This is a genomic window from Pseudomonas sp. SMSB3 (assembly GCF_052041965.1).
GTDB lineage: Bacteria > Pseudomonadota > Gammaproteobacteria > Pseudomonadales > Pseudomonadaceae > Aquipseudomonas.
In genome coordinates, this window is sequence record NZ_JBKGGV010000002.1 from 227,946 (window position 1) to 283,617 (window position 55,672).

The 55,672-nt window shown below is 64.6% G+C and carries 52 protein-coding genes (2 of these 52 only partly in view); 28 read left to right on the plus strand and 24 right to left on the minus strand.

Annotated elements, in window-relative coordinates; translation table 11 throughout:
- Positions 1–66, plus strand: the end of a protein-coding gene (gene pncB / locus ACLEJW_RS04315) for a nicotinate phosphoribosyltransferase (RefSeq protein ID WP_145186922.1). 1,149 nt of this gene lie to the left of the window's left edge; only the last 66 of its 1,215 coding nucleotides appear in the window; the start codon falls outside the window, past its left edge; it ends in the stop codon at positions 64–66.
- Positions 67–80: 14 nt separating this feature from the next.
- Here the strand turns inward: pncB and ACLEJW_RS04320 are convergent, their stop codons facing one another.
- Positions 81–980 carry a LysR family transcriptional regulator gene (locus tag ACLEJW_RS04320; RefSeq protein WP_313455386.1) on the minus strand — a complete coding sequence of 300 codons (900 nt, stop codon included), beginning with the start codon at positions 978–980 and terminating at the stop codon, positions 81–83.
- 109 nt (positions 981–1,089) lie between these two features.
- On the opposite strand from ACLEJW_RS04320, the gene ACLEJW_RS04325 reads away from it, so the two are divergent.
- Both ACLEJW_RS04325 and ppnN read left to right on the plus strand, forming a co-directional pair.
- Positions 1,090–2,151: a YeiH family protein gene (locus ACLEJW_RS04325; protein WP_440777032.1), complete on the plus strand. Its 1,062-nt coding sequence runs from the start codon at positions 1,090–1,092 to the stop codon at positions 2,149–2,151.
- Positions 2,152–2,214: 63 nt separating this feature from the next.
- The gene (gene ppnN, locus ACLEJW_RS04330; protein WP_145186931.1) at positions 2,215–3,588 is read left to right on the plus strand and encodes a nucleotide 5'-monophosphate nucleosidase PpnN; all 1,374 of its coding nucleotides are present in this window, start codon (positions 2,215–2,217) and stop codon (positions 3,586–3,588) included.
- Between the two features lie 44 nt (positions 3,589–3,632).
- On the opposite strand, the gene ACLEJW_RS04335 is transcribed toward ppnN, so the two are convergent.
- The 4 genes from ACLEJW_RS04335 to katG form a co-directional block, all read right to left on the minus strand.
- Positions 3,633–4,763: a GGDEF domain-containing protein gene (locus ACLEJW_RS04335; protein WP_256675075.1), complete on the minus strand. Its 1,131-nt coding sequence runs from the start codon at positions 4,761–4,763 to the stop codon at positions 3,633–3,635.
- A gap of 129 nt (positions 4,764–4,892) precedes the next feature.
- On the minus strand, positions 4,893–7,439 hold the full coding sequence (locus tag ACLEJW_RS04340; RefSeq protein WP_440777033.1) for a bifunctional diguanylate cyclase/phosphodiesterase: 2,547 nt from the start codon (positions 7,437–7,439) through the stop codon (positions 4,893–4,895).
- 82 nt (positions 7,440–7,521) lie between these two features.
- A complete protein-coding gene (gene pssA, locus ACLEJW_RS04345) occupies positions 7,522–8,850 on the minus strand; it encodes a CDP-diacylglycerol--serine O-phosphatidyltransferase (RefSeq protein WP_440777034.1) in 1,329 nt (442 codons plus the stop codon).
- A 114-nt stretch (positions 8,851–8,964) separates the two neighbouring features.
- Positions 8,965–11,220, minus strand: a complete 2,256-nt coding sequence (gene katG / locus ACLEJW_RS04350) for a catalase/peroxidase HPI (RefSeq protein ID WP_440777035.1) — start codon at positions 11,218–11,220, stop codon at positions 8,965–8,967.
- A 216-nt stretch (positions 11,221–11,436) separates the two neighbouring features.
- Here katG and ACLEJW_RS04355 point away from each other — a divergent pair, with 216 nt between their 5' ends.
- The 8 genes from ACLEJW_RS04355 to pdxR all read left to right on the plus strand — a co-directional run bounded on the left by ACLEJW_RS04355 (position 11,437) and on the right by pdxR (position 19,927).
- Positions 11,437–12,345 carry a LysR family transcriptional regulator gene (locus ACLEJW_RS04355; protein ID WP_145186946.1) on the plus strand — a complete coding sequence of 303 codons (909 nt, stop codon included), beginning with the start codon at positions 11,437–11,439 and terminating at the stop codon, positions 12,343–12,345.
- Positions 12,346–12,455: 110 nt separating this feature from the next.
- Positions 12,456–12,773: a DUF2388 domain-containing protein gene (locus ACLEJW_RS04360; protein ID WP_145186950.1), complete on the plus strand. Its 318-nt coding sequence runs from the start codon at positions 12,456–12,458 to the stop codon at positions 12,771–12,773.
- A gap of 125 nt (positions 12,774–12,898) precedes the next feature.
- Positions 12,899–14,131 (plus strand): M20/M25/M40 family metallo-hydrolase, encoded by a 1,233-nt coding sequence (locus ACLEJW_RS04365; RefSeq protein WP_145186952.1) that lies wholly within the window; start codon positions 12,899–12,901, stop codon positions 14,129–14,131.
- A gap of 59 nt (positions 14,132–14,190) precedes the next feature.
- On the plus strand, positions 14,191–15,690 hold the full coding sequence (gene glcD, locus ACLEJW_RS04370) for a glycolate oxidase subunit GlcD (protein ID WP_313301786.1): 1,500 nt from the start codon (positions 14,191–14,193) through the stop codon (positions 15,688–15,690).
- Positions 15,690–16,742 carry a glycolate oxidase subunit GlcE gene (gene glcE, locus ACLEJW_RS04375; RefSeq protein WP_313301789.1) on the plus strand — a complete coding sequence of 351 codons (1,053 nt, stop codon included), beginning with the start codon at positions 15,690–15,692 and terminating at the stop codon, positions 16,740–16,742. Before glcD ends, glcE begins: the two co-directional genes overlap by 1 nt.
- Positions 16,743–16,752: 10 nt before the next feature.
- Positions 16,753–17,988: a glycolate oxidase subunit GlcF gene (glcF, locus tag ACLEJW_RS04380; RefSeq protein ID WP_440777036.1), complete on the plus strand. Its 1,236-nt coding sequence runs from the start codon at positions 16,753–16,755 to the stop codon at positions 17,986–17,988.
- A 127-nt stretch (positions 17,989–18,115) separates the two neighbouring features.
- Positions 18,116–18,454: a hypothetical protein gene (locus ACLEJW_RS04385; RefSeq protein ID WP_313301795.1), complete on the plus strand. Its 339-nt coding sequence runs from the start codon at positions 18,116–18,118 to the stop codon at positions 18,452–18,454.
- Positions 18,455–18,493: 39 nt separating this feature from the next.
- Complete coding sequence (gene pdxR, locus ACLEJW_RS04390; protein ID WP_440777037.1) at positions 18,494–19,927, plus strand: MocR-like pyridoxine biosynthesis transcription factor PdxR; 1,434 nt, start codon at positions 18,494–18,496, stop codon at positions 19,925–19,927.
- Here pdxR and ACLEJW_RS04395 read toward each other — a convergent pair.
- Positions 19,920–21,116: a CynX/NimT family MFS transporter gene (locus tag ACLEJW_RS04395; RefSeq protein WP_440777038.1), complete on the minus strand. Its 1,197-nt coding sequence runs from the start codon at positions 21,114–21,116 to the stop codon at positions 19,920–19,922. The genes pdxR and ACLEJW_RS04395 overlap by 8 nt on opposite strands.
- A gap of 197 nt (positions 21,117–21,313) precedes the next feature.
- Here ACLEJW_RS04395 and ACLEJW_RS04400 point away from each other — a divergent pair, with 197 nt between their 5' ends.
- Positions 21,314–21,751 (plus strand): carboxymuconolactone decarboxylase family protein, encoded by a 438-nt coding sequence (locus ACLEJW_RS04400; RefSeq protein ID WP_313301817.1) that lies wholly within the window; start codon positions 21,314–21,316, stop codon positions 21,749–21,751.
- A gap of 7 nt (positions 21,752–21,758) precedes the next feature.
- On the opposite strand, the gene ACLEJW_RS04405 is transcribed toward ACLEJW_RS04400, so the two are convergent.
- Positions 21,759–22,487 carry a hypothetical protein gene (locus ACLEJW_RS04405; protein WP_145186979.1) on the minus strand — a complete coding sequence of 243 codons (729 nt, stop codon included), beginning with the start codon at positions 22,485–22,487 and terminating at the stop codon, positions 21,759–21,761.
- A gap of 179 nt (positions 22,488–22,666) precedes the next feature.
- Here ACLEJW_RS04405 and ACLEJW_RS04410 point away from each other — a divergent pair, with 179 nt between their 5' ends.
- Positions 22,667–23,035 (plus strand): hypothetical protein, encoded by a 369-nt coding sequence (locus ACLEJW_RS04410; protein WP_440777039.1) that lies wholly within the window; start codon positions 22,667–22,669, stop codon positions 23,033–23,035.
- 45 nt (positions 23,036–23,080) lie between these two features.
- On the opposite strand, the gene ACLEJW_RS04415 is transcribed toward ACLEJW_RS04410, so the two are convergent.
- The 4 genes from ACLEJW_RS04415 to ACLEJW_RS04430 form a co-directional block, all read right to left on the minus strand.
- The gene (locus ACLEJW_RS04415; protein WP_440777040.1) at positions 23,081–25,483 is read right to left on the minus strand and encodes a TonB-dependent siderophore receptor; all 2,403 of its coding nucleotides are present in this window, start codon (positions 25,481–25,483) and stop codon (positions 23,081–23,083) included.
- A 64-nt stretch (positions 25,484–25,547) separates the two neighbouring features.
- Positions 25,548–26,492: a FecR domain-containing protein gene (locus ACLEJW_RS04420; protein ID WP_313645086.1), complete on the minus strand. Its 945-nt coding sequence runs from the start codon at positions 26,490–26,492 to the stop codon at positions 25,548–25,550.
- Entirely contained in the window at positions 26,489–27,001 is a 513-nt protein-coding gene (locus ACLEJW_RS04425) for a sigma-70 family RNA polymerase sigma factor (RefSeq protein ID WP_145186990.1), read from the minus strand. The genes ACLEJW_RS04420 and ACLEJW_RS04425 overlap by 4 nt, the downstream gene beginning before the upstream one ends.
- 92 nt (positions 27,002–27,093) lie before the next feature.
- Positions 27,094–28,263, minus strand: a complete 1,170-nt coding sequence (locus tag ACLEJW_RS04430) for an MFS transporter (RefSeq protein WP_313455416.1) — start codon at positions 28,261–28,263, stop codon at positions 27,094–27,096.
- Positions 28,264–28,357: 94 nt separating this feature from the next.
- Here ACLEJW_RS04430 and ACLEJW_RS04435 point away from each other — a divergent pair, with 94 nt between their 5' ends.
- Entirely contained in the window at positions 28,358–29,278 is a 921-nt protein-coding gene (locus tag ACLEJW_RS04435; RefSeq protein ID WP_440777041.1) for a LysR family transcriptional regulator, read from the plus strand.
- A gap of 90 nt (positions 29,279–29,368) precedes the next feature.
- On the opposite strand, the gene ACLEJW_RS04440 is transcribed toward ACLEJW_RS04435, so the two are convergent.
- Positions 29,369–30,715: an MFS transporter gene (locus ACLEJW_RS04440; RefSeq protein ID WP_145186998.1), complete on the minus strand. Its 1,347-nt coding sequence runs from the start codon at positions 30,713–30,715 to the stop codon at positions 29,369–29,371.
- 142 nt (positions 30,716–30,857) lie between these two features.
- Between ACLEJW_RS04440 and ACLEJW_RS04445 the strand changes: the two genes are divergently transcribed.
- Positions 30,858–31,835 carry a D-2-hydroxyacid dehydrogenase family protein gene (locus ACLEJW_RS04445; protein WP_313455422.1) on the plus strand — a complete coding sequence of 326 codons (978 nt, stop codon included), beginning with the start codon at positions 30,858–30,860 and terminating at the stop codon, positions 31,833–31,835.
- Between the two features lie 31 nt (positions 31,836–31,866).
- On the opposite strand, the gene ACLEJW_RS04450 is transcribed toward ACLEJW_RS04445, so the two are convergent.
- The 6 genes from ACLEJW_RS04450 to ACLEJW_RS04475 all read right to left on the minus strand — a co-directional run bounded on the left by ACLEJW_RS04450 (position 31,867) and on the right by ACLEJW_RS04475 (position 36,453).
- Positions 31,867–32,655, minus strand: a complete 789-nt coding sequence (locus tag ACLEJW_RS04450) for a formate/nitrite transporter family protein (protein ID WP_145187004.1) — start codon at positions 32,653–32,655, stop codon at positions 31,867–31,869.
- Between the two features lie 234 nt (positions 32,656–32,889).
- Positions 32,890–33,996 carry a DUF1615 domain-containing protein gene (locus tag ACLEJW_RS04455; protein WP_440777042.1) on the minus strand — a complete coding sequence of 369 codons (1,107 nt, stop codon included), beginning with the start codon at positions 33,994–33,996 and terminating at the stop codon, positions 32,890–32,892.
- Between the two features lie 84 nt (positions 33,997–34,080).
- Positions 34,081–34,818 (minus strand): thioesterase II family protein, encoded by a 738-nt coding sequence (locus ACLEJW_RS04460; RefSeq protein ID WP_440777043.1) that lies wholly within the window; start codon positions 34,816–34,818, stop codon positions 34,081–34,083.
- On the minus strand, positions 34,815–35,036 hold the full coding sequence (locus tag ACLEJW_RS04465; RefSeq protein WP_145187010.1) for an MbtH family protein: 222 nt from the start codon (positions 35,034–35,036) through the stop codon (positions 34,815–34,817). Before ACLEJW_RS04465 ends, ACLEJW_RS04460 begins: the two co-directional genes overlap by 4 nt.
- Before the next feature lie 83 nt (positions 35,037–35,119).
- Complete coding sequence (locus ACLEJW_RS04470) at positions 35,120–35,527, minus strand: hypothetical protein (RefSeq protein WP_145187013.1); 408 nt, start codon at positions 35,525–35,527, stop codon at positions 35,120–35,122.
- A gap of 41 nt (positions 35,528–35,568) precedes the next feature.
- Positions 35,569–36,453, minus strand: a complete 885-nt coding sequence (locus ACLEJW_RS04475; protein ID WP_440777044.1) for a LysR family transcriptional regulator — start codon at positions 36,451–36,453, stop codon at positions 35,569–35,571.
- A 145-nt stretch (positions 36,454–36,598) separates the two neighbouring features.
- Between ACLEJW_RS04475 and ACLEJW_RS04480 the strand changes: the two genes are divergently transcribed.
- On the plus strand, positions 36,599–37,618 hold the full coding sequence (locus tag ACLEJW_RS04480) for an alpha/beta hydrolase (RefSeq protein ID WP_440777045.1): 1,020 nt from the start codon (positions 36,599–36,601) through the stop codon (positions 37,616–37,618).
- A 57-nt stretch (positions 37,619–37,675) separates the two neighbouring features.
- Here ACLEJW_RS04480 and ACLEJW_RS04485 read toward each other — a convergent pair whose 3' ends face one another.
- On the minus strand, positions 37,676–37,969 hold the full coding sequence (locus ACLEJW_RS04485; RefSeq protein ID WP_145187021.1) for a DUF1330 domain-containing protein: 294 nt from the start codon (positions 37,967–37,969) through the stop codon (positions 37,676–37,678).
- 77 nt (positions 37,970–38,046) lie between these two features.
- Between ACLEJW_RS04485 and ribBA the strand changes: the two genes are divergently transcribed.
- The 7 genes from ribBA (at position 38,047) to ACLEJW_RS04520 (ending at position 45,915) form a co-directional block, all read left to right on the plus strand.
- The gene (gene ribBA / locus ACLEJW_RS04490) at positions 38,047–39,156 is read left to right on the plus strand and encodes a bifunctional 3,4-dihydroxy-2-butanone-4-phosphate synthase/GTP cyclohydrolase II (protein WP_440777046.1); all 1,110 of its coding nucleotides are present in this window, start codon (positions 38,047–38,049) and stop codon (positions 39,154–39,156) included.
- 205 nt (positions 39,157–39,361) lie between these two features.
- The gene (locus ACLEJW_RS04495; protein WP_313299582.1) at positions 39,362–40,387 is read left to right on the plus strand and encodes a polyamine ABC transporter substrate-binding protein; all 1,026 of its coding nucleotides are present in this window, start codon (positions 39,362–39,364) and stop codon (positions 40,385–40,387) included.
- Positions 40,384–41,301 (plus strand): ABC transporter permease, encoded by a 918-nt coding sequence (locus ACLEJW_RS04500; protein ID WP_145187030.1) that lies wholly within the window; start codon positions 40,384–40,386, stop codon positions 41,299–41,301. Before ACLEJW_RS04495 ends, ACLEJW_RS04500 begins: the two co-directional genes overlap by 4 nt.
- A gap of 6 nt (positions 41,302–41,307) precedes the next feature.
- Positions 41,308–42,117: an ABC transporter permease gene (locus ACLEJW_RS04505; RefSeq protein WP_145187033.1), complete on the plus strand. Its 810-nt coding sequence runs from the start codon at positions 41,308–41,310 to the stop codon at positions 42,115–42,117.
- A 19-nt stretch (positions 42,118–42,136) separates the two neighbouring features.
- A complete protein-coding gene (locus tag ACLEJW_RS04510; protein WP_440777047.1) occupies positions 42,137–43,285 on the plus strand; it encodes an ABC transporter ATP-binding protein in 1,149 nt (382 codons plus the stop codon).
- 107 nt (positions 43,286–43,392) lie between these two features.
- Positions 43,393–44,700 (plus strand): phosphate ABC transporter substrate-binding/OmpA family protein, encoded by a 1,308-nt coding sequence (locus ACLEJW_RS04515; RefSeq protein WP_313299573.1) that lies wholly within the window; start codon positions 43,393–43,395, stop codon positions 44,698–44,700.
- 150 nt (positions 44,701–44,850) lie between these two features.
- A complete protein-coding gene (locus tag ACLEJW_RS04520; RefSeq protein ID WP_145187042.1) occupies positions 44,851–45,915 on the plus strand; it encodes a TerC family protein in 1,065 nt (354 codons plus the stop codon).
- 9 nt (positions 45,916–45,924) lie between these two features.
- Here ACLEJW_RS04520 and ACLEJW_RS04525 read toward each other — a convergent pair whose 3' ends face one another.
- Together ACLEJW_RS04525 and ACLEJW_RS04530 are read right to left on the minus strand one after the other, a co-directional pair.
- The gene (locus ACLEJW_RS04525; protein ID WP_145187045.1) at positions 45,925–46,308 is read right to left on the minus strand and encodes a PAAR domain-containing protein; all 384 of its coding nucleotides are present in this window, start codon (positions 46,306–46,308) and stop codon (positions 45,925–45,927) included.
- 126 nt (positions 46,309–46,434) lie between these two features.
- On the minus strand, positions 46,435–47,667 hold the full coding sequence (locus tag ACLEJW_RS04530; RefSeq protein WP_440777048.1) for an acyl-CoA dehydrogenase: 1,233 nt from the start codon (positions 47,665–47,667) through the stop codon (positions 46,435–46,437).
- Between the two features lie 138 nt (positions 47,668–47,805).
- Here ACLEJW_RS04530 and ACLEJW_RS04535 point away from each other — a divergent pair, with 138 nt between their 5' ends.
- The gene (locus ACLEJW_RS04535; RefSeq protein WP_145187051.1) at positions 47,806–48,732 is read left to right on the plus strand and encodes a LysR family transcriptional regulator; all 927 of its coding nucleotides are present in this window, start codon (positions 47,806–47,808) and stop codon (positions 48,730–48,732) included.
- 183 nt (positions 48,733–48,915) lie between these two features.
- Entirely contained in the window at positions 48,916–50,070 is a 1,155-nt protein-coding gene (locus ACLEJW_RS04540; protein WP_145187054.1) for a cysteine desulfurase family protein, read from the plus strand.
- 43 nt (positions 50,071–50,113) lie between these two features.
- Here the strand turns inward: ACLEJW_RS04540 and nfsB are convergent, their stop codons facing one another.
- Positions 50,114–50,767: an oxygen-insensitive NAD(P)H nitroreductase gene (nfsB, locus tag ACLEJW_RS04545; protein WP_145187086.1), complete on the minus strand. Its 654-nt coding sequence runs from the start codon at positions 50,765–50,767 to the stop codon at positions 50,114–50,116.
- Between the two features lie 104 nt (positions 50,768–50,871).
- On the opposite strand from nfsB, the gene ACLEJW_RS04550 reads away from it, so the two are divergent.
- From ACLEJW_RS04550 to ACLEJW_RS04560, 3 genes are read left to right on the plus strand one after another with little or no spacing between them, the layout of a single operon-like run.
- Complete coding sequence (locus tag ACLEJW_RS04550) at positions 50,872–51,771, plus strand: LysR family transcriptional regulator (RefSeq protein WP_145187089.1); 900 nt, start codon at positions 50,872–50,874, stop codon at positions 51,769–51,771.
- Positions 51,772–51,829: 58 nt separating this feature from the next.
- Positions 51,830–52,660, plus strand: coding sequence for an AraC family transcriptional regulator (locus tag ACLEJW_RS04555; protein WP_313299562.1), 831 nt, complete (start codon positions 51,830–51,832; stop codon positions 52,658–52,660).
- A 50-nt stretch (positions 52,661–52,710) separates the two neighbouring features.
- A complete protein-coding gene (locus ACLEJW_RS04560) occupies positions 52,711–53,295 on the plus strand; it encodes a LysE family translocator (RefSeq protein ID WP_313299560.1) in 585 nt (194 codons plus the stop codon).
- Positions 53,296–53,321: 26 nt separating this feature from the next.
- On the opposite strand, the gene ACLEJW_RS04565 is transcribed toward ACLEJW_RS04560, so the two are convergent.
- Both ACLEJW_RS04565 and calA read right to left on the minus strand, forming a co-directional pair.
- The gene (locus ACLEJW_RS04565) at positions 53,322–54,521 is read right to left on the minus strand and encodes a sugar transporter (RefSeq protein WP_440777049.1); all 1,200 of its coding nucleotides are present in this window, start codon (positions 54,519–54,521) and stop codon (positions 53,322–53,324) included.
- Between the two features lie 175 nt (positions 54,522–54,696).
- Positions 54,697–55,672: the 3' portion of a vanillin reductase gene (gene calA, locus ACLEJW_RS04570; RefSeq protein WP_440777050.1), read on the minus strand. 77 nt of this gene lie beyond the right edge of the window; only the last 976 of its 1,053 coding nucleotides appear in the window; its start codon lies beyond the right edge, outside the window — the gene reads right to left on this strand; it ends in the stop codon at positions 54,697–54,699.

Sequence of the window (55,672 nt, forward strand, 5' to 3'; positions counted from 1 at the left end):
CGCGATGAAAACTTCGTCAGCTACTTGAAACACGTCTTCGCGTTGAATGGCAGCCCGCGCGCCTGAGCCTGCAGATTGCGCTAGTCGCGCTGCGGGTCGAGCCTCGACGACGCCATGCACAGCTGCAGGAAGCGCGCCGCCGCGCGCGAGGGCGCGGCAGCATGTGGCAGCACGATGGAAAAGCGCCTGACCAGCGGCTGCGGCGCCACACGCAGTTGCCGCAGCACGCCCGCTTCGTGGCGAATAGACATCGCCGAGACGAAACCGATGCCCATCCCGGCGCGTACCGCTTCCTTGACGCCCTCCACGCCGGCGATCTCCAGAGCCACGCGCATTGCCACCCCGTGCCGAGCAAAGGCGCGCTCGACGATCTGGCGCACGCCCGAGCCGTTTTCGCGCAGCACCAACGGGTAGCGCCCTAGCGCGGCCAAGGTCTGTTCAGGGGTGTCAGCCAAGGGATGGCCTTGGGGCACGATCGCGACGATTTCATCTTCGTGCCAGGGCGTAATTTCGCTGCCCAGGGGCAGTTCGTGCCCGGCAGGGCCTTCAATCAGTGCGATGTCGACGCTGGCCAGGTCTGCCAGGATCTCGGTGGTGTTGCCATGTGACGTGACTACCGTGACCTCAGGGTATTGGCCATGGAAATCAGCGATCAGGTACGGCAGCAGATAGCTCGCCGGCGTGGTGCTGGCGCCGATGCGCAGTGTGCCGCGCTCAAGACCGCGCATGGCCTCGCGCAGCGCCTGGGCCTGACGAAAGGTTTCTCGCAGCCGCTGGGCATGCGCCAGCAACTGCTCGCCAGCGGCCGTCAAGCGCACACCCCGGCCCGCGCGTTGGTACAGCGGCTCGCCGAAGTCGTCCTGCAGCAGCCTCAACTGCCCCGAGACCGCCGGCTGGGACAAATGCAGGGCCTGGGCGGCGTGGCTGATGTTGCCATGCTCAGCCACGGTGGCGAAAGTTATCAGCTGTTCTGGGGTCATGCTGCAAAAATATCAGCAATACGGATATTTTCCATTCCAAATTACGATTTTTTCTAAGCTTATAACCCGATTAACGTAAGCCATGTTGATGCACTTTTCGGAGAATCACATGGCCACGGCAACTTCCCAGCCCGCCCCTGCACCCACCCTGAGCACCCGAGGGCGGCTCAATGGCATCTTGTTCGTCGCGCTGTTCGCGCTCGCTGTTACGCAACTGGCGGCAATCTCGGCAATCGCCAACCTGGGCATCAGCCCATTGATCGTCGGCATCGTGGCGGGTGCTATCTACGGTAACGCGCTGCGCGAGGGCGTACCTGCCAGCTGGGCTGGCGGAATCAACTTCTCGGCCCGCGGCTTGTTGCGCATCGCCGTGGCGTTCTTCGGGTTGCGGATCAGCATGCAGGAGATCGCCGAAGTCGGTTGGGCAGGCCTTGGCGTGTCGCTGCTGGTGGTCGGCAGTACCCTGCTGATCGGTGTCTGGTGCGGCGTCAAGCTGCTCAAGCTCGACCGCGACACTGCCCTGCTCACCGCAGCGGGCAGCGCCATCTGTGGCGCGGCAGCGGTACTGGCGTTCGAATCGGCGCTGCGCAGCGCGCCGCACAAGAGCGCCATGGCGGTCGGCAGCGTGGTGCTGTTCGGCACCCTGTCGATGCTGCTCTACCCCGTGGCCATCAATGCTGGCTGGCTGCACCTCGATACCCTGGGCGCCGGGCTGTTCATGGGCGGCACCTTGCATGAAGTGGCCCAGGTCGTAGGCGCGGCCAGCAACGTCAGCCCTGAAGCTACGCACATCGCCACCATCGTCAAGATGACCCGAGTGATGCTGCTGGTGCCGGTGCTGTTGCTGGTTGGCCTGTGGATCAGTCGCTCGCCGCTGCCGGGCCAGGCTCAGGGCAAGGGGCGCATGGCAATGCCTTGGTTCGCCTTCGGCTTTCTGGCGCTGGTGGCGATCAATTCCCTGCACGTGCTGCCCGCTGGCCTGATCCACACGCTCAACGGTCTGGACACGTTTGCCTTGACCATGGCCATGACCGCACTGGGCATGGAGACGCGCTGGGCGCAAATCCGCCAGGCCGGCCCTCGGGCCCTGGCCACCGGGGCGATCCTCAACCTGTGGCTGGTCGGCGGCGGCTGGGCCATCACCGTGAGCGTGCAAAGTCTTTTAGGTTGACGCGCACTCATCCGTATGGTGTTGTCTTGCAAGGATGTTTTTACCTGCACAGGAACGACTTAGATGCCTCAACGCCATGTCATCAATGCATCCGTCAGCCCCAAAGGCAGCCTGGAGACGCTGTCGCAACGTGAAGTCCAGCAACTGAGTGAAGCCGGTAGCGGCACGCTGTACACCTTGTTCCGCCAGTGCGCCCTGGCCATTCTCAATACCGGCGCCCATGTCGACAACGCCAAGACCATTCTTGAGGCGTACAAAGATTTCGAAGTGCGCATCCACCAGCAAGACCGCGGGGTGCGCCTGGAACTGCTGAACGCACCCGCCGATGCCTTCGTCGATGGCGAAATGATCGCCAGCACCCGCGAGATGCTGTTCAGCGCCCTGCGCGATATCGTCTACACCGAAAGCGAACTGGCCAGCCAGCGCATCGACCTGGAAAGTTCCCAGGGCATCACCGATTACGTCTTTCACCTGCTGCGCAACGCCCGCACCCTGCGCCCCGGCGTTGAGCCGAAAATGGTGGTGTGCTGGGGCGGGCACTCGATCAGCAGCGAGGAGTACCAGTACACCAAGAAGGTCGGCCACGAACTGGGGCTGCGCAAGCTCGATATCTGCACCGGATGCGGCCCTGGGGTCATGAAGGGGCCAATGAAGGGTGCCACCATCGCCCATGCCAAGCAGCGCATGCATGGCAGTCGTTACCTGGGCTTGACCGAGCCAGGCATCATCGCTGCCGAGGCGCCTAACCCGATCGTCAACGAACTGGTGATCCTGCCCGACATCGAAAAACGCCTCGAGGCGTTCGTGCGGGTTGGCCACGGCATCATCATCTTCCCAGGCGGTGCCGGCACGGCCGAAGAGTTCCTTTACCTGCTGGGTATTCTCATGCACCCGGCCAACCAAGGCCTGCCGTTCCCCGTGGTGCTGACCGGGCCGCGCAGCGCCGAGCCGTTCCTGCAACAGTTGCACGCCTTCGTCGGTGCGACCCTGGGTGAAGCGGCGCAGCGTCATTACCAGATCATCATCGACGATCCGGCAGAAGTGGCCCGGCAGATGGTCGAGGGGCTCAAGCAGGTCAAGCAATTCCGCCGCGAGCGCAACGACGCCTTCCATTTCAACTGGCTGCTGAAGATCGACGAGGGCTTCCAGCACCCGTTCGACCCGACCCACGCCAACATGGCCGAACTGGACCTGCGCCGCGAACTGCCGCCGCACGAACTGGCGGCCAACCTGCGGCGGGCGTTTTCCGGGATCGTCGCTGGCAACGTCAAGGACAAGGGCATCCGCCTGATCGAAGAACACGGTCCGTACCAGATCCGCGGGGATGCGGCGGTGCTGGAGCCGTTGGGGCACTTGCTGCAGGCCTTCGTCGACCAGCATCGGATGAAGTTACCAGGGGGCGCGGCCTATGTGCCCTGCTACCAGGTAGTGACCTGAAAACCGCTGGGGCCGCGCTGCGGCCTCGGTCCTGAACGGCGCGCTTACACGGTCCGGTCCACCAGGCGAATACTGTCGCGCCCGCCGCGCTTGGATTGGTACAGCGCCACATCACCCTGCTCGATCAGCGCCGCCAGGCTTGCCGGCGGCTGATCGAACAGATTGGCGCCAATGCTCAAGGTCACCGCCTGCGGGGTCGGCATCGTCTCGCGCGCATAGGCCTGGAAATGCTCGCGCAATTGGCTGCCCAGGCTGACCACACGTTCGTGGCTGGCCTCACTGAGCAAGATCACGAACTCATCGCCGCCCAGGCGCGCCGCCAACGAGCGCTCCGGGAGGACGGTGCGGATCATTTCGCTCAAGGCAATCAGCAGACGATCCCCTGCTGCATGGCCGTGCAGGTCGTTGACCAGCTTGAAATTGTCGATGTCGATCAGCAGCAATGCGCCTGGACGCAGGGGGCATACGGCCTTGAGCAGGTGGGTAGCGCGCACCTCCAGGGCCCTGCGGTTGTACAGCGCGGTCAGTGGGTCACGCGCAGCCAGGCGGGCGATGCGCTCTTCCCGGCGGTAACGCACGGTGCCGGTCATCGACAGGGCAATCAGCATGATCGCCATCGCGCCCTCCACCAGGGAGATCTGGATGATCAGGCCACCGAAGCTGGCCAGGTCGATGAGCGTGCCAGGCGTCACCGCGACCAGCGCCTTGATCAGGTAGAAGCTGCCATGGACCAGCAGCACGTAACGCAACTGCACCGCGCCGACGCTCAGCGATTTGCCGTGCGGGCGTAGCAGAAAGCTGGCCTTTAGGGTCAGCAAGGCGACCAGCAACGAGTTGACCATCAGCATGACCTTCGACCACTGCGGACCGACCGGCAGCACCAGCAGGCCCAGCCACACCAGGATCATCAGTAACCACGCCCGCGACAGCCGCGCCTGGGTGAAGCGCAGCACGCCCATCAGGAAGAAGGCGTGCGCGACCACCAGCAGGCCATTGGCGAACCAGATGCCGATCAGCAACAGGCCGATACCGCGCAGCAACGCCAAGGTCGAGCCAATAGTGATGGTGGCGAAACCTGCGCTCCAGAACAGCAGGGACGGTTCGCGCACACTGCCCCACTCGATCGCCAGGTACAGCGCAGCGGCTGCCGCCAGGGCGATGGTGATCGTCAGCATCGTGGGTGGATCAAGCGCCATGGATGGATTGGCCTGTCTGGTTAACGTGGAAAAAGGCCGATTGTATTCGCTTGCCAGAACTTTTCAGAGGGGCGAACTGCCACGTGGCACGCAAATGAGTGTAACCATTCAAGGCAACGGATGAGCGGCCATGACACCGGCTTGCATAAGGCGCATCAGCGCCGCGTGCTCCACCGGCTCGCTGAGCAGAAAACCCTGCACTTCATGACACTGATCGTCACTGAGCAGGGCCAGTTGTTCGGCCGTCTCGACCCCCTCTGCAGTGACCGTCATGCCCATGGCATTGCCGAGGTTGATGATGGCCTGCACCACACTGCGATCGCTCTCGCTCTTGCCCAGCGACTGCACGAAGCGCTTGTCGATCTTGATGCTGTCGAAGGGATAGGTGCGCAGATAGCCAAGCGATGAATAGCCAGTGCCGAAGTCGTCCATGTTCAGCCGTATCCCCAGCTCTTTCAGGGCATTCATGGTATGCAGGGCGCCTTCGACATCGTTGAGCATGACGTTCTCGGTGATCTCCAGTTCCAGGCGGTGAGCCGGCAACCCGGTGCGCCTGAGGGCATCGGCAACATCGCGCACCACATCGCTGCGGCTGAACTGCGCCGGCGACATATTGACCGAGACCATGATTTGCAGCGGCCAGGCGCGGGCTCGGCTGCAGGCTTCCTCGAGCACCCAGTTACCCAGCTGCACGATAAGGTCCGACTCCTCGGCCAGGGTGATGAAGCTGTCCGGACGCAGCAGCCCCAAGCGAGGATGACGCCAGCGCACCAGCGCTTCGGCGCTGGCCACGGTGACCCCATCGACCTTGAAGCGTGGCTGGAAATGCAACAGCAACTCGCCGCGGGCGATGCCTTCGCGCAATTCCCCCTCCAAGGTGCGTTTTTCCAGCAAGGCTGCATTGAGTTGCGTCGAGAAATAGCGCCAGGTGTTCTTACCCGCCTGTTTGGCGCTGTACAGGGCGACGTCGGCGTAGCGAATCAGATCGCCTGGCGTACCTGGATATTCGGCGGACAATACCACGCCGATGCTGGCACCGACCTGCACGCTGTGACCGTCGAGCTTGATGGGCTGGCGCAGCGCTTCGATCAAGCGTGCGCAAAAACGGTCCATCTCTTCACGATGCCCGGGGCGGGCCAGTACCAGGATGAACTCATCGCCGCCCAGGCGCGCCACCAGGTCGCTTTCGCGGGTGACCTGACCCAGGCGCGTGGCCACCTCCATCAGCACGGTATCGCCGGCGGGATGGCCCATGCTGTCGTTGATGGGTTTGAAGTTGTCCAGGTCGAGCATGAGCAAGGCCAGCGGCATCGGCTCGTCGCGCTCGAGAAAGCGAAACAGCTTGTTGCGATTGGGCAGACCGGTCAGGGCATCGTGCAGCGAAAGGTGCTGAATCTGCGCATGGGCGGCCACCTCGTCGGTGATATCGCTGCAGGTGCCCCGAAAGCCCTTGCAGGTGCCCTGCTCGATGATCGCCCGCGCCGCGATTCGGCTTTCGCGCAGCTGCCCGAGGCGATCTCGGTACTGGCAGCGCAGGCTGCCGGTGGACTCGGTGCTCGCCAGCCCCTGTAACCAGTGCTCGATCTGGCAGGTGTCGCATGCCAGGAGTTGCTGCAGCGGCTGCTCGAGCCAATGCTCGACCGGGTGGCCGGTCAACTCGGCGAACCGCGCTGACAGGTAGGTCAGGTGCTGTTGCGCGTCGGTTTCCCATATCCAGTCAGAGGCAGCCTCGGCGACTGCCTTGAAGCGCGCTTCGCTGGTTTCCAGGGCGGTCTTGGAGGCCGCCAGCTGCCGGTGGCTGCGGTCAATGGCCGCGCTGGCGCGCATCGCCTGGCGCGCGACGGCAAGCATCAGCAAGGCGATCACCGCAAGCGCCAGCCCGGCAGGCAGCAACACTCGGCGTACCAGCTGCTGGCCCGGTTGCTCGACATGCCAGGTCAATCGTTGGTCGATACCGGCAAGTGGCAGTGACACGCCCTCACGCGGCACGTCGCCGGCCTTGGCCACAGCGAAGCCGGACAGGCCTACGGACTCGCCCAGGGCTTTCAGCATCGCCGGGTCAAGCACACGCACGAACACCAGCACTGCGCTGGGCGCTGGCAGGTGATGAGGCATGGTGGGCGGTCGAATCACTGCTGCGCTGAACACTGCAGGCTGGCCCCGGAACAGCAGGTAGCCCGACGCGGCCTGTTGCTGTTCGCCCGCCTGCCGAGCCTGCCGTAGCACGCTGGCAGCGCTCGGGGTCAGGCGTTCAAAGGCACGCTCGCTCAGCTGCCCTTCAAGCACCGCATAGTGGGTACCGTCGTCATCGATCACGAAAACGCCTTCGTAGCCGTCCTCGCTGTACAGCGTGGCGCCGACGTTGTCCTCGTCATAGGCCCAGTGACGGTCGACCGGGCCGGCCATGTGGTCGAAGGCGGCCTGCCAGAGCGCGTGGGTCAGCAGAAAACTGCGCTCATTTTTCTGCAACTGGGCCAACGCCGATTCGGCATGAAAGCGACTTTGTGCCCGCTCGCGTTCGTCCAATGACTGGGCGATGCGATACAGCGAAACCATAGCCAAAGCCAGCGCCAGCAGCAGCAACCCTGCAAAGGTCAGGGTGAGCTTGCGCACCACCCGGCTGCGCGGCGAGCCATTGCCAAAGGTTGCTTCCATTCGAGGCCAGCCTTCTGCCAGGGATTCATCTACGTTGACTGACCCTGGCCGGCAATGATCGGCCCACCTGACGACCGGGCGTCTACAGCACCCGCTTGATCAACGGCTCGAGCCGGCTGTAGCGCAGACGCCGCAGCAGCTTGGTGACCTGCTTGGGATGCTCGGCCTTTTCGCCAAGCTGCGCTGCCGAGGTGAGCAGCGGCGCGTGACGGCGCAAGCCGGCCAGCTCCTGCGCCCGTGGCGCTAGCCATTGCCCGTGCGGATCGTCGATCAGCAGGCCGTTTTCCAAGTCCAGGTTGAACCCCCGTGGATTGAGATTATTACCGGTCAGCAGCGAGTAGCGCAGATCGACCCACACGCCCTTGGCATGAAAGGTGTGGCCAGGATCGTTCCAGATGCGCACTTGCAACTGGCCGCTGGCGATCGCCGCCTGGCGTCGGCGAGCAAAGCCGCGCAGGTTGTCCTCGTACAAGTACGGCAACGCGCCGCTGGCACTGAACGGCTCGCCAGGGGCAATGTAGAAGTCATTGGCCGTGCGGTGGCCGACGATCAGCTCGACATTCACGCCACGGGCCAGGGCTTGGTCGATCTCGCGCATCACCAGACGCGGCGGATTGAAATATGGTGTGCTGATGATGACCTGGCTTTCGGCGGCTGCGAGCAAGGCGCACACGGTACGGTTTAGCGGGTTGCCACGGCCTACCCCGAGCAGCGGAATGACCCGCAGGCCCTGCCCTGGGGTGGCCGCCGGCGCGTCATAGAGCATGCGCCGCAAGCGGGCGCGCAAGCGCCGGATATCGCCACGCAGCCGCCGCGTGGGTGGTGCGTCGGGCAGGTCCAGGCGCGGTGTGGCGGTGTGATGCAACAAGCGCTGCACGACATCGACTATGGCATCGGCCAAGGCTGGACAATCGAACAGGTGGTAGCGGTCCAGACGGTAGCGCTCGAAGCGGTGCAGGTAGACGTTATTAAGGCTGGCCCCGGTATACAGCACGCAATCGTCGATCACGCTGCCCTTGAGGTGCAGGACGCCGAACAGTTCGCGGGTTTGCACCGGCACGCCGTGGATCACCACATCCAGGCCGTGCAGTTCGCGCTGGGCCTGGTACCACGCGGCATTACCCGGCTGACGCCCCGCCCCGAGCAGGCCACGGCGGGCGCGGAACCAGTCGACCACGACGGTGATCTCCAGGCTCGGCCGCCTTGCCTTGGCTTGGTAGAGCGCATCGAGCACTTCCTGGCCGGCCTCGTCCTGCTGCAGGTACAACGCGACAATGACGATGCGCCGGGTGGCGCTGGCGATACGCTCGAGCAGGCAGGTACGGTAGGCCGCAGCATCGGGCAGCACCTGAATGGCGTGTGGGGCGATGGCAAATCCGGGCAATGCCGCGAGCAGGGAGTGAGGATTCAAATAGATCACCTTCGGTCTGCAATCAGGTGGGCCGCGCCGGGCAGGCCACTATCAGGCACCTGCCCGGCGCTACGCACGAAGTGGGGCGCTATTGCCCCGCTGAGACTGCAGACGTTACACCAGATCGAAGCGATCGAGTTCCATGACTTTCACCCAGGCCGCCACGAAATCGTTGACGAACTTGTCGTTGCCGTCGTCGCTGCCGTACACCTCGCTCAAGGCGCGCAGCTGCGCATGGGAACCGAACACCAGGTCGACGCGGCTGGCCGTCCACTTCACCTGCCCGGTCTTGCGGTCGCGACCTTCGAAGCGGTAATCGTCGGCCGAGGTCGACTTCCATTCCACGCCCATGTCCAGCAGGTTGCGGAAGAAGTCGTTGCTGAGCCGCCCAGGCCGATCGGTGAACACCCCTTGCTGATTGCCGCCATGGTTGGCCCCGAGCACGCGCAGGCCGCCGATCAATACGGTCAGCTCGGGTGCGGTGAGGGTGAGCAACTGCGCCTTGTCGAGCAACAGCTTCTCGGCCTTGACGCTATAGCGCGCATTGCTGAAATTGCGAAAGCCATCGGCCAGCGGTTCGAGCACGGCGAACGACTCGACGTCGGTCTGCGCCTGCGAGGCATCGACACGACCTGGGCGGAAGCTCACCTCAATCTGTTGCCCAGCATCCTTGGCTGCTTGCTCGACGGCGGCGCACCCGCCGAGCACGATCAGATCGGCCAGCGATACCCACTTGCCGCCAGCGTTGAATTCGTCCTGGATGCGCTGCAATGCCGCCAGCACGTTGTCCGTGCCCTGATTGGCGACCCAGTCCTTCTGCGGCGCCAGGCGCAGGCGCGCGCCATTGGCACCGCCGCGCTTGTCCGAACCGCGGAACGTCGACGCGGCAGCCCAGGCGGTGGTGACCAGCTCGGCGACACTGACGCCGCTGGCCAGGATCTTGGCCTTCAGTGCGGCGATGTCCTGCTCCTCGATCAGCGGCTGTTCACGCTTGGGCAGCGGATCCTGCCAAAGCAGTTCTTCATCGGGCATTTCAGGGCCGAGGTAGCGCGCCAGGGGGCCCATGTCGCGGTGAATCAACTTGTACCAGGCACGGGCGAAGGCATCGGCCAGTTGCTCGGGATGCTCCTTGAAGCGCTGGGCGATGGGGCCATAGATCGGATCGAAGCGCAGCGCCAGGTCGGAGGTGAGCATGGACGGGGCATGGCGCTTGCTCGGGTCATGAGCGTCGGGCACGCTGCCCGCCCCCTTGCCGTCCTTGGGTCGCCATTGGTGAGCACCGGCCGGGCTCTTGGTCAATTCCCATTCAAAGTTGAACAGGTTTTCCAGGTATTCGTTGCTCCAGCGGGTCGGTGTCGATGTCCATGTCACCTCCAGGCCGCTGGTGATGGTGTCGCCACCTTTGCCGGTGCCGTATTTATTGGCCCAACCCAAGCCTTGCTGTTCAAGGCCGGCTGCTTCCGGTTCGGCACCGACGTTGTCGGCCGGCGCGGCGCCGTGGGTTTTGCCAAAGGCGTGACCGCCGGCAATCAAGGCCACGGTTTCCTCGTCATTCATGGCCATGCGGCCGAAGGTTTCGCGGATATCGCGGCCCGACGCCACGGGATCCGGGTTGCCCTCCGGGCCCTCGGGGTTGACGTAGATCAGGCCCATCTGCACGGCGGCCAACGGGTTTTCCAGGTTACGCTCGCCACTGAGGTCGCGGCTCTGCTCCTCGGGGTGTTTTTCAGGTTCTGCTACCAAATCGCCCTGGCCAGGCGGCTGCGCCTTGACCTGCTCCTTGCCGTAGCGCGTGTCGCCGCCAAGCCAGACCTTTTCCGAGCCCCAGTACACGTCTTCGTCCGGCTCCCAGACATCAGCCCGCCCACCTGAGTAGCCAAAGGTCTTGAAGCCCATGGACTCCAGTGCGACGTTGCCGGTCAGGACTATGAGGTCAGCCCAGGAAATCGTGTTTCCGTATTTTTGCTTGATCGGCCACAGCAGGCGCCGCGCCTTGTCCAGGCTGACGTTGTCCGGCCAGCTGTTGAGCGGCGCGAAGCGCTGCTGCCCGGAGCCTGCGCCGCCGCGCCCATCGCCGATGCGGTAGGTGCCGGCGCTGTGCCAGGCCATGCGCACGAACAGCGGCCCATAATGACCGAAGTCAGCTGGCCACCAGTCCTGAGAATCGGTCATCAGCGCGGTCAGGTCGGCTTTCAGGGCCTGAAAGTCGAGGCGCTTGAACGCCGCAGGATAATCGAAGGCCGGGTCCGGGCTGGACTTGGACGAATGCTGGTGGAGAATTCTGAGGTTGAGCTGGTCAGGCCACCAATCACGGTTGGTGGTTCCGCCACCTGCGGTTTGATGGAACGGGCATTTCGATTCGTTCGACATCTGCTGTTACCTTTGGGTCGATTATCCAGAGTTCCGGTCTGTGCCGGGTGTGCCTGGGAATGCGCATGGCCAGAGGAAAGACTAGCCGAGCTTGAGCGCAGGTCTAATAGACCGGCTCTTGCGACCTGATAGCGGTGGCACATTCATACAAGGCGCAGCCGTGGCCCGCGTGCTTCAATACAGCGCCAATCCCGCCACCGTGATGGACCATCGCCCATGAACCGCAACGACCTGCGCCGCGTCGACATGAACCTGCTGGTGCTCTTCGAAGCCCTGATGATCGAACGCAACCTGACCCGGGTCGGCGAAAAGCTGTTCATCACCCAATCAACCGTCAGCGCTGCCCTGGCCCGCCTGCGCGAACTGTTCGACGATCCGCTGCTGATCCGCAGTGGCCGGGCCATGGAACCGACCCCTCGGGCCATGCAGATCTTCGCCGAGCTGGGCCCGGCCATGGACGTGATCTCTTCGGCCATCAGCCGCGCGCGCGACTTCGATCCGGCCAGCAGTTGCAATCAGTTTCGCCTGGGGCTTTCCGACGACGCTGAGTTCGGCCTGTTCCCGGCCCTGCTGCAAGCGCTGCGCGAAGAAGCCCCTAGCATCAGCGTGGTGGTGCGTCGCGCCAATTTCCTGTTGATGCCCGGCTTGCTGGCCAGTGGCGAGATCTCGGTGGGCGTGAGCTACACCACCGACCTGCCGGCCACGGCCAAGCGCCGCAAGCTGCGCGACATCGGTGTGCGGGTGCTGCGCGCCGACGACCGGCCCGGCCCGCTGAGCCTCGACGAGTACTGCGCACGGCCGCATGTGATGGTGTCGTTCTCCGGTGACATGAGCGGCAACATCGACCTGGACCTGGCGCGCATCGGCCGCTGCCGCAAGGTGGTGCTGGCAGTGCCGCAGTTTGGCAGCCTGCGCGCCCTGCTGCGTAACTCCGAGCTGATCGCGACAGTGCCGGACTACGCTGCCTGCGCACTGGCCGACGACGGCTACCTGCGCGCCGACCCCGCGCCCTTCGCGATCACCGAAGCTGAACTGTCGATGGTATGGAGCGGCGCCCATGACAATGACCCCGCCGAGCGTTGGCTGCGCGAGCGCATTCTGGCATTCATGGGCCGCGCCAGCTGAGCGACGGGCCTGTACGTGCGTCGGCCCAGGGAACTACCGCCAGTAACTGCCCATCTGATGCGTTGAGTGGTTTCTTTTCCTTTGTGCTGCACGCTACTGGAGAAAACGACATGCGCCACCTATTCATCGCCCCCGCTCTGCTGCTTCTGCTCCCGGCCGGTGCGGCATTGGCCCGCGTCGATGCGGGCGACGTTGCCACCTCGGCAGGTGTTTCCGCCTCGCTGTATTCGACCTTCAAGGATGACAAACGAATTATCCCCGCCCAGGACGAGCTGTCTGCCTTCGTCGCCAGCGGCGGTGCCATTCGCGGTGCCTACGTAGAATCGGCGCTGCAACAGGCACGCCAGGACAATCCCGGCCTGCAGGCCAGCGACGAAGAACTGGCCCGGGCCATCCTGTCCCAGGACGACCCTGTCGCTCATCACTGAAGCTCGTTTTCCCCGCGCCACCGGCTTGCACAGCGGTGGCGCGGTCGCATCTGCTGCTTTAATCCGGGCAGGATTTCGCTCAGTGGCTAGTCTCAAAGGCTTGAGACAACAACAAGGAAGCCCTGATGCCATTGCCCCGCCCTCCCCACGCCATCGCTTTGGCGCTATTGCTCGCCTGCACCCAAGCCAGCGCCGCCGACGTCAGCGCCACGGACTTGCTCGGCCAAGCCAAGGCTGAGCAACCCGCGTACCTGAAAACCCTCGAAACGCTGGTATCGGTCGACACAGGCACCGGTACCGAACCCGGCCTCAAGCAAGTGAGCGCCGAGCTGGTGCAACGGCTCAAGGCCTTGGGCGCGCAGGTCCATACGCAACCGGCCACGCCTTCGGTGGGCGACAACATCATCGGTACCTTGAAGGGCACAGGCAGCAAGGATTTTCTGCTCATGGTGCATTACGACACGGTGTTCGTGCCGGGCACGGTCGCCAAACGGCCGTTTCGCGTGGACGGCGCGCGCGCCTATGGGCCGGGCGTGGCAGACGCCAAAGGCGGCGTGGCGATGATCCTGCATGCACTGAAGCTGCTCGACGCCCAGCAATTCAAGGGCTACCGCACCCTTACCGTGCTGTTCAACCCGGACGAGGAAATGGGCTCGGCGGGTTCCCGGCAGGTGATCGCGGACCTCGCCCGCAAACACGACTACGTGTTCTCCTACGAGCCGCCAGACAAAGACGCGGTAACGGTTGCCACCAACGGCATCAACCGCCTCAAGCTTGAGGTGAAAGGCCGCGCATCCCACGCAGGTTCCGCCCCCGATGAGGGCCGCAACGCCTTGACCGAACTGGCGCATCAGCTGTTGCAGCTCAAGGACCTGGGCGATGCCGGCAAGGGCACCACGGTGAACTGGACCTTGGCCAAGGCAGGCGAAAAAGCCAATATCATCCCGGCCCTGGCCACTGCCGAAGCGGACATGCGTTATTCGGACCTGAGCGAAACCGAGCGGGTACAAGCCGATGCCCAGCGTCTGGTGAAAAACCAGCTGGTCGCCGATACCCAGGCTTCGGTCGTGGTCGAAAAAGGTCGCCCGCCGCTGGCACGCAACCCCGCCTCGGCGAAACTGGCTGAAACCGCGCAGCAGCTGTATGGACAGATCGATCACAAGATCGAGCCGATCGCCATGCGTTTCGGCACAGACGCAGGCTATGCCTACGTGCCAGGCAGCGACAAACCCGCCGTCCTGGAAACCTTGGGCGTAGTTGGCGCCGGGCTGCACGGCGACGATGAATACATCGAGCTGAACAGCATCGCGCCGCGCTTGTACCTGACCGTCGCGATGATCCGCCATCTGGCCCAATGATGCACTGACGGTGCCGGCGCAAGGCGTCGGTGCCCTACCCATGCTGCTGAGTGAGCCCGATGAACATCCTTCATGACGAGCGTATCGACGGCGCCCTGCCTACCGTCGACCCTCCGGCATTACTGCAGGCGCTACAGGCGGCCATGCCGGACCTGACGATACTGCACCGCAGCGAGGACCTCGCGCCCTATGAGTGCGACGGCCTGTCGGCCTACCGTACCCAGCCGTTGCTGGCCGTGCTGCCCGAGCGCCTCGAACAGGTCCAGGGCGTGCTGAAGCTTTGCCATCAGTACGGAGTGCCCGTGGTCGCACGGGGCGCCGGCACCGGGCTGTCGGGCGGCGCGCTGCCGCTGGCCAAGGGCGTACTGCTGGTCCTGGCGCGCTTGAACCGGATCCTGGAGGTCAACGCGCAGGGGCGTTACGCCCGCGTTCAACCGGGTGTGCGCAACCTGGCGATTTCCCAGGCGGCGGCGCCTCACGGCCTGTATTACGCACCCGACCCCTCTTCGCAAATCGCTTGCTCGATCGGCGGCAATGTCGCCGAAAACGCCGGCGGCGTGCACTGCCTGAAATATGGCCTGACCGTGCACAACCTGCTGAAGGTGGAGGTTCTGACCATCGAAGGCGAACGCCTGACCCTGGGCAGCGATGCCTTGGACAGCCCCGGCTTCGACCTGCTGGCGCTGTTCACCGGCTCCGAAGGGCTGCTGGGCATCGTCACCGAGGTGACGGTGAAATTGCTGCCCAAGCCGCCCGTGGCGCGGGTATTGCTGGCCAGTTTCGCCTGCGTCGAAGACGCCGGGCGCGCGGTTGCCCAGATCATTGCCGCCGGCATCATTCCCGCGGGCCTGGAAATGATGGACAACCTGGCGATCCGCGCGGCCGAGGACTTCATCCATGCCGGCTACCCGCTGCAAGCGGCGGCGATCCTGCTGTGCGAGCTGGACGGCGTGGAAGCGGATGTGCAGGACGACTGTCAGCGGGTCGCCGCCGTGCTGCGTCAGGCCGGCGCCGTGGAAGTCCGCCAGGCCTGTGACGAAGCCGAGCGGGCGCGCTTCTGGGCCGGGCGCAAGAACGCCTTCCCGGCGGTCGGGCGCCTGGCCCCGGACTACTACTGCATGGACGGCACCATCCCGCGCCGGGCCCTGCCCCAGGTGCTCGAGGGCATCGGCGCACTGAGCGAGCAGTACGGCTTGCAGGTGGCCAACGTGTTCCATGCCGGTGACGGCAACATGCACCCGTTGATACTGTTCGACGCCAACGTACCGGGTGAACTCGAGCGTGCCGAGGCCATCGGTGGGCAAATTCTCGAATTGTGCGTGGCAGTGGGCGGCAGCATCACCGGGGAACATGGCGTAGGCCGCGAGAAGATCAATCAGATGTGCGCTCAGTTCAACGGTGATGAAATCACCTTGTTCCACGCCATCAAGGCGGCATTCGACCCGCAAGGCTTGCTCAACCCTGGCAAGCACATTCCGACCCTGCAACGCTGCGCGGAATACGGCGCGCTGCATGTGCACCGAGGGCAACTGCCGTTTCCTGAATTGGAGCGCTTCTGATGAGCCTCGATCGAGATGCCAGCCAGGCTTTACTCGAACAGGTCAACCAGGCCCTGCACAGCACGACACCACTGCGCATTCAGGGCAGTGGCAGCAAAGCCATGCTGGGCCGCACGGTGTCAGGCGAGGCGCTCGATACCCGTATCCATCGAGGGGTCGTCAGTTATGATCCGACCGAGCTGGTGATCACCGCTCGGGCCGGCACAGCGCTCGTGGAAGTCGAGGCCATATTGCATGAGGCCGGGCAGATGCTGGCGTGCGAGCCGCCGCACCTGGGCCTCGAAGCGACCGTCGGCGGCATGGTGGCGGCCGGGTTGTCCGGACCGAGGCGGCCCTGGGCTGGCGCGGTGCGCGACTATCTGCTGGGCATACGCATGATCACCGGGCAGGGCAAGCTGCTGCGCTTTGGCGGTGAGGTGATGAAGAATGTCGCCGGCTACGACGTTGCGCGCCTGATGGCCGGCAGCTTCGGTTGCCTGGGGGTGCTGACCGAGGTGTCGCTCAAGGTGCTGCCACGGCCGCGCGAATGCCTGAGCCTGCGCCTGCCGCTGGCGCGCGCCGAGGCGCTCGAGCAGTTGCGCGCCTGGGGTCAGCAGCCCTTGCCGATCAGCGCTGCCTGTCATGACGGCGAGGCCTTGCACCTGCGCCTGGAAGGCGGTCCGGGCTCGGTGCAGTCAGCACGCCAGCGTCTGGGCGGCGAGTTGCTCGACAACGCCTACTGGCGCGATCTGCGCGAGCAGCGCCTGGCCTTTTTCGAAGACCCGGCACCACTGTGGCGGCTGTCACTGCCGACCGCCAGTGGCGAACCCGCGCTAGCGGGTCGGCAGTTAGTGGACTGGGCCGGCGCCCAGCGCTGGCTGAAATCCACCGCATCCGCGCAAGCGATTCGCGAACAGGTTGCCCTGCTCGGCGGTCACGCGACCTGCTACGCAGCCAGCGACCTGAGCATGCCAGCCCTGCCGGTGGCACTGTTGCGCTATCACCGCGCGCTCAAGCGTCAACTCGACCCCCAGGGCATCTTCAACCCTGGCCGACTTTACCCAGACCTTTGAGGCCGCGCTCATGCAAACTCATCTAAGCGACAGCAGCAAGCGCCTGGCCCGCGGTGATGAAGCCCAAAGCATCCTGCGCAGCTGCGTGCACTGCGGCTTCTGCACCGCCACCTGCCCGACCTACCAACTGCTGGGCGACGAGCTGGACGGGCCGCGAGGGCGGATCTACCTGATCAAGCAAGTGCTCGAAGGCGCGCCGGTAACCGCCAGTACCCTATTGCATCTGGATCGCTGCCTGAGCTGTCGCAGCTGCGAGAGCACCTGTCCATCCGGGGTCAAGTACCATGATCTGCTGGACATCGGTCGCGCCGTGGTCGATGCACAGGTTCCGCGCCCGCTCGGCCAGCGCCTGCTGCGCCAAGGCCTGCGCGCAGTGCTGCCACGCCCTGCCTTGGTCAAGGCGCTGTGCCGTGTCGGCGAGGTGCTGCGGCCACTATTGCCGGCGCCGCTCGAGCGCAAACTGCCGGCGCCAGCAAGCATCGCCGGAATCCGTCCGCCACCGCGTCACGCCCGGCGCATCCTGTTGCTCGAAGGTTGCGTGCAGGCAGCTCTCTCGCCCAATACCAATGCCGCCACCGCGCGGGTTCTGGACCGCCTGGGCATCAGTGTCGAGCCGGCTCCTGCGGCCGGCTGCTGCGGCGCCCTGGACTATCACCTCGATGCCCAGCAGCAAGGGCTGCGGCGCGCCAGGCGCAACATCGATGCCTGGTGGCCGGCTGTCGAGGCCGGGGCCGAGGCCATCGTGCAGACCGCCAGTGGCTGCGGGGCTTTCGTGCGCGACTACGGGCATCTGCTGCAACACGATCCGCACTACGCCGCCAAAGCGGCACGGGTCAGCGCACTGTCGCGCGATCTGGTGGAAGTGCTACGCGCCGAATCTGTCGAGCCGTTGGCGGTGTGCGCTGAGCAGCGCGTGGCGTTTCATTGCCCCTGTACGCTGCAGCATGCGCTCAAGCTCGGGGGGCAGGTGGAGGCCTTGCTGCTGCGCCTGGGCTTCAGCCTTGCCCCAGTGGCCGATGGCCACCTGTGCTGCGGATCGGCCGGCACCTATTCGCTGACCCAGCCTGCGCTGTCGCGGCGACTGCGTGCCGACCGCCTGCAGGCGCTGGAAAGCGGCGCTGCGCAGCTCATCGCCACGGCCAATATCGGTTGCCAGGCGCACTTGGGCGCCGCCGCACGCTTGCCGGTGCGGCACTGGATCGAGATTGTCGACGCAGCCCTGGATCAACCACCTGAGCGTAAATAGTCCGGCTGGATACACGGCAAAGCAGTTTGGGATTCGGAAGAATCCTATAGCTTGTTAGGAAGTGTCTTACTTGTCGCCAAGGGCCCCTGGAAACAAGATCGAAGCCTGCGATCCCAGGAGGCTGCGTATGCACCCAGATACCCGCACCACCGCCGAACTGCGCAGCACCCTGCGCGAACTGCTGGCTCACCAAGTCAGTAACCCGGACGACGACCCCCACCTGTCAGGTGTACTGTTCTTCTGCGCCACCGATGAACGCACCCGTCAGCTGGTCGAGCGCATCGAACTGCTTGCCAGCGAAATCTTCTTTGACCCCACCGGCCGCGCCATCGCCCACCGCATGCGCGCCATTGGCGTCAAGGGCGTTTGCATCAAGCAAAAGCGCAAGGTCCCGGCCGATGAGACCGTCATCCGGATCGACCTCGCCACCAAGGGCTACATCACGGTGAGCACGGCGCGGTTCTGATCCGTTATCCTCAGCCGTTTCGTGTTGCGGACGATGACCATGGAACTGCACATTCGCCTCGAAGGCCGCAAGGGCCTGGCCGACCAGCTCTATCAGCAGCTGCGCGCGGGCATCGACAGCGGTCACCTGGCGGCCGGTACGCAACTGCCGCCGAGCCGGCTGCTGGCCGAACAATTGGGCGTATCGCGCAAGACCGTCGCCGAGGCCTATTCGCGGCTGAGCTACGACAACCTGCTCAGCGCCGTGGTCGGTCGCGGCACCTTCATTGCCTCGCGCCAGCCCTTGCAGAACCCCGCCGAACCAGCAGTACCCCTGGCCGCAGCCGCCGCGCTCGAACGCTGGCAGCAGCGTGCCACGGTGTTGGCGGCACGTGCCACGCAGGCGCCCTCGCGCCATGACTTCGTCGGCGGCGCCTCGATCAAGTCGCAGTTTCCGTTCGATCAATGGCGCAGTTGCCTGAACTACGCCCTGCGCCGCAGCCAGCGCCACCCAGAGCGGCATTTTGCCGCCCAGGGCCTGCACGAGCTGCGCGAAGCCATCAGCCATCACATTGCCTACAGCCGGGGCGTGCGCTGCAGCGCTGCCGATGTGCTGGTGTGCAATGGTGCCCAGCAGGCGCTCGACCTGATTGCTCGGGTGCTGGTCGAACCCGGCTGCCAGGTGGCCATGGAAGACCCAGGCTACCCACCTGCACGCCAGCTGTTTCTAGCGCTGGGCGCCACGCTGCAGTCCATTCCGGTAGACGGCGAAGGCCTGTGCGTCGACGCCATTGCCGATGGCACACAGCTGATCTACGTGACACCTTCGCATCAGTTTCCATTGGGTATGCCGATGAGCGAGGCGCGCCGCCATGCCCTGCTGGCGCGTGCCGCCGAGCTTGGTGCGCTGATCATCGAAGACGACTATGACTGCGAATTTCGCTACCAAGGCCCAGCGCCAGACGCCTTGCAGCGCCTCGATCGGCACGGCCTGGTCGCCTATGTCGGGACCTTCTCCAAGACCCTGCTGCCGGAGCTGCGCCTGGGGTACGCGGTGCTCCCTGCAGCAGTGCTGGGTGCGGCGTGCGTGGCCAAGCACCTGAGCGACTGGCACAGCCCGCCCTTGCTGCAATGGGCCTTGGCGCGGTTCATTGGCGAAGGCCATCTGAACAAGCACATTCGCCGCTGCCACGACATCTACAGCGCCCGCCGCGAGCGCATCCTGACCCGCCTGGACGGCAACCTGGCGCCGTGGTTCAGCGCCGTGCCCGCCAGCGCCGGATTTCATCTGAGCGCCTTGGCTCGCCCCGGGGTGGACGTCGAGCTGCTGATCAGCCTGGCGCGCAAGGTCGAAGTCGGCCTGTACTCACTGGCGCCGTTCTTCAGCGAAGCGCCACTGCGGCCAGGGTTGTTGATGGGCTTTGGTGCCATCGAGCTGTTGGATATCGACCCGGCGCTGGATCGGGTGCGCGACACCTTGCAGCAGCTCAGTTGAGCCGCGCCGCCTGGCCACCGGCGGCCGGCCGCGCAATGGCGGTGGCATAGCCGCGCGGCGCGAAGCAGGCGGTCACCAGCCACATGGCCAGCACGGTGGCGGTCAATAGCATCCAAGAAGCCTGGAAATCGCCACTGCTGTCGCGCAACCACCCCGTGATGTACGGCACGATGCCGGTGATGATGAACCCGATACCCTGAACGAAGGCCGCCAGGCTGCCGGCTTCGCCAGGGCTTTTGAGGTGCTCCAGGGTCAAGGTCAGGCTCAGGCTGAAGCAGGCGCCCAGGCCGAAGCCGATCATGCCGACCCACAGTTCGATGGCCTGCGCGGGCGCCAGCAGCAACCCCGCGAAGCCCACCAGCTGGACCGTCAGCGCCAACCAAAGGCCTGGGCGCCGATCGGCAAAGCGGCGCAATAGCAACGGCAGGCCCAGGGCGCCGGTGATCTGCAACAGGGTCATCACCCCGACCAAGTCACCACCGCCCTGCGCCGTACCGCCATGCTCAAGGTGGTAGGCCGGCAACCACGCAACCATGCTGGTGTAGCCGCCATTGATCAGGCCGAAGTACACCGCCAGCAACCAGGCGCGACGGGTGCCAAACCAATGCCCCCCGCCGCCACCGCCAAGTGACGCTACCGAGTGGCGAGGACGCAACGCGGCCCAGGCGAGCACCGCCAGTAGCGCCGGCGCGGCCCACACCCCCAAGCCTGCCTGCCATTGGCCAACATGCTCGCTGATTCGCGGCCCGAGCACTGCCGCCAAGCCGCCGCCGCTCATCAATGCCGCTGAGTACAGGCCCATGCTTGGCGCCAGACGCTTGGGAAACCAGCGATTGACCAGCCCTGGCATCATGCCTTGCACCACCGCGACGCCAAGCCCGCCCAGCACCGCGCTGGCGATCAGCGCCCAGGCGCTATCGAGCTGCAGACGCCACAGGCAAGCCAGGGCAATCGCGCCGAGCCCGCCCAGCATGCCGCCATGTTCGCTGATCCAGCGGCGCAGCCAAGGCTGCAGCAAGGGTACCAGCCCCATGCACAGCACCGGCAAGGCGGTCAGCAAGGCCGCTTGCTGATAACCCAGGCCGGTACTGGCGCGCATTGGCTCGAGTAACGGGCCGATACTGGTCAGCAGCGGCCGCAGGTTGACTGCCAGCATCAGCACCAGCAGCAGATTGATTGCCCCTCTCATCACACAACGCCACTCCACCCAAGATCGGGCCATTATCCCGTCCAGCCAGCCAGGGTAGAAATGAAGAGATTGGATGCAGGTCAGTGGCCGGCCCACTGGGCAATTGGCCTCCCGGCAAACTGCCCGATTGGCTATCGAGCCTGGGCGCTGCCGGGCGTAAGGTAGCGACACCTTCACCACGCACCCTGGAGCACCTCATGCACAACCGGATCGAATGGGCCAAACACTCGCCGCAGGCCTACAAGGCCATGATCGGCCTGGAACAGGCGCTGGCCAACAGTGGCCTGGAGACTTCGCTACTGGAGCTGATCCGTCTGCGCGCCTCGCAGATCAACGGCTGCGCCTATTGCGTGAACATGCACGCCAACGATGCACGCAAGGCCGGCGAGACCGAAGCACGCCTGCAGACCTTGTCGGTATGGCAGGAGACCGCCTACTTCACGCCGCGGGAGCGTGCGGCACTGGCCTGGGTCGAATGCCTCACCCGCCTGCCCGAGCGCGGCGCGCCAGAGGCCGATTACCAAGCCCTGCACGCGCACTTCGAGCCGGCCGAGGTGGCCAACCTGACGCTGGCCATCGCCACCATCAATGCCTGGAACCGTTTCGGCGTGGGCTTTGCGATGGTGCCGGCCTGACCGAGGCCTAGTGCGCTGGCACCCGCCGCCGGCGCAGGCAGGCAAACCCCAGTATCAGCAAGGCCAGCAGCGCCAGCCCGAGCAGGGCCACCAGTTCGTGGCTGTAGCGCGCCACCATTGCCGGGAAGCCGATAAATTCGCGGTAGACCTGCAACTGCGCCTCGCCCCCGGCGAAATTGACACTGATGCCCCCTTGGCGGATCTGCGAATAATCGGCGTCGAAATACACCCAGATCTTGCACGCGGCGCCCGGTTCGATGGCAGCGATCTCTACCTGGGCGGTGGCCGCTTCATACAGCGTGTCATTGCCTGCCGCATCGCGCACCTGCACCAGGCCCTTGGCCGGCAGCCGGACCTTGACCTCGCGCACCTCGCTGTCGCCACGGTTGTGCAGATCGATCACCAGCCCCGTGCGGTGGTCGACCAACCCGGCTTCGAACGGCTTGGCAAACAGCTGCACGTACGGGGCCTGGGCCAGCTCGATGAGCTTGTCGACCTGATACTGGCTCAGCACACCCTCGCCAATGCGATTGACGCGCGGCTGCAGTTGCTCGTACTTGAGCTGGTCATTGGCTTTGCTGATGCGTTCGCTGAACTGGCTGGGATAGGTCAGGTAGGCATAGTTGAGGGTCGCCTCGAGACGTGGCGGATTTCTGAGCAGCAGGTACGCCACCAGCACCAGCACCAGGCCAAGCACCAGGGCTACCGAGAATTTGCCGACTTTATCCCAACTCAACGGTGCGCTTCCTTTTATGACGGCACAGAGGATCGATGCGGGCCAAGGGTGCCAAGTTACGCGTCGTCAGGCAAGCGCCTGAACGGCGTGCCAGGATATCGTCGCTCACCGGCGCGGCTGCTTGACTGGCGGCAATCGTCTGATCGACGATCAGCGCTCACTTGGGCATGGACGACGGCATGTTACGCATACTGGGCAGGGCTTCTTCAATCAACGTGCGCAAGGTGTTGTGGGCCTGCGCCGAGTTCGACATTACCTACCAACGCGAGGACTGGGGTCAGGGCTATGCGTCGACCGACACCCCGGCGTTTCTGGCCCTCAATCCATGGGCACACCATATGACGATTCTGGAGCAGCAACTGACGCGCACCGGCGCATTCGTGGCCGGTGAACGTTTCACCCTGGCCGATATCCCTATCGGCCTGTCGGTCCAGCGCTGGTTCGCCACGCCCTTCGAGCAACCGCGCCTACCGGCGGTCACGGCCTACTACGAGCGCCTTAGCCTCAGACCAGGCTATCTGGCCCATGGCCGCAATGGCTTGCCGTAGGCCGATCTGAGTCGCTAGCCGTGGCCCCAGCGCGCCGCCCGAGACTCAGAAGCCAAGCGTCGCCGACAACAGATAGGTGCGTGGGGTCGATAGGGTCAGCCCCGGCTCGCTGTCATCCGATGCGCCAGCCGATGCCCAGTAGCGCTCATTCATCACGTTCTCGACACTGGCGCGCACGGTGACATCGGTAGCATCGACCTTGAAGGCGTAACGCGCGCCCAGGTCGAAGCGTTCCCAGCCGTCGATCTGCTTGCTGTTGTTCTGGTCCAGGTACTGCGAGCTGGAATGAATGCCGCGCGCGGTCAGGGTCAGGCCGTTGACCCCTGGGATATCCCATTCGGCGCCGAGGTTGACGTTGTATTCCGGCGTGGCGGGCGCTCGGTTGCCGTCATAGGCGCCGTTGACGGTATCGGTCAGCTCGCTGTGGATGTACATCACGCCGCCGAGCAGGCGCACGCCATCGAGCGGCTCACCGAACACACTGAGTTCGACACCGCGATTGTCGCGCTTGCCGTTGGGACCGAAGATGCGCGTCAGCGGGTTGGTTTCATAAGCGGGCTGGCGAATGCGGAAGGCACTGGCGGTGAAGGCCAGCCGGCCCAGGTCATACTTGGCGCCTACCTCGACTTGGCGGCTGATGAACGGGGCGAAGATCTGGTCTTCGTTGATCGAGGTCGAGGGTGCGATCTTACCCTGGCTCAAACCCTCCATGTAGTTGGCGTACAGCGACAGCTGATCGGTGACCTTGAGCAGCACACCGGCTGAAGGCGACAGCTTTTCTTCGTCGTAGGCGGTTTCGCCCTTTACCCCATCGCTCCAGTCATCGACCTGAACCCGCTGCCAGCGCGCGCCGAGGGTCAGCAGCAGGCGATCGTCGTAAAAGCCCAGGGTATCGGCCAGGGCGACGCCGGAGAACCGGTTCTCGGTGTAGACCTTAGGGTCCAGGCGGGTTGGCCTGCCGGGCGTCGGTGTGACCACCGGGTTGTAAAGATTGCTCGGTGCCGACGCATAGCGCGCACCGCCGTTGGTGAAGTCCATGTAGAAATAGCTGGCGGCCAGGTTCAGCTCATGGCTGACCGGCCCGGTGCTGAACCAGTGGCGCAGACCGGCCATGGCCGTGCGCACCGATTCATCGCGGGTGAAGTCACGAGGTTGCACGGTGAAATCGCCGGCGTCGTTGCTGATCGAGACATTGTGACGCAGAAAATCGTGGTTGCTCTCGCGCGCACCCACGGCGCCATAGGCCATCAGCGAATCACTGAGGTCGTACTCGGCATTCAACGCGCCGAAGGTGTCGTTGGTGCGTGCCTTGCTCCAGGGTTGGGCATAGTTGTGGCGCACATCGTCGGCCTTCGGCACCTTGGCATTGGCCCCTACCAGGACGCGCTCCTGAGGCGCATCGGTGTCGCGCTCAGTGTGGCCCAGGTCAGCCGACAGCCGCAGGCGCTCGCCGCGAAAATCCAGGCCCAGCACGGCCATTTCACGCTCGACACGCTGGTGGTCCCACTCAGTGTCACCGGCTTGCTTGACTGCATTCAGGCGCACGCCGAACTGCTGCTGATCGCCAAAGCGTCGCCCGACATCCACCGCACCGCCTACCTGGCCGTCCGAGGCATAACTGCCGGTGAATTCGGTGACAGGACGTGCTTCGGCGCGCTTGGGCACGACGTTGATCGCACCACCCACGCTGCCACGCGGCGAAATGCCGTTGATCAACTGGCTAGGGCCCTTGAGGATGTCGACGCGCTCCGCCATTTCCATGTCGATGGAATAGGTCGGCAGGATGCCGTAGAGGCCGTTGTAGGACACATCGCTATTGAACAGGCTGAAGCCGCGAATGGTGAATTGCTCGAAGCGCCCGCCTGCGGGGTTGGTAGCGCGCACCGACGGGTCGCTGGCGACCAGGTCGCCGAGGGTTCGGGCCTGCTGGTTCTTGACCAGTTCGTGGGTATAGCTGGTCATGCTCAGGGGCGTGTCCATGAAATCGCGAGCGCCCAACAGACCTTTGGCGCCCCTGCGGGCGACCTGCCCGCCCGCGTAGGGCGAACTCTCGCCAGCAATGGCCTGAGCGCCGACGATGCTGGTCGGGGCGATCTCCAGCGCGCCCTGCCCCTGCGCAGACGGCACCAAGGTGAAGGCACCCTCGCCTACCGCCTGCAATTGCAGACCGCTGCCGCGCAGCAGCTGCATGAAGCCCTGATCGACGCTGTAGTCACCTGCAAGGCCGGCGCTCTGCCGATTGCCGAGCAGTGCCGGATCCAGTGACAGGCTGACGCCGGCCTGATCGGCAAAACGGGTCAGTGCCGCGCCCAGGCTGCCGGCGGGTATCTGGTAATTGCGCGTGGCCTCCACGGCATTGACGGCGCCGGGGATCGCCGCAAGCCAAAGGCTCATGGCCAAGCCGGTAGACCGCAACCGGCGGGTGTTAAAAGGCGATACAGCAGGCATCGAGAACGCTCCCTTTATTGTCTTCTACCGGTAATGACCGGCGAGGCCAGAAAAGGGGACAGGCTCACGCGTGATTATCGCGCACGACCAGCGTGACCCAGTATCGCGTACGGCGCTGCACCTGCAGCGGCAGGCTGGCTGCCAGCAAATCCAGTACGCGGTCGGTGTCGTCCAGACGGAAGGTGCCGGTAACGCGCAGGCGCGCAAGCTCGGGCGGCCATCGCAGTATCCCGGGCCGATAACGACGCAGCTCGCGCAGCAGGTCGTCCAGTGGCCGGTCATTGACACGCAGCACGCCGTCGCGCCAGCCCAGCAGCAGGTCATCGGTGGCGCTGACCGGCCCTGCCGCCATGGCGCCGAGGCTGGCCTGCTGGCCACCTGCAAGCTCCCTCGCGCTGCCGCGCAGCGGTTGCAAGGTCGCCGCGCCGCGGATGACCGAGACCTGACAGGTTGAATCGCGCAGCCGTAGGCACACCTCAGCACCGCGCAGCGACACGTGACCTTCAGGAACCTGCACGGTCATCGCCAGCCCTTGCGCCATGCTGATGGCCAACTCGCCACGGATCAGCTTCACCTGCCGAGCCGCAAGGTCGATATCGACGGCGCTGTCGGTGTTGAGTTGCACGTGCGTGCCATCGGCCAGCGTCCACTGACGCCGTTCGCCGACCGCGGTATGCACATCGGCGATCCAGGCCTGCAGCGGCACCTGCTGGCTCAGCAGCCAGGCGCTGGGCGCCACGGCGGCGATCGCCAAGGCCTGCTTGAGCAGCGCGCGGCGGCTGGCCTGGCCACGATCGAGGGTCGCCATGGCCACGGCGTTGGGTAGCTGGGCGAAGCGCTGGCGCAGCACCTGCGCTTTCTGCCAGGCCTGCTCATGCAGCGGATCGCTGGCGCGCCATTGCGCCAATCGATCGAGATCGCCGGGGCTCGCTTGACCAGACTCCACCAGGGCCAACCAGCGAGCGGCGGCGCGCACCACCTCGCGCGTGTGCGCCGATGGCCCGCTCACAGCAGCTCTGCGAGCAGGCAGTGCTCGTAGGCCTGGGCCATGTAGCGCTTGACGGTCCGCAGCGAAACACCCAAGCGCTCGGCGATCTGCTCATACCCCAGCCCCTCCAGCTGGCTATGCAGAAAGGCCTGGCGCACCGGCGGCTTGAGGCCATCGAGCAGTTCATCGAGCGCTTGCAGGGTTTCCAGCAGAATCCAGCGTTGCTCGGGCGACGGCAGGTTGTGCTCGGGCAACTGCGCCAGCGCCTCGAGGTAGGCGCGCTCGACGCTGCGTCGCTGGTGCAGGTTGCTCAGCAGGCGCTTGCCGACGGTGAGCAGATAGGCGCGCGGCTCGCGGATCTCGGCCAGCGGCTGGGCGCTGGTCAGCACCCGCATGAAGGTGTCCTGGCTCAAGTCCGCGGCATCCCAGGCATTGCCCATGCGCCGACGCAGCCACGCCTCCAGCCAGCCTCGATGGTCGCGGTAGAAGGCGTGCAAGCTGTGCTCCGGGGACAACGCGGCGTCGGTCATGGCGAGGGTCTGCGCAAGCGTAAATAGAAGTGATTCTAATTTACTGTGCCAGCAGCGCCAAGTGGCCCTCGCTCAATATGTTCACGCGGGTCTTACATCGCCGCGCGTGCTGGCGAAACCTGCGGCCGACTGCGCCAGGCCACGGTCAACACCAAACCAAGGGCGGCCATGCCTGCCCCGGCGAACGACACCGCTGGGTAGCCAAGACCCGCATCGATCACTGCCCCGCCCAACGCCGCGCCAATCGCGTTACCCAGGTTGAAGGCGCCGATGTTCACCGCCGAGGCAAGGTTCGGTGCATCCTTGGCAGCATCCATCACGCGCATCTGCAGTGGCGGCACCAGGGCGAAGCTGGCGATGCCCCAGATCAACACCGCCATCGCGGTCGGCAGTGACCAGTCCAGCAGCGTCGGAAACACCAGCAGCACCGCGATCAGCACCAGCAGCGCGGCCATCAAGGTGCGATCGACCGAGCGGTCGGCGGCCTTGCCACCCCACATGTTGCCCAAGGTCAAGCCCACACCGAACAGCACCAGCATCGCCGTGATGAAGGGGGTCGAGGCGTGTGCCTGGCTGTGCAGCAGCGGCGCGATGTAGGTGAACACCGTGAACATGGCACTGGAGCCCACCACCGTCAGCGTCAACGCCGCGAGCACGGGGCCTTGACCGAGCACGCGAATCTCCGCCATCACCCCGTCGCTCTTGGGCAGTGGCACGTTGGGCAGGGCGAGCCACAGGGCGGCCATTGCGACCAACCCGAGGCCGGCGATACCCCAGAACGCGGTGCGCCAACCGAGCAGTTCACCGAACCAGGTCGCCAGCGGCACGCCGCCGATGGTTGCCAGGGTCAGGCCCATGAACATCGCGGCCACCGCCCCGGCGCGCTTTTCAGGTGCTACCACGCTGGCGGCAACCACTGAACCGACCCCGAAGAAAGCGCCATGGTTCAGCGACGTCACCACGCGTGCAAGCAGCAGGCTCTGATAATCCGTGGCCAGGGCTGAAAGCAGGTTGCCGAGGGTGAAGATAGCCATCAGCCCGATCAACAGCCAGCGCCGCGGCACCTTGCCGGTGGCCAAGGTCATCAATGGGGCGCCGATCAACACGCCCAGGGCATAGGCGCTGACCAGCAGCCCGGCCGCCGGAATCGACACGCCCAGGTCGGTCGCGATGGCGGGCAGCATGCCCATGGGGGCGAACTCGGTGACGCCGATGCCGAAGGCACCGATGGCGAGTGCAACAAGCGGGGGATTGATACGCATGCAAAGCTCCTTATCTGTGCAATGAATGCTACGATCGCGCTTTGCGATGCACTAGACCGGTTTTCCGGCAACCACCTTTGCGCTGGAGGCACAAATGGACTACGCAGGTCGCTCGGGTGAGCTGGAGGTATTCAGCAAAGTCGTGGAGGAAGGCAGTCTGTCCGGGGCGGCACGCGCCTTGGGGCTGACGCCCTCAGCCGTCAGCCGCATCATCGCCCGCACGGAACAGCGCCTGGGCACGCGGCTGCTGCTGCGCACCACCCGTGCACTTAACCTGACCAACGAGGGCGAGGCCTACCTGCGCGGCGCGCGGCGGATTCTGGCCGATCTGCTCGAAGTCGAAGAGGCCATCACCGACCAGGGCGTACCGCGTGGCCGGCTGCGGGTGAGTGCAGCGCTGGGGCATGGCCGTCAGACCGTGGTGCCCCTGCTCAGCACCTTCAGCGCCCGTTACCCCGAGGTACTGGTAGACGTTACGCTCAGTGACGAAATCGTCGACATCCACGGCGGCGAAGCCGATGTGGCGCTGCGCTTCGGCCAGCTACCGGACAGCTCGCTGAGCGCCCGTTGCCTTGGGCATACCGGCCAGGTGGTGGTCGCCTCGCCGGATTACCTGGCCCGCTGCGGCACACCGCAACGGCCAGAAGACCTGGCGCAGCACAACTGCCTGCGCTTCAACTTTCGCCGGGCGATGCCGGACTGGCCGTTTCGCCGGCAGGGCCAGGACTTTTCGCTGAAGGTGACCGGCAATATCGCCTGCAGCAGTGGTGAAGCACTGGCACAACTGGCCAGGCTTGGCGCAGGGATCGCCCGGATCGGCTTGTTCACGGTCGCCGATGAGTTGCAGCGCGGCGAACTGGTGGCGCTTTTGCAAGACTACAACCCGGGCGACCGCGAGCCCTTGCATGCCGTGTTCGTCGGCGGGCCGGCGATGCCGGCGCGGGTGCGGGTGTTCGTCGACTTTCTGGTGGAATGCCACCGCGACTGGCCGCTGCACGGCGACAGCCCCTTCTGAGTGAGCAACTGTCTGGCGCTATCTAGACGCCAGCGCCGCCTGTGGCAGTGCACTAGCCAGCGCAAAGGGCACGCCCCAGGTGCCGACGCATCAGGCCAATTCTGCTGCCGGTAGCGCACGGTCGGCCACCATGCCGTCGCGCATGCGTTGGGCGTCACGCTGGTAGCAACGCGACGCCAGCAGCAGGAACACCAAGGTCAGCATCAGCGCCACCGGGATCAGGTACATGGCGTCATGCAAGCCCACCGCCTTGAAGGTTTCGTTCATCTGCAGTTCACCGGCGCTGCGCATCGCCGCCTGGGCGAAATGATCGGACAGCCCGCCGACCACGACCGGTCCCAAGCCACCGCCGAGCAGGTACAGGCCGGCGAAGTACAAGGCCATCGCCGTGGCACGCAGCCGTGGCTGCACCACATCCTGGATCGCGGTGTAGACGCAGGTGTAGAAGTTGTAGGAGAACAACCAGCCAATGCCGAACACCACGACGAACAGGCCCAGCTCGATCCGCCCGGCATGCAGCGCCCAGGCAGTGGCCAAGGTGGCCACCAGCATGCTCACCGATGCGAACAGCAAGCGCCCATTGGCCCAACGCTGATGCACCTTGTCGGCCAACCAACCGCCGAGGGTCAGGCCCAGTAAGCCGGTCACGCCGACAATCACGCCTGTGGCCACCGCGGCTTCGTGCAGCGGCAGCTGGTAGTAGCGTTGCAGCATCGGCACCATGAACGAGTTGCACGCGTACGAGGCGAAATTGAAGGTCAGCCCTGCCAGCACCAGCCAGGCGAATGTCGGGACGCTGAGCACCCGGCGCAGCGGTTTGTCTGGCGCTGCCTGGGCGATGGGCACCGCCTCCGCGGCGCCACGCGCCGGCTCGCGGATCATGAAGATGAACAGTGCCAGCACCAGGCCAGGCACGGCAGCGATGAAGAACGGCGCGCGCCAGCTACCGAACGCCTGGACCATTGCGCCGATGGTGAAGAACGCCAGCAACAGTCCAAGCGGCAAGCCCAGCATGAAGATGCCCATGGCGCGCGCCCGGCGCTCAGGCGGAAACAGGTCGCCGATCAGCGAATTGGCGGCCGGTGCGTAACTGGCCTCACCGATGCCTACGCCAAGGCGCACCAGCAAGAAACTCCAGAAACTGCCGACCATGCCGTTGACGGCGGTCAAGCCGCTCCACACCACCAACCCCCACCCCATCACCTTGCTGCGCGAGCCGTTGTCGGCAAGACGCGCCAAGGGCAGGCCGGCGATGGCATAAACCAGGGTGAACGCAGTACCGATCAGGCCGATCTGGATATCGCTCAGGTGCCATTCGAGGCGGATCGGCTCGATGATGATCGCGGGTATGGTGCGGTCGAAAAAGTTGAACAAGTTGGCGAGAAACAGCAGGAACAGGATTCGCCAGGCGTTCGCAGCTTGGGGATGGGCGTGCATGTTGAGTCCCTTTTCTTATTGTGCGGGGCTTCCGGCTTGCTTGTTGAATCTAGAAGTGCAGCGTGCGGTTGTCTGCCATCATTGACCTCGCTGATACCGGGCAGTAACCATTACCGACTCACCACTGACCAGGGCTCTCGCCATGCGCATCGCCATCCTCGACGATTATCAGAACGTGATTCGCTCGCTCGACTGCTTCAAGCGCCTGGGCGGGCATGCCGTGAGCGTGTTTCATGACAAGCACCCCCTGTCCCTCGAGGCGCTGACGGCACGCCTGGCCGATGCCGAAGCGCTGGTCCTGACCCGCGAGCGCACCCGCATCGATGCCGCCCTGCTCGAGCGCTTGCCCAACCTCAAGCTGATCAGCCAGACCGGCAAGATCGCCGGCCATCTGGACCTCGCGGCGTGCAGCGCGCGGGGCATCGTCGTCAGCGAGGGCCGTGGTTCGCCGGTCGCCCCGGCCGAGCTGGCCTGGGCGCTGATGCTCAACGCGCGGCGCCAACTGGTGCCGGCCATCGAGGCGTGCAAACACGGTCAATGGCAGGTCAACCTCGGTCAGGCGCTGGCCGGTCAGCTGCTGGGCATCTGGGGCTATGGCAAGATTGGCCAGCGTCTGGCCCGCTATGCTCAGGCGTTCGACATGCCGGTGCTGGTGTGGGGCAGCGAAAGCAGCCGAGCAGCGGCCGAGGCCGATGGCCACCGCGCGGCGGCGTCACGCGAAGCGTTTTTTGCCGAGGCGGACATCCTCAGTTTGAACCTGCGCCTGTCGGAGCTCACCCGCCACCGGATCAGCTTCGACGATTTGACGCGGATGAAGCCCGACGCCCTGCTGGTCAATGTCAGCCGCGCCGAGCTCATCGCGCCCGGTGCTCTGTTGCAGGCACTGGAGGCTGGCCGCCCAGGCTTCGCAGCCCTCGACGTGTTCGAGCAGGAGCCCATGCTCGACCCTGCCCATCCCCTGCTCACCCACCCGCGAGTACTGTGTACGCCGCACCTGGGTTACGTGGAGAAAAACGGCTACGAGCTGTACTTCGGCGACGCCTTCGACAACGTGCTCGCCTTCAGCGCCGGACAGCCGCAAAACGTCGCCAATCCCGAGGCTTTGGGCAAGGCGCGTTAACCGCGCCTGCCTGTGGAACGGGCAGCACCATTCACTGGGCCGGCGCCTGCTCTTTGATGGGCGCAGCGAACGAAACGTAGTACGCCAGGCCGACGAAGATCGCTCCGCCCACTGCGTTGCCGAGAAACACCGCCACCAGGTTGTGCAGCAGCGCGCCCCAGCTCAGATAGCCGGCGAAGATCGCGGCCGGGATCAGAAACATGTTGGCGACCACGTGCTGGAAGCCAATGGCGACGAAGGCCATGATCGGGAACCAGATGCCGAGGATCTTGCCGCTCATCTCCCGGCTGGCGTAGGCCAGCCAGACGGCCAGGCACACCAGCCAGTTGCAGCCGATCCCGGAAACGAAGGCATGCACGAAGTCGGCACTGGCCTTGCTGGTGGCTGCGGCCACGGTCTTTGCCAGGTATACGCCTTCGGTGAGGCCCAGCAGATGGCCGAAGCAGTAGGCCACGAACAGCGCGCCCAGCAGGTTGGCCAGGGTCACCAGCAACCAGTTGCGCGCCACGGCGGCCCAGCCAATGCGCCCGGCGAACATGGCCAGCGGCAGGCTCATCATGTTGCCGGTCAGCAGCTCGCCGCCCGCCAGGATCACCAGGATCAGGCCGATCGGGAATACCGCGGCCCCCAGCAGATTGCCGAGCGAAGCCCACTGCCCAGGTATCATGGCGCTGACATGAATATCCAGAATGAAGCCCATGGAGATGAAGCCACCGGCGAGGAAACCCAGGATCAGCAGTGCGCGGACAGGGAGCTGGGCTTTCTTGGTGCCGGCCTCGATGACCAGCTCGGTGATGTGCGATGGGGCATTGACGGACATGGGATCTTGACTCGAACGCAGGGACGCCAGGCATGCCCCTGAAGGCCTGCCGGAGGTCGGAAATTTAAGGATTACGAGGGGTGGCGCGGATTTTTTACAGGCTAGGCAAACAGTGAATCTCGGGGTTGAAACGAGGAGCTGGGCAAGGTACTGAGGCAGTATGTCGCAGTCAAATCGATAGACTGGATGGGCCGATAGATGGGCTCGATGACGGCGCCGCGCCTGCCTGCCTGATCAGCGGTTCATGCAGCGCTCATAGCGCCCGTCTACCCGCTCGGCGAACCAGGCTGTAGTCAGCTTGCGGGTGATCTTCGGGCTTTTCAGCACAATGCCCGGCAGCCGCGCGCGCGGCACTGCCTGGCCGGCGCGCGCATCGGCCAGCGCGAACACCCCGTGGTAGAGCTCGCTGTCTTCGAAGGCCAGGCTGTTGCCCTGCTCCAGCTCACGGCGGATCTGTGGATTGCGCAACCCTAGCTTGGCGCCCAGCTTGCGCGCCGCCAGCTCGGTGCTGCCGGGCATGATCGCCCCTGGGGCGATAAGGTCGCCGTCGAGCGCCAGGTTCGCTCCGGTCACCTGGCTCAGCGCCGCCTGGAACGCCGCATTGCGGCTGGCGTACCAGCCGGCGTTGAAGTCGGCGAAACGGTAGAGCTGGCGTTGGTAGTGGGTTGGGTAGCCCAACAGGTGGGCGATGCCAAAGTACAGTCCGCCCCGCCGACTGAAAACCTCCTGGCGAAGCGTGCCTGCGTAGGCGTAGGGATAGTCCTGGGCATGGTGCTCGGCGAAATCGATGCTGACCTGCATCGGCCCGCCCGTGTGCACGGGGTTCAGGCCATCGAGCAAGGTCCTGCCCAGCGGCAGGCGGGCGATGACTTCATCGTACAGCGCGCTGAGCTGCTTCTCGCTGCGCACCGCCAGCAGGCGTTGCTGATAGCTCTGGCCGTTGCCCGACGGCGTCTTCAAGGCAGCGTCGACCAGCAGCCGCGGCACGTGCACGCGCGCGGCGCGGCGCTCGATTTCGCCACGGGCGATGCGCCCGAGGTTGGGCACCTGTGGGTCGGCATTGAAGGTCGATTCCTGCTCGGTCACCGCCAGCACCGCGCACAGGTTGCTCTTGCTAGGGGCGAGGCGCTGGGCTTCGAAGGCCACCTGAATGTCCTTGGCCCAACCCTCGCGATCCTTGACATGCGCCGGCAGCAGGCGCAGCAGCTGCGCCCGCACCTGGGCGGGATCGGGCGCAGGCGGCTCCTCTGGTCGCCCTGCGCAGCCCTGCAACAGCGCCAGGGCCAGCAGCGTCACGGCCCATGGGCGGCGTTTGAAAAGGTTGGGCGACTCGATCAGCATGCGCGGCCTTTGGCTCAATCAGATGAAGCAGGGCGCGAGGCGCTGCCAGATTGGGCCATAGCCTGTCCGAGTCAGGCGCCAGCGTCAAACCGGCAGGCAACGAGGCGCTGCGAGACGAGCCGCTTGCAGCGTGTCGACCAGCGTTTGCAAGACGCGGTCTTCATGTTCATGGATGAAAAAATGCCCGCCGGGGAACATCTGCAACGAAAATTCAGCGCAGGTTTCCTTGCTCCATGCCTGCAACTGAGCGTGGTCAGCGCGATCCTGATCGCCCCCCAGCACGTGCACCGGGCACTGCAAAGCCGGTCGCTGGCGGTAGCTGTAGCGCCCGCACAGCAGAAAATCGGCGCGCAGCACCGGCAGGGTCAGGCTCATCAACTCGGCATTCTCGAGCACCTCTGGCGGGGTGCCATTGAGCTCGCGCAATTCCTGCTTGAGCGCCTCATCGCTTTTCGGCGCGCGCCAGTTGTTGCCATCGTAGTCTTCACGCCGAGTCGGGGCGGCGGTGCCGCAGGCAAGCAGCGCCAGCGGTGGCGGGCAACCCAGCGCCTGCAGTTCATGGGCCAGCTCGAACGCCAGCAAAGCACCGAGGCTGTGGCCGAGCAACGCATAGGGCGCCATGGCCTGGGCGCGCTGTTCGGCGGCCAACTGGCGAGCCAGCGCCTGCATGTCGGTCTGCAGCGGCTCGGCCAGGCGCGCACCCCGCCCAGGCAGTTCCACCGGGCGCACCTGCAGCCAGGCCGGCAGCTTGCGCCGCCAGCGGCTGTAAACCATGGCGCTGGCCCCGGAATACGGCACGCACAGCAAGTTCAAGGCATTCACTGAGCGGCAGCTGCTGCCATCTGCTGGCGCAGGCTCAGCGGACGCATGTCGGTCCACACTTCATCGATGTAGGCCAGGCACTCTTTCTTCAAGCCGCTCTTGCCCACCGCGCGCCAGCCCTCGGGAATCGCCTTGTAGTCGGGCCAGATGGAATACTGCTCTTCGTGGTTGACCACTACCTGGAACTGAATATCGTCGCGGTCGAATACGGAAGTCATTGCCTGTCTCCTTGAGTGATGGACGCCCGCGCGCGCCTGGCGCAGGCAGGTTGCTAAGGTAGACGTTGCAGGCAACGGGAAAATTAGCCCCCGGCATCCTTGAGCAGGTCGTGGGCGTCAAGCAGGCGGAACGCCACCTGCGGATTGCGCTCCAGGCCACGGCGAATTGCAGCAGGGATGGCCTGGCGGGTCTTGCGGCACAAGCCCGGCTGGGCCTCGAGTTCAATGACGATCCCGCGCATGGTCCGCACTTCGTTCAAGCCAGGGCCGATATGCACGCGGATGCCTAGATTGTCGTACAGGCGCTGCTGCAAGCGTTGCAGGTCTTGCAGATCCTGCACCTGTGCAAGGCGCTCGAGCAGGCGTTGCTCCTCCTGACGGGTGAGCAAGAGGATCCGCTGCGCCGCCAGCGGCTGCGCGGCCAGCTGCTCACGGCCGCAATCACAGGCACCAGGGGGACACGCTTGGCGAAGTGGCATGGGTGTGGTCATGCCTCAAGCATAGCCTGCTGCGCGCAGACGCCAAGCCCGCGTCAAAGCTGCGCCAGGCGCTCGCGCAGAAAGTTGACGAAGCCCTGTACCGGCCGTGCCACCTGGCGGTGCTGCGGGTATACCGCCGACAGTTGCAAGGCTGGCGTTGCCCAGTCATCGAGCACCGTCAACAGACGGCCATCGGCCAGCGCCTGGCCGACGATGAAGGTCGGCAGGTAGGTGATGCCCATCGCGGCAATCGCCGAATCGCGCAGCAATTCGCCGTTGTTCGCGCGCATGCGCCCCGAGACCTGAATCGTCTGGGTCTTGCCGCCCTGCACGAAGTGCCACTGCACGTGCCGCGAGTGGCCATAAGGCAGGCAATCATGGTCGGCCAGTTGCTGAGGGCTGGCCGGTGCGCCCCGGGCCTGCAGGTAGGCGGGGCTGGCGCAGTACACCCGCTCGACATCGGCGATGCGCCGAGCGATGAGGCTGGAATCTTCCAGGGCGCCGATGCGCAGCGCCAGGTCATAGCCTTCACCGATCAGGTCCACCGGCCGGTCACTGAGGTCGACCTCGACATCGACCAGCGGGTGCACACGCAGGAACTCGGTCAGCAGACACCCCAGATGGGCCATGGCGAACGACAGCGGCGCGCTCAGGCGCAAGGTGCCGCGCAAGGTCTGGGTTTGGCCGCTGATGTCGTGTTCGACCTGCTGCACCTCACCGAGCAGGCGCAGGGCCGACTGGTAATAATGCTGGCCCAAGGGGGTGGCATCCAGGCGTCGCGTCGAGCGGTTGAGCAGGCGCACGCCGAGGCGTTCTTCCAATTGCATCAAGCGCCGGCTGACCGACTGCTTGGACATGCCCAGGCGCTCGGCAGCGGCGGTGAAGCTGCCCGCTTCCATGACCTGGGCAAAGATTCGCATGTCTTCGTAAGGGTTCATTGTCTTGCTCTTGGTGACAGTCAAACGCCTTATACCGGCTTTTTCCCACGCCTGCACCCTTCTAAACTTCTCCCAGGTCGCAGCGATGGCCTCAACGCCAGGCAAGACGCCCATCACCCCTCCCGGTACAGTCAAGGATTCGCACATGAACAATGTCCAAAAAGCCCTCACCGCGTCGCTCCTCGCCCTCTCGGTTTCCAGTGCGTTCGCCGCTGGCAGCCCAGGTGTCGAACATCATACCCAGGCGTTTCTTCAGGCTCTGGAAAACGGCGGCGGCAAGCCGCTCGAGCAACTCAGCCCGATGCAGGCCCGTGCCGTGCTCACCGGGGCGCAGGCGTCGGTGAAGGTGGATGTGTCCGGCATCGAGGTCAAGCAACGGGTCATTCAGGCCAATGGCCAGTCGATCACGTTGCAAGTGGTGCGTCCGGCCAATGTCCAGGGCGAGCTGCCGGTGTTCATGTTCTTCCACGGCGGCGGCTGGGTGCTCGGCGACTTCCCGACCCACCAGCGGCTGATCCGCGACCTGGTAGTCAACTCCGGCGCGGTGGCGGTCTACGTCGACTACACCCCTTCCCCGGAAGCCCATTATCCGACCGCGATCAACCAGGCCTATGCGGCGACCCAATGGGTAGCCGCCCACGGCAAGGAAATCGGCGTCGACGGCAAACGCCTGGCGGTGGCTGGCAACAGCGTGGGGGGCAACATGGCCGCGGTGGTCGCGCTCAAGGCCAAAGAGGCCGGCACCCCTGCCCTGCGCTTCCAGCTGCTGTTGTGGCCGGTGACCGACGCCAGCTTCGAGACCGGCTCTTACAAGCAGTTCGCCGAGGGGCACTTCCTGACCACCGGGATGATGAAGTGGTTCTGGGACAACTACACCGTCGATGCCAAGGCCCGCGCCCAGATCTACGCCTCGCCCCTGCGCGCCAGCAGCGAGCAGCTCAAAGGCCTGCCGCCAGCACTGGTGCAGACTGCAGAATTCGACGTGCTGCGCGATGAAGGCGAAGCCTATGCGCGCAAGCTCGACGCCGCCGGCGTGAGCGTGACCTCGGTGCGCTATAACGGCATGATCCACGACTACGGGCTGCTCAACCCGCTGAGTCAGGTACCGGCTGTGCAGGCTGCCTTGCGCCAGGCCGGTACCGAGTTGAAGGTACACCTGCAGTAAAGTGCACTTGGCAGCAGGCCCCTGGCGGTGATCTCGCCAGGGGCCTGCTGCGTTCGGTTACGGCTCGAACCCTTCGACGATGATGACGTCGGCGTGCGCCACCCCCTGGCGATGGCTACAGGCGTCCTGGTAAAGCGCTGACCGATAGCAAGCCAGGGCCTGCTCGTACGAATCGAATTCGATCACCACGCTACGCTGGGGCGTAGGTCGACCTTCCAGCGCTTCGCTACGCCCACCGCGGGCCAGAAAACGCCCACCGAACGCCTTGAATGCCGCCGGGGCACGCTGGGTGTACTGCTGATACTGCTCGGGGTCGCTGACATCGACGTGGGCAATCCAATAGGCTTTCATCCACTGCTCTCCTGCGCCAAAGTTATTTGTGTATGATGGTATACCATAAAAACTACCCACCACAGTGAGCGTGCAGCATGGCTTTCAACAGCATCGAAGAACTTATCGAGGACTATCGCCAGGGCAAGATGGTCCTGCTGGTGGATGACGAAGACCGGGAGAACGAAGGCGATCTGTTGATCGCCGCTGAGCGCTGTGAGGCCCAGGCCATCAACTTCATGGCCCGCCAGGCGCGCGGGCTGATCTGCCTGACCTTGACCGACGAGCACTGCCAGCGTCTGGGCCTGGAGCAGATGGTCCCGGCCAATGGCAGCGCCTTCAGCACTGCCTTTACCGTGTCGATCGAAGCCGCCAGCGGCGTCACCACCGGTATCTCGGCGGCCGACCGGGCCCGCACCGTGGCGGCGGCCATGGCGCCCGATGCGCGCCCCGAAGACCTGGTGCAACCTGGCCATATCTTTCCGCTTCGGGCGCGCGAAGGGGGTGTACTGACCCGCGCTGGACACACCGAAGCCGGTTGCGACCTGGCGCGCCTGGCGGGCTTCGCCCCCGCCTCGGTGATCGTCGAGGTGCTCAACGATGACGGCAGCATGGCCCGTCGCCCGGACCTGGAGGTCTTCGCGGCCCAGCATGGCATCAAGATCGGCACCATCGCCGACTTGATCCATTACCGCCTGAGCACCGAGCAGACCATCAAGCGCATCGGCGAACGCGAACTGCCGACCGTGCACGGCACGTTCCGCCTGGTCACCTACGAGGACCGCATCGAAGGTGGCGTGCACATGGCCATGGTGATGGGCGACATTCGCCGCGAGCAACCGACCTTGGTGCGGGTCCATGTAATCGATCCGTTGCGTGACCTGGTCGGCGCTGAGTACGTAGGCCCAGCCAACTGGACGTTGTGGGCGGCGCTGGAGAAAGTCGCCGCAGAGGGCGCGGGGGTGGTGGTGATCCTGGCCAACCACGAATCTTCGCAAGCGCTGCTCGAGCGCGTGCCGCAGTTGACCCAGCCGCTACGCCCGTACCAGCGCGGCCAGTCGAAGGTCTACTCGGAAGTCGGCACCGGCGCGCAGATCCTGCAAGACCTCGGCGTCGGCAAGCTCCGCCACCTCGGCCCTCCGCTGAAATACGCAGGCCTGGCCGGCTACGAACTTGAAGTCGTCCAGAGCATTGCCTTCGAGCCTTGAGCTGCAGCCGCTTTTACGCGGCAAGTGCCCCTTGCCAAAATCTTGGAATACCATAATATGATATCCCGTAGACCTTGAATCTGCAGGCCGACACCTACACTCACACTCGGCCACACGACACTTTGTTTTAGCTGCTCCCCGAACACTGTTGGCGGGCGCACCAAAAGCCCCGCCTCGAATAACAAAAAGCAACGAGGGCGTAACCATGCTGTTGAGCAAACGTGTAACCGCAGTGCTGTCCGCCAGCCTGCTGACCCTGGCCTGCCAGGCTGCCCAGGCCGCCGACAGCCTGAATTTCGTCAGCTGGGGTGGCACCACTCAGGACGCCCAGAAAGAAGCATGGGCCGTTCCCTTCAGCAAGAGCACCAACATCAAAGTGGTCCAGGACGGCCCTACCGACTACGGCAAGCTCAAGGCCATGGTCGAAAGCGGCAACGTGCAGTGGGACGTGGTCGACGTCGAGGCCGACTTCGCCCTGCGTGCCGCCAGCGAAGGCCTGCTCGAGCCGCTGGACTTCACTCAGATCAAGCGCGACAAGATCGACCCGCGTTTCGTCTCCGATCACGGTGTCGGTTCATTCTTCTTCTCCTTCGTGCTCGGCTACAACGAAGGCAAGCTGGGCGCCGCCAAGCCCGCCGACTGGAGCGCGCTGTTCGATACCAAGGCCTACCCAGGCAAGCGCGCCCTGTACAAATGGCCCAGCCCAGGCGTGCTCGAGCTGGCCCTGCTGGCCGACGGCGTAGCTGCGGACAAACTCTACCCGCTGGACCTGGACCGCGCCTTCAAGAAACTCGACACCATCAAGAAAGACATCGTCTGGTGGGGCGGCGGCGCTCAGTCGCAGCAGTTGCTGGCCTCCGGCGAAGCGTCGCTCGGGCAGTTCTGGAACGGCCGCGTCTACGCCCTGCAACAGGACGGCGCACCGGTTGGGGTGAGCTGGAAACAGAACCTGGTCATGGCCGATTTCCTGGTCGTCCCCAAGGGCGCCAAGAACAAGGACGCGGCCATGAAGTTCCTGGCCAACGCCAGCAGCGCCGAAGGCCAGGCCGACTTCGCCAACAAGACTGCCTACGCCCCGGTCAACGTCGACAGCGTCGCCAAGCTCGACAAGGACCTGGCACCGAACCTGCCGACCGCCTACGCCCAGGACCAGGTCACCCTGGACTTCGCCTACTGGGCGAAGAACGGCCAGGCCATCGCCGCGCGCTGGAATGAGTGGTTGGTCAAATGAAAGTCGCCATCAACGCCCTGCAGAATGCGCAAGGTGCCCCCACCGGCACCGGCGCCCCCGGCGCAGCACCGCGTCGCGCAGGCCTCGGTCAGCGCTGGAAAGGCAGCCGCAACCTGCTGCCGGCGCTGCTGTTCCTCGGGTTGTTCTTCTTCGCGCCACTGATCGGCCTGTTGCTGCGTGGCGTGCTGGAGCCGACACCCGGGCTGGGCAACTACGAACAGCTGTTCGCCAACTCGGCTTACGCACGGGTGCTGTTCAACACCTTCTCGGTGGCCGGCGTGGTCACCTTGATCAGTGTGCTGCTGGGCTTCCCGCTGGCGTGGGTGATCACCCTGGTGCCCAAGGGTTGGGGCCGCTGGTTGCTCAATATCGTGCTGTTGTCGATGTGGACCAGCCTGCTGGCGCGGACCTATTCCTGGCTGGTGTTGCTGCAAAGCTCGGGCGTGATCAACAAGGCGTTGATGGCCATGGGCATCATCGATGCGCCACTGGAAATGGTGCACAACCTCACCGGCGTGGTGATCGGCATGAGCTACATCATGATTCCGTTCATCGTGTTGCCGCTGCAGGCCACCATGCACGCCATCGACCCGATGGTGCTGCAGGCGGGGTCGATCTGCGGTGCCAGCCCGTGGACCAACTTCTGGAAAGTATTCCTGCCGCTGTGCCGGTCGGGGCTGTTCTCCGGAGCGCTGATGGTGTTCGTGATGTCGCTCGGTTACTACGTCACCCCGGCGCTGCTGGGCGGGGCGCAGAACATGATGCTGCCTGAGTTCATCATCCAGCAGGTGCAGTCGTTCCTCAACTGGGGCCTGGCCAGTGCGGCCGCCGCACTGTTGGTGCTGATCACCCTGGTGCTCTTCTACCTGTACCTGAAGCTGCAGCCGGAATCTCCGGTCGGCAACGCGAGGTAATTCGTCATGCTGCTGTCTGCCAATGCCATGGGTCGCCCGCTGCGTACGGGCCTGTACCTGACCACCGGCGTCATTGCGGCGTTCCTGCTGCTGCCGGTGGTGTTCATCGTGCTGCTGTCGTTCGGCTCATCCCAATGGCTGGTGTTCCCGCCACCGGGCTGGACCTTCAAGTGGTACGGCCAGTTCTTCTCCAACCCCGAGTGGATGGAAGCGGCCCTGGCCAGTCTCAAGGTGGCCGTATTGACCACCATCGCCGCGGTGCTGCTGGGCTTGCCCACGGCGTTTGCGCTGGTGCGCGGGCGCTTTCCTGGGCGCGAAATGCTCTACGGTTTGTTCACCATGCCGATGATCGTGCCGCTGGTGATCATCGCGGTGGCGGTGTACGCGCTGTTCCTCAAGCTCGGCTACACCGGCACGCTGTTCGCCTTCGTGGTCAGCCACGTGATCGTCGCCCTGCCCTTCACCATCATCTCGATCATCAATTCGCTGAAGCTGTTCGACCAGTCGATCGAGGATGCTGCCGTGATCTGCGGCGCCTCGCGTTTGCAGGCGATCTTCAAGGTGACCTTTCCAGCGATCCGCCCTGGAATGATCGCCGGCGGTCTGTTCGCCTTTCTGGTGTCGTGGGATGAAGTCGTGCTGAGCGTCATGATGGCCAGCCCTGACCTGCAGACCCTGCCGGTGAAGATGTGGACCACCTTGCGCCAGGACCTGAGCCCGGTGATCGCCGTCGCATCCACCCTGCTGATCGGCCTCTCGCTGCTGGTCATGTTCATTGCCGCCGCCTTGCGCCGGCGTACCGAAGTCAACGCCTGAGCGCACGGAGAACACAACAATGAGTGCAGTCATCAAAGACAACGCCCAGGGCAAGACGCTGGTCAGCCTGCGCGGTTTGAACAAGCATTACGGCGATTTCACTGCCGTGGACAACCTCGACCTGGAGATCCAGGAAGGCGAGTTTCTGACGTTCCTCGGCTCCAGCGGCTCGGGCAAATCCACCACCTTGTCGATGCTGGCCGGATTCGAGACCCCGAGCAGCGGCGAGATTCTGGTCGACGGCCAATCGCTGGTCCACGTGCCGCCGCACAAGCGCGACATCGGCATGGTGTTCCAGCGCTACTCGCTGTTTCCGCACCTGAACGTGCGCGACAACATCGGTTTCCCCCTGGCCATTCGCAAACTCGGCGCTGCTGAAACCAGCAAGCGCGTGGATGCCATGCTCAAGCTGGTGCAGTTGGAGCCGTTCGCCCACCGCAAGCCTTCGCAGATGTCCGGCGGCCAGCAGCAGCGCGTGGCCATCGCCCGTGCGCTGGTGTACGAGCCGCGCATCCTGCTGATGGACGAGCCGCTCGGCGCGCTGGACAAGAAACTGCGCGAAGACCTGCAGGACGAACTGCGTCAGTTGCACCGGCGCCTGGGGATCACCATCGTCTATGTGACCCATGACCAGGAAGAAGCCATGCGCCTGTCCCAGCGCATCGCCATTTTCAGTCATGGCAAGATCGTCGGCCTGGGCAGCGGTTATGACCTCTACCAGAACCCGCCAAACGCCTTCGTCGCCTCGTTCCTGGGCAATTCCAACTTCCTGCACGTGCAAGCGAACAGCAACGGTGCGGCCAGCTTCGAAGGCCAGCCCGTGGCGATTCGCCTGACGCCCGGCCTGAGCGCCCAGCAGGACGCGCTGATCATGGTTCGGCCTGAAAAAGCCCTGGCCCTGAGCGCTGAGCAGGCTGCGCGCGAGCCTTTGCCGGGCGGCTGGAACGAGGTCGTCGCCAAGGTCGGCGAAGTGTTGTTCCTCGGCGAAAGCCAGACCTGTCACGTCAGGACCGCAGGCGGCACCGAGTTGACCGTCAAGGCGTTGTCCGCAGCGGGTATGCCGATGAAGCCCGGCGACACGGTCCGGGTGCGTTGGGCGGTGGCTGATGCGTGCATCTACACCGAATGGGCGCAAAGCGACCTGAGCAAGTCGGCAGGCGCCCACTGAGCAGCCAGGTCTGCAACGAGCCACTGCAGCGGCGCAGGTTGCAACGTCACACGTCGGTCACGCCACTGTCGTAATCTGCCGGGCAACCCGCCACAAGGTTGTCCGGCATGCTGCGCACGCTGCTTCTGCTGTTTCTCCTGCTACCCATGACCGTAGGGGCCGGGCCGCTGCAACTGCGTGTGCAGGGCTCCAATACCATGGGCGCGGCGCTGCTGCCTGCGCTGGTGCTGGGGCAGCTGTGGGCGCAACAGGCCACGGTGGTTCGTCAGGCCCCTGGGGCCATGCCCAATGAAACCCTGATCAGCGCAGTGGATGCGCAAGGCCGGCAGCTGCGCATCGACATCGCCGCCCATGGCACCAGCACCGGTTTCGCCGCCCTTGGCCAGGGCCTCGCCGACATGGCCGCAGCCTCGCGCCCAATCAGTGATGACGAAGCGCATCAGCTACAGGCCTTGGGCGACCTGCGCGCGGCCAGCGCCGAGCAGGTGATCGGCCTGGACGCCGTGGCGGTGATCGTGCACCCGGACAACCCCTTGCCGCAGCTGAGCACCGAGCAACTGGCGCAGATCTTCGCCGGGCGTGTACGGCGCTGGGAGGAGCTTGGCGTCAGCGGCGGCGACATCCACCTCAAGGCCCGCGACGATCGCTCTGGTACCTATGAAACCTTCAAGGCCCTGGTCCTGACCGCGCAGGGCCGCCGCCTGGCGGCACAGACGCAGCGCTTCGAGTCCAACGAGGCCGTGGCCGAGCAGGTGGTGACGGATCGCCAGGCGATCGGTTTCATCAGCCTGGCGGCGGTACATGGGGCCAAGGTGCTGGCCATTGCCGACGGCAATGCGCCGGCGATGCTGCCTGATCGTGCGCGGGTCGCCAGCGAGGATTATCCACTGTCGCGGCGCCTGTACCTGTACCTGCCGGCCAACGCCAAGCCTCAGGCCTACGCATTGGCCGAATTCGCCCAGAGCGCGGCGGGCCAGGCCATCGTCGCGCAGCAGGGTTTCGTCTCGCAACGGGTAGTCACGCAGACGATAACGCCGCAGGCAGGCATGCCGCCGCGCTATCGCAGCCTGGCGCGGCAAGCCCAACGGCTGAGCGTGAACTTTCGCTTCCAGCCAGGCAGCGCCAGCCTCGACAGCAAAGGCCTGCGTGACGTGCAACGGGTCACTGAGTACTTGCGCCGAGCCGGCAAGCTGCAAGGCAAAGCGGTACTGGTGGGTTTCGGCGACCGCAAGGAAACACCAGGCCGCGCGGCTCTGCTGTCACGCTTGCGTGCCCAGGCGGTGCGCCGCGAGCTGGCGCGGGCCGGGGTCGAGGTCTTACAGGTGAGCGGCATGGGCGATGAGCTGCCAGTCGCGGGCAACGATCAGCAGCACGGCCGCTTGCGCAATCAGCGGGTGGAGGTATGGGTCTACTGACGAGTAATGAAATGTAACAGCTCGCCGTTCGGCATCCTGGATAAACGCAGCTAGCATCAACCTCATGTGATACCGGGCCCCTCTGACGGCTGCCACGCCGTGATGTCGGATCACTGTTGCCAGGCAACGTCGACCAATCAGGAGGGGCTCATGACAGCTCTGCACGCATTTCTCACCACTCCGTTTCTAGGGACCAGCACATGGCTGTGGCTGGTGTTCATGGCGATCGTCATCGGTCTGCTGGTGCTCGACCTCGGCGTGCTGCACCGCCAGGACCGCGAAATCGAAATGCGCGAAAGCCTGCTGCTGTATTCAGGCTATTTCAGCGTCGGCGTACTGTTCGGGGTATGGGTCTGGTACCAACTCGGCGCGCAATCGGCGCTGGAGTTCTACACAGGGTTTCTGGTCGAACAATCCTTGTCGATGGACAACGTCTTCGTCATGGCGATGATTTTCGGCTTCTTCGCCATCCCCCGTCGCTATCAGCACCGCGTGCTGTTCTGGGGGATTCTCGGCGTCGTGATACTGCGCGCGATCATGATCGGCGTGGGCGCCGCGCTGGTCGAGAACTTTGCCTGGGTGCTGTATATCTTCGGCGCGTTCCTGCTGTTCACCGGGGTCAAGATGGCCCTGTCCAAGGAGGACAGCCACCCCGACCTTGCCAGCAATCCCGTGCTCAAGTTCGTGCGCAGGCACATGCGCGTGACCGACGAAATTCACGGCTCCCACTTCTTCGTACGGCTGACCCCACCTGGCGAGAACAAAGCCCTGCGCTATGCGACGCCGCTGTTCCTGGCCCTGGTGCTGATCGAGCTGGCCGACCTGGTGTTCGCGGTCGACAGCGTGCCGGCCATCTTCGCCATTACCCAGGACCCGTTCATCGTCTACACCTCGAACATCTTTGCCATCCTTGGCCTGCGCTCGCTGTATTTCGCGCTGTCGGCACTGATGCACCGCTTCGTGTATCTCAAGTATGCGCTGGCGCTGGTGCTGATTTTCATCGGTTGCAAAATTTTCTACCACGGCATGGTTGGCAAGGTGCCAGCGTTGCTGTCGCTGGGCGTCACCTTTGCGCTGCTGCTCGGTGGCGTGCTGGTTTCGTTGCTCAAGACCCGTGGTGACAAGGCAGTAGCGCCTGCTGTCCCGACGCAGCCGGGAGCAGGCGCAGAGGCAAAAGCTGACAATAAAGCCGAAGACTCTCAGCTACGCACCTGATACCCGCGCTCAGTGCGCGGCACTGACCGTGTCGCGCTCAAGCAGCGCTGCTGGCTGCAGTTGCCTGATCGAGTCCACGGCAGGTCGCGTCGCCTGCCGCGCTGGAGGTGCCTGATGCAACGGAGCGACCACGCGATTACTGCCGGTCGGGCAAGCACACAGCACCAGTGCGCCGTCCATGGCCACGCGCCGGCCGCAGGACAGAAAGAAGCGCACACCGTCCGCCACCACCCCCACCTGTCCACAGCGCGGACAGCGCGTGGTGAGATCGCCTTCTCTGAGCACCACGCGCCCATGCCGTGAGTAGCCTGCACCGGTGGCGATACAAATGGCGCCCGTGGTCGTCACATCACCATCCACTGCATGACCTTTGCCAGCCAGGTTAAGCCGCATCGGTAGTACTCCCTGTGCCGTTGTAAGGTAGAAAACCTAACACCTGCCCAGGGATGACTTGCGTCGAGCGTGAAAAAATAGACCTTTCCTACAGGCTTCGTAAGCTGATCCTACAGACTGCGCCGACTAACGAAGGTCGCCGCGTAGCATCTGCGCGGGCACATACTTACCGATTTCATACTTGCCGATCGCCGCCCGGTGCACTTCGTCCGGGCCATCGGCCAGGCGCAGGGTGCGCTGCATGGCATACATGTAAGCCAAGGGGAAATCCCCACTGACCCCGGCCCCGCCATGCATCTGAATGGCCCGGTCGATAACCTTCAAGGCCACGTTTGGCGCGACCACCTTGATCTGCGCGATCTCGCTGCGGGCGACCTTGTTACCGACTGTATCCATCATGTACGCAGCCTTCAGGGTCAGCAGGCGGGCCATGTCGATCTCCATGCGTGAATCGGCGATCTTGTCGACATTACCGCCCAGGCGCGCCAACGGCCGGCCGAAGGCGGTGCGCGCCACCGACCGCTCGCACATCAGCTGCAGAGCCCGCTCGGCCATGCCGATCGAGCGCATGCAGTGGTGAATGCGTCCAGGCCCAAGGCGCCCCTGGGCGATCTCGAAGCCACGGCCTTCGCCGAGGATGACGTTATCGAACGGCACGCGCACGTTCTCGAACAGCACCTCGGCGTGACCATGGGGCGCGTCGTCGTAGCCGAACACCGGCAGCGGCCGGACGATCTTCACGCCGGGTGTGTCGGTCGGCACCAGGATCATCGAATGCTGCTCATGGCGTGGCCCATCGGGGTTGGACAAACCCATGAAGATCATCACCTTGCAGCGTGGATCGCAGGCGCCGGAAGTCCACCACTTACGGCCGTTGATCAGCCACTGGTCGCCCTGCCGTATGGCAGTCGCGGCCATGTTGGTCGCATCCGACGAGGCTACGTCCGGCTCGGTCATGGCGAATGCCGAACGGATCTCGCCACGCAGCAACGGCTCGAGCCACTGCTGCTTCTGCGCCGGGCTGCCATAACGCACCAGCACCTCCATGTTGCCGGTGTCCGGCGCTGAGCAGTTGAACGGCTCCGGACCCAGCAGCGAGCGCCCCATGATCTCGGCAAGCGGCGCGTATTCCAGATTGCTCAGGCCAGCGCCGTATTGCGATTCGGGCAGGAACAGGTTCCACAGGCCCTCAGCCCGTGCCTGCTCCTTGAGTTGTTCCATGATCTGCGTGGGCTGCCAGCGGTCACCCTCGGCGACCTGGCGCTCGAACACTGGCTCGGCAGGATAGACATGGGCCTCCATGAACGCACTGACGCGCTCACGCAGTGCCTGGACCTTGGGCGAATAGGCGAAATCCATCGGGGCTACCTTCACGGTTCGAAAGACATGGGCAGAGCCTAGAGCAGCGCACCTCGATCTACCTAGTCTATTTTCAGCGTGTATTAACATTCATAACCGATATATGATCGGCCAATAATTCAAACAAAAGGCGGCGCCATGAACCTCAGCAAGGTCGACCTCAACCTGTTCATCGTCTTTGACGCGATCTACACCGAAGCCAACTTGACCCGTGCCGGGCAAATCGTCGGCATCACCCAGCCGGCGGTATCCAACGCGCTTTCCCGACTGCGTGAAACCTTCAACGACCCGCTGTTCGTGCGTACCGCTCAAGGCATGGTACCCACGCCCATGGCGCAGAACATCATCGGCCCGGTGCGCAACGCCCTGGCGCTGCTGCGCACCTCGGTGCAGGAAAGCCGCATCTTCAATCCGCAGCAGGCCAACAAGACCTTCCGCATCAGCATGACCGACCTCACCGAGGCCGTGGTGCTGCCGCCGCTGTTCCAGCGCCTGCGCCGCCTGGCCCCGGCAGTGTTGATCGAAAGTTTTCTGTGCAAGCGCCGCGAAACCACCAAGGAGCTGGCGGCCGGGCGCCTGGATTTCGCCGTGGATGCCCCGCTGAACACCGACCCGCAGGTACGCCACGTCAAGTTGATGCAGGACCGCTATGTTTGCGCCCTGCGCCAGGGCCACCCACTGGCCGAGGCCAAGCTGACCTTGGACAACTACCTGGCCATGACCCACATCCACATTTCCAGCCGCCGCAATGGCTTGGGCTACGTGGACCTGGCCCTGGGCAAGATGGGCGTGCAACGCAAGGTCGCGCTGCGCTCGCAGCATTACCTGATGGCCTCGCAAGTGTTGCAACAGACGGACATGGTGATGACCGTGCCCGAGCGATTCGCCCGCCGCCATCAGCTGCGCTTCCATCCCCTGCCGGTGGAAATCCCGCCGCTGGAAACCCACCTGTATTGGCATGAGAGCACCGACCAGGACCCGGCCAACCGCTGGATGCGCGAGCAGATCATCGAGCTGTGCGAGCGCGTCGTGGCCGATGAGGAACGCGCCCTGCAGCCGGCCTGATCGACACCGTTGAAAAATGGCGGCTGCACTAGGAGTGCGTTATTTCACCCAGGCCTATTCATAGAGAAAAATATTCTCTGCAAACGCGCTGACTCGCTGACAAATAGCACAATCGTCCGGCTACTAGCGGGTAGGCTTGAGTCCACCACTGCCGATCCACGGCAGCTTGCACGGACTCGCCTCATGCCCAGCGCTCCTCTGTATTTCGACTATGCCGCCACCACGCCGGTCGATGACCGCGTCATCGAAACCATGCTCAGTTGCCTGGGTCGTCAGGTCAACTTCGGCAATCCCGCTTCCAGCGGGCACCTGTTCGGCCAGGCCGCCCGTGAAGTGGTCGAACAGGCCAGGCGTCAGGTCGCCGAGCGCGTCAATGCCAACCCTGAGGACATCATCTGGACGTCGGGCGCGACTGAATCCAACAACCTTGCCCTCAAGGGCATCGCCCAGGGCTGGGGCCAACCCGGACATCTGATCACCAGTCAGCTCGAGCACAAGGCCGTGCTCGATACGGTCAGCGAGCTTGAGCGTCACGGCTGGGCGGTCACTCGCCTGGCGCCAGACGAAACCGGCCTGATCCAGCCCTACGCGGTGCAGGCGGCGCTGCGCCCCGACACGCGCCTGGTGTCATTGATGGCGGTGAACAACGAGCTGGGCACGGTCACCGACGTCGCGGCCATTGCTGAGCGGGTGCGCGCCCATGGCGCCCTGTTGCATGTGGATGCGGCACAGGCGGTTGGCAAGCTGGGCATTGACCTGCGCGCCATGGCGGTGGACCTGATGTCGTTTTCAGCGCACAAAGTCTACGGCCCCAAGGGCATCGGCGCACTGTATGTCGGACCCCACGCACGACCCCTGATGCGTGCGCAGATTCACGGCGGCGGCCATGAGCGCGGGTTACGTTCGGGTACCTTGCCCACCCATCAGATCGTCGGCATGGGCAGTGCGTTTGCCTTGGCCGGTGAACCAGGCGACCAGGAGCATCAGCGCATCGAACGCTTGTCCAGGCGCTTGCATGAAGGCTTGCTGAGCCTGCCAGGGGTAAGTCTCAATGGCGATGCGCGGCAGCGGGTGGCGCACACCTTGAATTTGCTGATCGCGGTCGATGGCTTCAACAGTGCAGCGCTGGGCAGTGAACTGGCGCTGTCCACCACCTCGGCGTGCAATTCGGCAAGCAGCGCCGCTTCCCATGTGCTGCTGGCCCTGGGCCTGGACGAGCCGAGGGCACGCCAGAGCGTACGCCTGAGCATCGGGCGATTCACCACCGAGGCCGAGGTGGAGGCCGCGATTGGCGTGCTGCAGCGGGCCTGCACGGCCGCTGCCGGAGCGCTGTGGTAGTGCGTGACGAGCCGGCTGCGGCAGCTGCCGCAGCCCGCTGCATTCACAGGAAGGTGAACACCGATTTGGCCGGCAGACGCGACTTGTTCAAGCCGGCATTGAAATCCGCCTCGCTGCGATAGCCCAAGCTCAGCACCACCACGCTGCTGAAGCCTTGTTCCCGCAGGCCCAATTCGGCATCCATGACCTTGCTGTCGAAGCCTTCGATGGGCGTGGCATCCAGGCCGTGGGCGGCAGCGCCGAGCAGTGCGGTACCCAGCGCCAGGTAAGTCTGCTTCTCCATCCAATGCTGCAGGTCTTTAAGATCGTAGCGATGCAGGTTGGCATAGCCACGGCGAGTCTGGTCCTGCCCTGCGCGGGCTTGCTGGTCACGGAAGCGGCCATCGGCCTGTTCTTGCTCCAGCACAGCATCTAGATGCGCTTCGGTCATGTCGGTACGGGTGCAGAACACGATCACATGCGAAGCATCGAGGATCTTGGCCGTGTTGTAGGCGAACCCGCCTTCAGTGGCCTTGGCCAGGCGAGCCTTGCCTTCTGCGCTGTCCGCAACGACGAAGTGCCACGGCTGCGAATTGACCGACGATGGGCTGTGGCGCAATTGCTCGAGCAGCGCGTCGATCGTCGCCTGGGGAATCTTGCGAGCGGCATCGTAAGCCTTGGTGGTGTAGCGGCGTTTGGCCAGGGAGACGGTATCCATGCAACAACTCCATTAAGCAGTAGGGAACGTGTGACGCATCTTATCTGTTCTGCGACGCAGAAAAACCGGCAGAATGCAGCAACACTTTTATTGCTGGAGTGAAAATGCTGCGTTTGACCGATCTGCACCTGTTCGTGCGCAGCAGCGCTTTGGGTAGCTTCACCGCTGCCGCCCATGAAGCCCACCTGTTGCCGGGACAAGTGGCCGCCGCAGTCAAGCGTCTGGAGCGCGACCTTGACGTGCGCCTGTTCGCGCGCACCACCCGCAGCCTGCGCTTGACCGCTGAGGGCGAGCGCTACCTGCCCACTGCCCAGCAGGCGTTGGAAATGCTGCGCCAGGGCCATGAGCAGTTGCATGCCAGCGCCAATGTGCTGCGCGGCGTGCTCCAGGTATCGGCGCCCTCCGACATCGGCCGCAACTTGCTGTTGCCCTGGCTCAGCGCGTTTCGCCGCGAGCACCCAGCGCTGGCGCTACGCTTTTTTCTGTCTGACCAGATGGCGGACTTCAGCCGCGACCCGGTCGACGTCGCCATTCGCTACGGCCTGAATCAGGACGCCAACTACATCGCCTTGCCCCTGGCGCCGTGGAACCGCCGGGTGCTGGTGGCGGCGCCCGGCTACCTGGCCCGGCACGGCCGCCCGCGCAGCCCCGAGGAGCTGGCGCACCACGACTGCCTGTTGTACTTGCAGCACAACCGGGTGTTCGATAAATGGCAGCTGGGCAACCGCACGGTGCAGGTCCATGGCCCGCTGATCAGCGACGACGCCGATGTGGTGCGGCGTTGGGCGCTGGAAGGCGAAGGTATCGTCTACAAGTCGTGGCTGGATGTCAGCGCCAACATCGCCGCCGGCGAGCTGGAAGTCCTGTTGCCGGATTACCCCGGCGAAGCCACACCGGTAACCTTGGTCTGCCCCCATCGCAAGCAGCTGTCACCGGCCGTCAGCCAGTTGCACCTGTGGTTGCGCGAGCGATTCGCCACGTTGCAGCCTGCACAAATGTTCTAAACCGCCCTGTCCGAGTCGGGTAAGGTTGACTGCCCTGCCCTGAATCAAGCCTGCTGCCATGAGTAACTGGATCGATCTCAAGCAAGACGCCGACACCGGCATCGAGTCGGTTCGTGCGCATTTCGTCGGCCATGCCTACGACCCGCACTGGCACGACAGCTTCCTGGTCGGGGTGACCGAGCAAGGTGTGCAGCAATTCAATTGCCGTAAGGTGCGGCATCAAAGCACGGCAGGTCATGTGTTTCTGCTCGAGCCGGGCGACCTGCATGACGGTGATGCGCCCACCGCCGAGGGCTTTACCTATTCGACCTTGTACCTCGATCCGCAGTGGCTGGACGCCGAACTGCGCGCGCTGTTCGACCAGGTGCCCGGCGACAGCCTGCCGCGCTTCGCGGACACCTTGTGCCAGGACACCCGCCTGGTGTGTGCCACAGCCCTGGCGTTTCAAGCGATGCATGGCCAGGAACTGCGCATCGTGCGCCAGGCGGCGCTGGACCAACTGCTGGCCGCGCTGACCTGTCACCTGCACTGGCGCAAACGCCTGAACCCCGACCCGCGCCTGCCACTCACCGCCCAGCGCGCGCGGGATTTTCTGCATGCGCATTTTGATCAGGACATTGCCCTGGAACAGGTCGCGCAGGCCTGCGGGGTCGACCGTTTCCGCTTGACACGGGCGTTCAAGAGCGCCTTTGGCCTGGCGCCTCACGCTTACCTCATCCAGCTGCGCCTGGCCCGCGCCCGACGCCTGCTGGGCCAGGGCCAGACGCCCGCCGAAGCCGCCGTGGCGCTGGGCTTCGCCGACCAGAGCCACCTTGGCCGCTGGTTTCGCCGCGCCTATCGGCTGACCCCTGCCGACTACCGCAGGCGCTGCTCAAACCTTCCAGACTGAACCGGCGGCCGTTGCGAGCATGGGGCTCTTTTCACACGGAGCCGTTTTCCATGTCGCAATCGTTGTTGGCGTTCTTGTTATTCGCCCTGGTGTCGAGCATCAGTCCCGGGCCGACCAACCTGCTGATTCTCGCCCACGGTGCCCGCCGCGGTCTGCGCGCGAGCCTGGCGCCAATACTGGCCGGGTGCGGCGCCGCGGCAGCGGTGGTGCTGCTGGTCGGCCTGGGCCTGGATGAGCTGCTGGCGCGGCATGCGCAGGTTCAGCACATGATGAATTGGGCGGGCGTCGTGTGGTTGAGCGTGCTCGCCTGGCGCATGCTGCGCAGTGCAGGCCAGCCCCTCGACAGCGCCAGCGGCAAACCCTTCACGGCATTGGACGCAGCATCCCTGCAGGTGATCAACCCCAAGGTCTGGATGATGGCCGTGGCCGTGATCGGGGTCTTTGCAGCACCCTCGCTGCCCATCTGGCAACTGGCGTTGGTGTTCCTGCTGATCGCCCTGCCCTGCATGACGGCATGGGCGCTGCTGGGCGTGGGCAGCGCCCGCTGGCTGAGCCGCCCTGGGCGACTGTTGTGGTTCAACCGCACACTGGCGGTGTTGTTACTGGCCTCAGCCTGGACAGCGGTCTTGCGCTGAGCGCCGCCCAGGCCGAGGCTCGCCGATCAGTGCGGCAAGGCCTGGCGCAAGCGCTGGGTGCCGGCCAGCGCCAGGAGCAGCCCCATCAGCGCAACGCTACCGCCGACCAGGCCGATATTGGCCACGCCCAGCTGGCTGCTGACGATGCTGCCGAGCAGCGCACCGCCGCCGATACCGATGTTGTAGATCCCCGAAAACAACGCCATGGCCACGTCGGTGGCGTCGTGGGCCAATTTCAGGGTCTTGGATTGCAGCGACAGGCTGAAGCTCAGGATCGCCACACCCCAGAACATGCTCAGCGCCGCGAACACATAGAAGTGCCCAGACAGCGGCAGCAGCAACAGCAGGCACGCCGCCAGCACGGCGATCGAGCCCAGTAGAAAGCCATGGGGGAACCGCTCGCTGTAGCGGCTGAACAGCACCGAACCAAGCACCCCAGCGCCGCCGAACAGCAACAGCAGCAACGTGGTGCGCTCGCCGCCGATCTGCGCCACCTGCAGGGCGAACGGCTCGATATAACTGTAGGCGGTGAATTGCGCGGTGATGACCAGGGTCACCAGCAAGTAGGTGATGACCAGTGCCGGTCGCTTGAACAGCACCGGCAGGCTGCGCAGCGAGCCGGAGTTCTGGCTGGGCAGCAACGGCAGCGATTTGACCAGGCACAGCATGGTCGCCAGCGCCACGCCGGCAATGCTCAGGAAGGTGATGCGCCAACCCAGTGCTTCACCGACCACGCGCCCGAGCGGGACACCCAGGACCATCGCCAGGGTCGTGCCGGTGGCCAGCAGACCGAGCGCCTTGGCCTGTTGGCCCGCAGGCGCCACGCGTACCGCAAGTGAAGCTGTGATGGCCCAGAACACCGCATGGGCCAGGGCGATGCCGATGCGGCTGACCAGCAGCATGGCAAAACTCTGTGACAGCCACGACAGCAAGTGGCTGACGATGAACACCAGGAACACGAACAGCAGCAGGCGCCGACGCTCGACGTTGCGGGTCAGCAGCATCATCGGCAGCGAGGCCAGCGCCACCACCCAGGCATAGATGGTCAGCATCAGGCCGACCTGCGCCGTGCTCATGTCGAAACTCGCACCGATGTCGCTGAGCAATGCCACCGGGACGAACTCGGTGGTGTTGAAAATGAAGGCGGCCAGCGCCAGGGCAATCACGCTTAGCCAGCTGCCGCCACCGACGGTCGGTGGTAGCTGGGTGGGGATGGGTCCATTCATGGATAAGAATCGCTTCTGGGCAGACAGGGCAACAGAGCGCGCGCCAGCGGCCGGGGTTCGGCAGCGCTGACGCACGGTTTGTCATTGGAAGGAATGCCCGGCATGGTACGCGTCACGCCAGGCCCTCACAACCCCGCGTCTGGCCCTCTACCAGGGGTTAGGACGAGGGCCAGGCTCAGCCCTGCAGGGTGGCCATGTCGATGACGAAACGGTATTTCACATCGCCGGCGATCATGCGCTCGTAGGCTTGGTTGATATTGCGGATATCGAGCATCTCGATGTCACAGCGGATGTCGTGCTTGGCGCAGAAATCCAGCACTTCCTGGGTTTCGGCGATGCCGCCAATCAGCGAGCCAGCCAGCACGCGGCGTTTCATCACCAGGTTGGCAGCATGCAGCGCCGGGTCGATCGGCTCGATCAGACCGACCAGGATGTGCACGCCATCGAATTTCAGCGTTTCCAGGTACGGATTGAGGTCGTGCTGCACCGGGATGGTGTCGAGCAGGAAGTCGAAGCGGCCCGCGGCAGCGCGCATCTGCTCGGCATCGGTGGACACGATCACATGGTCGGCGCCCTGGCGACGTGCTTCATCGGCCTTGGCCTGGGAACGAGTGAACAAAGTGACTTCGGCACCGAGGGCCTTGGCCAGCTTGATGCCCATATGGCCCAGGCCGCCCATGCCGAGAATGCCGACCTTGTGGCCAGGGCCCACACCGTGGTGCTTGAGCGGCGAATAGGTGGTGATGCCGGCGCACAGAATCGGCGCAGCGCTGGGCAGGTCCATGCCTGCGGGGATGCGCACCACGAAATGGTCGCTCACCACGATGCTGCTGGAATAACCGCCCATGGTGTTGCTGCCATCGACCCGGTCCGGGGTGGCGTAGGTCATGGTCGGGCCTTCCAGGCAATATTGCTCCAGGTCCTTGGCGCACGCTTCGCAGTGGCGGCAGGAATCGACCATGCAGCCGACCCCGACCAGGTCGCCAACCTTGTGTGCGCTGACCTGCTCACCCACGGCGGTGACCCGGCCGATGATCTCGTGACCGGGCATCAGCGGGTACACGGCGATGCCCCACTCGTTGCGCGCCTGGTGAATGTCGGAGTGACACACGCCGCAGTAGAGAATGTCGATGACCACATCGTCAGGACGC

Excerpts from the sequence above, each read along its gene's own strand:
- ACLEJW_RS04365 (WP_145186952.1), top strand. The coding sequence starts at position 12,899 with ATGCCATTGCCCCGCCCTCCCCACGCCATCGCTTTGGCGCTATTGCTC.
- glcF (WP_440777036.1), top strand. The coding sequence starts at position 16,753 with ATGCAAACTCATCTAAGCGACAGCAGCAAGCGCCTGGCCCGCGGTGAT.
- ACLEJW_RS04565 (WP_440777049.1), bottom strand. The coding sequence starts at position 54,521 with ATGAATGGACCCATCCCCACCCAGCTACCACCGACCGTCGGTGGCGGC.
- ACLEJW_RS04425 (WP_145186990.1), bottom strand. The coding sequence starts at position 27,001 with ATGACCGACGCCGCGTTGTCCCCGGAGCACAGCTTGCACGCCTTCTAC.
- ACLEJW_RS04535 (WP_145187051.1), top strand. The coding sequence starts at position 47,806 with ATGAACCTCAGCAAGGTCGACCTCAACCTGTTCATCGTCTTTGACGCG.
- ACLEJW_RS04500 (WP_145187030.1), top strand. The coding sequence starts at position 40,384 with ATGAAAGTCGCCATCAACGCCCTGCAGAATGCGCAAGGTGCCCCCACC.
- ACLEJW_RS04530 (WP_440777048.1), bottom strand. The coding sequence starts at position 47,667 with ATGGATTTCGCCTATTCGCCCAAGGTCCAGGCACTGCGTGAGCGCGTC.
- ACLEJW_RS04355 (WP_145186946.1), top strand. The coding sequence starts at position 11,437 with ATGAACCGCAACGACCTGCGCCGCGTCGACATGAACCTGCTGGTGCTC.
- ACLEJW_RS04340 (WP_440777033.1), bottom strand. The coding sequence starts at position 7,439 with ATGGAAGCAACCTTTGGCAATGGCTCGCCGCGCAGCCGGGTGGTGCGC.
- ACLEJW_RS04360 (WP_145186950.1), top strand. The coding sequence starts at position 12,456 with ATGCGCCACCTATTCATCGCCCCCGCTCTGCTGCTTCTGCTCCCGGCC.
- ACLEJW_RS04465 (WP_145187010.1), bottom strand. The coding sequence starts at position 35,036 with ATGACTTCCGTATTCGACCGCGACGATATTCAGTTCCAGGTAGTGGTC.
- ACLEJW_RS04335 (WP_256675075.1), bottom strand. The coding sequence starts at position 4,763 with ATGCTGACGATCACCATCGCCCTGGCGGCAGCCGCTGCGCTGTACCTG.
- ACLEJW_RS04525 (WP_145187045.1), bottom strand. The coding sequence starts at position 46,308 with ATGCGGCTTAACCTGGCTGGCAAAGGTCATGCAGTGGATGGTGATGTG.
- ACLEJW_RS04440 (WP_145186998.1), bottom strand. The coding sequence starts at position 30,715 with ATGCACGCCCATCCCCAAGCTGCGAACGCCTGGCGAATCCTGTTCCTG.
- pdxR (WP_440777037.1), top strand. The coding sequence starts at position 18,494 with ATGGAACTGCACATTCGCCTCGAAGGCCGCAAGGGCCTGGCCGACCAG.
- ACLEJW_RS04430 (WP_313455416.1), bottom strand. The coding sequence starts at position 28,263 with ATGCGTATCAATCCCCCGCTTGTTGCACTCGCCATCGGTGCCTTCGGC.
- ACLEJW_RS04400 (WP_313301817.1), top strand. The coding sequence starts at position 21,314 with ATGCACAACCGGATCGAATGGGCCAAACACTCGCCGCAGGCCTACAAG.
- ACLEJW_RS04510 (WP_440777047.1), top strand. The coding sequence starts at position 42,137 with ATGAGTGCAGTCATCAAAGACAACGCCCAGGGCAAGACGCTGGTCAGC.
- ACLEJW_RS04450 (WP_145187004.1), bottom strand. The coding sequence starts at position 32,655 with ATGTCCGTCAATGCCCCATCGCACATCACCGAGCTGGTCATCGAGGCC.
- ACLEJW_RS04415 (WP_440777040.1), bottom strand. The coding sequence starts at position 25,483 with ATGCCTGCTGTATCGCCTTTTAACACCCGCCGGTTGCGGTCTACCGGC.
- ACLEJW_RS04385 (WP_313301795.1), top strand. The coding sequence starts at position 18,116 with ATGCACCCAGATACCCGCACCACCGCCGAACTGCGCAGCACCCTGCGC.
- glcE (WP_313301789.1), top strand. The coding sequence starts at position 15,690 with ATGAGCCTCGATCGAGATGCCAGCCAGGCTTTACTCGAACAGGTCAAC.
- ACLEJW_RS04540 (WP_145187054.1), top strand. The coding sequence starts at position 48,916 with ATGCCCAGCGCTCCTCTGTATTTCGACTATGCCGCCACCACGCCGGTC.
- ACLEJW_RS04520 (WP_145187042.1), top strand. The coding sequence starts at position 44,851 with ATGACAGCTCTGCACGCATTTCTCACCACTCCGTTTCTAGGGACCAGC.
- ACLEJW_RS04475 (WP_440777044.1), bottom strand. The coding sequence starts at position 36,453 with ATGAACCCTTACGAAGACATGCGAATCTTTGCCCAGGTCATGGAAGCG.
- ACLEJW_RS04395 (WP_440777038.1), bottom strand. The coding sequence starts at position 21,116 with ATGAGAGGGGCAATCAATCTGCTGCTGGTGCTGATGCTGGCAGTCAAC.
- ACLEJW_RS04320 (WP_313455386.1), bottom strand. The coding sequence starts at position 980 with ATGACCCCAGAACAGCTGATAACTTTCGCCACCGTGGCTGAGCATGGC.
- ACLEJW_RS04325 (WP_440777032.1), top strand. The coding sequence starts at position 1,090 with ATGGCCACGGCAACTTCCCAGCCCGCCCCTGCACCCACCCTGAGCACC.
- ACLEJW_RS04560 (WP_313299560.1), top strand. The coding sequence starts at position 52,711 with ATGTCGCAATCGTTGTTGGCGTTCTTGTTATTCGCCCTGGTGTCGAGC.
- nfsB (WP_145187086.1), bottom strand. The coding sequence starts at position 50,767 with ATGGATACCGTCTCCCTGGCCAAACGCCGCTACACCACCAAGGCTTAC.
- ACLEJW_RS04515 (WP_313299573.1), top strand. The coding sequence starts at position 43,393 with ATGCTGCGCACGCTGCTTCTGCTGTTTCTCCTGCTACCCATGACCGTA.
- ACLEJW_RS04445 (WP_313455422.1), top strand. The coding sequence starts at position 30,858 with ATGCGCATCGCCATCCTCGACGATTATCAGAACGTGATTCGCTCGCTC.
- ACLEJW_RS04410 (WP_440777039.1), top strand. The coding sequence starts at position 22,667 with ATGTTACGCATACTGGGCAGGGCTTCTTCAATCAACGTGCGCAAGGTG.
- ACLEJW_RS04550 (WP_145187089.1), top strand. The coding sequence starts at position 50,872 with ATGCTGCGTTTGACCGATCTGCACCTGTTCGTGCGCAGCAGCGCTTTG.
- katG (WP_440777035.1), bottom strand. The coding sequence starts at position 11,220 with ATGTCGAACGAATCGAAATGCCCGTTCCATCAAACCGCAGGTGGCGGA.
- ACLEJW_RS04435 (WP_440777041.1), top strand. The coding sequence starts at position 28,358 with ATGGACTACGCAGGTCGCTCGGGTGAGCTGGAGGTATTCAGCAAAGTC.
- ACLEJW_RS04455 (WP_440777042.1), bottom strand. The coding sequence starts at position 33,996 with ATGCTGATCGAGTCGCCCAACCTTTTCAAACGCCGCCCATGGGCCGTG.
- ACLEJW_RS04555 (WP_313299562.1), top strand. The coding sequence starts at position 51,830 with ATGAGTAACTGGATCGATCTCAAGCAAGACGCCGACACCGGCATCGAG.
- ppnN (WP_145186931.1), top strand. The coding sequence starts at position 2,215 with ATGCCTCAACGCCATGTCATCAATGCATCCGTCAGCCCCAAAGGCAGC.
- glcD (WP_313301786.1), top strand. The coding sequence starts at position 14,191 with ATGAACATCCTTCATGACGAGCGTATCGACGGCGCCCTGCCTACCGTC.
- ACLEJW_RS04495 (WP_313299582.1), top strand. The coding sequence starts at position 39,362 with ATGCTGTTGAGCAAACGTGTAACCGCAGTGCTGTCCGCCAGCCTGCTG.
- ribBA (WP_440777046.1), top strand. The coding sequence starts at position 38,047 with ATGGCTTTCAACAGCATCGAAGAACTTATCGAGGACTATCGCCAGGGC.
- ACLEJW_RS04505 (WP_145187033.1), top strand. The coding sequence starts at position 41,308 with ATGCTGCTGTCTGCCAATGCCATGGGTCGCCCGCTGCGTACGGGCCTG.
- ACLEJW_RS04470 (WP_145187013.1), bottom strand. The coding sequence starts at position 35,527 with ATGACCACACCCATGCCACTTCGCCAAGCGTGTCCCCCTGGTGCCTGT.
- ACLEJW_RS04480 (WP_440777045.1), top strand. The coding sequence starts at position 36,599 with ATGAACAATGTCCAAAAAGCCCTCACCGCGTCGCTCCTCGCCCTCTCG.
- ACLEJW_RS04485 (WP_145187021.1), bottom strand. The coding sequence starts at position 37,969 with ATGAAAGCCTATTGGATTGCCCACGTCGATGTCAGCGACCCCGAGCAG.